The following is a 56,190-nucleotide window of genomic DNA, read 5'->3' as shown; positions in this document are numbered from 1 at the left end:
CTCCTTGGCCCCCGGCCAGGGTTTGGCGACCCGGGCGGCCAGGACGAAGTCCTTGCGCAGGGGGTGGCCCTCGAAGCCGTCCGGAAGCAGCAGCGGCCGCGGGTCGGGATGGCCGTCGAAGACGATCCCGAACATCTCCCGGGTCTCCCGTTCATGCCAGTCGGCGCCGCGGAACACTCCGGTGGCGGTGGGCAGCCGGGGATCGGCGCGGGGGACACGGGTCCGCACCAGCAGATGGGCGATGGCGACCGGGTCGAAGACGTGGGCGACGACGCCGAAGGCGTCCGGCGGCTCGTCGACCCCGGCCAGCCAGTCGAAGAACTCGTAGCCCCGGGACCGGGCGAACGCGAGCGCGTCCACCCATTCGGCCGGCTCCACGTCGACGACGAGTTGCCCGAACGCCTCGGAGACGCGGGAGCCGTACCGCTCGCGAACGGCTGTGGCGGCGGTCACGACTCCTCCTCCAGCGCCAGGGGGGCACCCACGATGCGCTCCTGCAGCTTCATGATCCCGTGCAGCAGCGCCTCGGGCCGGGGCGGGCAGCCGGGGACGTAGACGTCCACCGGGATGATCTGGTCGACGCCCTTGGTGACACAGTAGGAGTCCCAGTACGGCCCGCCGGAGTTGGAGCAGGCACCGAACGAGATCACATACTTCGGGTCGGGCATCTGGTCGTAGAGGCGTTTGACGGCCGGGGCCATCTTGTCCGTGACCGTGCCGGAGACGATCATCAGGTCGGCCCGCCGGGGGCCTTCCGCGAACGGGTCGACCCCGAATCGGATGAAGTCGTGCCTGTTCATCGAGGTGGCGACGAACTCGACGGCGCAGCAGGCGAGCCCGAAGTTGAACACCCACAGTGAATAGCGGCGACCCCAGTTCAGCACGAACTTCATCGGCCTGGGGGCCAACCCGGACGCAGCGCCCACGGAGGGCATCGGGAGATCACTCACCGCCATGACATCCATTCTCCTCCCAGCGACGGCGCCCTCTCGCGCCAGGCGTACCGGATGCCGACCCCGGGAGCTGTAGGTCGCGGAGCGGCCGGAACCGGCACGAGGCGACGGGACACCTGGGCACAGGAGCTGAAATATCTGTCCACAGCCAGTCCCAGTCGTGCCCGGCGTCACTCGGGAAGCCGTGGTCTCACGGAGTGACCACCTGCGGGCCATACCTGGACGGCACGCATATAGTTGAGGATCGTGACCCGATACATGCTCGTCTCTCGCTTGCACGTGGACCTGTGCCGGCTCGGAGCGGGTCAGTGTCGTCCGGACGGTTCACGACGCCGATCACTTCGCTGATAACGGCAAGGCCCGCGCCGTCGACGACGACGGCAGTCGAGCACCCACGGAGTCACGGCCCCGCCCCCTGGGGATTCACCGACACCCGGTGCGCCGACATGCGCATGACGGAAACAAGCGCGTCCCGACCGATCTAGCATGGACATGAGAGCGTGCCACGGCGGAGACGCCCGGGCGCGTAAGGAGGACTGAGGAGCTGTGACCAAGCAGGTTCAGCAACTCGACCGCGTGATCATCCGGTTCGCCGGTGACTCCGGCGACGGCATGCAGCTGACCGGTGACCGGTTCACCGCGGAAACCGGCCAGTTCGGCAACGACCTGTCGACGTTGCCCAACTTCCCGGCCGAGATCCGGGCACCCGCAGGCACCCTGCCGGGAGTGTCGAGTTTCCAGCTGCACTTCGCCGACCATGACATCCTGACCCCGGGCGACGCGCCTAACGTGCTCGTCGCGATGAATCCGGCCGCCCTCAAGGCCAACCTGGGCGACCTGCCGCGCGGGGCTGACATCATCGCCAACACCGACGAGTTCACCAAGCGCAACCTGCAGAAGGTCGGCTACGCCGGCGACCCCGTCGAGGACGGGTCGCTGTCGGAGTGGCGGGTCCACGCCGTTCCGCTGACCTCGCTGACCGTGCGCGCGCTCGAGGGCTACGACATCTCCAAGAAGGACGCCGAGCGGGCCAAGAACATGTTCGCCCTCGGCCTGCTGTCGTGGCTCTACAACCGGCCGACCGAGGGGACGATCAAGTTCCTGGAGGCCAAGTTCGCCAAGAAGCCCGAGATCGCCAAGGCCAACATCGCCGCCTTCCAGGCCGGCTGGAACTACGGCGAGACCACCGAGTCGTTCTCGGTCTCCTACGAGGTCAAGCCCGCGACCCTGGCCCCGGGCGTCTACCGCAACATCTCCGGCAACCAGGCGCTGGCCTACGGCCTCATCGCCGCGTCGGTGCAGTCGAAGCTGCCGCTGTTCCTGGGCTCCTACCCGATCACCCCGGCCTCCGACATCCTGCACGAGCTGTCCAAGCACAAGCGGTTCGGCATCCGCACCTTCCAGGCGGAGGACGAGATCGCCGGCGTCGGCGCCGCGCTGGGCGCGGCCTTCGGCGGTTCGCTCGGCGTGACGACGACCAGCGGGCCGGGCGTCGCGCTGAAGGCCGAGACCGTCGGCCTGGCCGTCACGACGGAGCTGCCGCTGATCGTGGTGGACGTGCAGCGGGCCGGCCCGTCGACCGGCATGCCGACCAAGACCGAGCAGACCGACCTGTTGATGGCCATGTTCGGCCGCAACGGCGAGTCGCCCGTGCCGGTCCTGGCCCCGGCCACGCCGTCCGACTGTTTCGACACGGCAATCGAGGCGGCCCGGATCGCGCTGAAGTACCGCACGCCGGTCATGCTGCTCTCGGACGGCTACCTGGCCAACGGCTCCGAGCCGTGGCGGGTGCCCGAGATGTCCGAGCTGCCGGACATCTCCGTGGCCTTCACCACGGAGCCGAACGCCGACGACGGCGCCTACCTGCCGTTCAAGCGCGACCCCGAGACGCTCGCCCGTCCCTGGGCCGTCCCGGGCACCGCCGGGCTTGAGCACCGGATCGGCGGCATCGAGAAGGCGGACGGCACCGGCAACATCTCCTACGACCCGGACAACCACGACCGGATGGTCCGGCTGCGGCAGGCGAAGATCGACGGCATCGACGTGCCCGATCTGGCCGTGGACGACCCCGACGGGGACGCCCGGGTGCTCGTGCTCGGCTGGGGCTCGACCTACGGCCCGATCGCCGCCGCCGTACGGCGGGCCCGCCGCAATGGGGGCAAGGTCGCCCAGGCCCACCTGCGTCACCTCAACCCGCTGCCCGCCAACACGGGCGACGTGCTGCGCGCCTACGACAAGGTGCTGCTGCCGGAGATCAACCTCGGCCAGCTCGCCATGCTGCTGCGGGCCCGCTTCCTGGTCGACATCATCAGCTACAACCGCGTGCGCGGGCTTCCGTTCAAGGCCGAGGAACTGGCCGGAGTCATTCAGGACGTGATCGACAGTGACTGAGAGCCTCAACGGCAAGGGCCTCGCCCTGGTGCCCAGGACCGACACTCCCCAGACCCTCAAGGACTTCAAGTCCGACCAGGAGGTGCGGTGGTGCCCGGGATGCGGTGACTACGCCATCCTCGCCGCCGTCCAGAGCTTCCTGCCGGAGCTCGGCCTGCGCCGGGAGAACATCGTGTTCGTCTCCGGCATCGGCTGCTCCTCGCGGTTCCCCTACTACCTCAACACGTACGGCTTCCACTCGATCCACGGGCGGGCGCCGGCCATCGCGACGGGCCTGGCCGCGTCCCGGCCCGACCTGTCGGTGTGGGTGATCACGGGTGACGGCGACGCGCTGTCGATCGGCGGCAACCACCTGATCCACGCGCTGCGCCGCAATGTCAACCTGAACATCCTGCTGTTCAACAACAGGATCTACGGCCTGACCAAGGGGCAGTACTCCCCCACCTCCGAGGTCGGCAAGATCACCAAGTCGACGCCGATGGGCTCGCTCGACAAGCCGTTCAACCCGATCTCGCTGGCGCTCGGAGCCGAGGCCGGGTTCGTCGCCCGGACGATCGACTCCGACCGCAAGCACCTGCAGGGTGTGCTGCGGGAGGCCGCGGCGCACCGGGGCGCCTCGCTGGTGGAGATCTACCAGAACTGCAACATCTTCAACGACGGAGCCTTCGACGCCCTGAAGGACCCGTCCCTGCGTGACGACATCACGGTGAAGCTGGAGCACGGCAAGCCGATCGTCTTCGGCACCGGGGAGAACGAGAGGGCCGTACGGCTGTCGCGCACGGGCGGCGTCGAGGTGGTGCGCCGGTCCGAGGTCGCCGACGACGAGATCCTCGTGCACGACGCGCACAACCCCGACCCGTCGACGGCGTTCGCCCTGTCGCGGCTGGACGACCCGGCGTTCGAGCACGTGCCGATCGGGATCTTCCGGTCGATCGACCGGCCGGCCTACGACCAGCTCATGAAGGAGCAGTTGGAGGCCGCCACCGCCGCCCAGGGCCCGGGAGACCTCGACCGGCTCCTCCACTCCGGCGATACCTGGACCATTCGCTGATATCAGTCCATATCAAGTAACACCGCCCAACGCGCCGCGATATATCCCCTGGGAACGGGACCGGAGAATCATGCGCGCGTTGGGCGGTTTGCTGTGGTTGCCGAGGTCGAGGTCGAGACGCCCGGTGAAGGGGAGCGGCCTCGCCTCCGTTCGCGGGCGAACGCGTTCAACCTGCTCCGGCTGCTGGGCGCGCTCGCGGTCATCGTCGAGCACAGCTGGGTGCTGTCAGGCCACGGCTCGCCGCTCTACCCGGCGAGCGGCATCGGGGTCGGCGGCATCGGTGTGGGGGTCTTCTTCCTCATCAGCGGCTATCTGATCAGTGAGAGTTGGCTGTCCGACCCCTCCCCACGCCGCTACGCGGTGCGGCGGGCGTTGCGGATCTACCCGGCGTATCTGGTGGTGATCGTCGCATCGGTCCTGATCCTCGGGCCGATCGCGACCACTCTCCCGGTCGGCGACTACTTCTCCCGGTGGGGCACCTGGAGCTACCTGATCAGAGGGCTGACCGTGTTTCCGGTCGGCTACGAGCTGCCCGGGCTGTTCGAGGGTCTGCCCTATCCCCGGGCCGTCAACGGCTCCCTGTGGACGATCCCCGTCGAGGTGCTCTGTTACATCGGCGTGGCCCTGCTGGGCCGGTGGGGGCTGCTGCGACGACGGGCCGTACTCGTCGCGCTCATCGTCGCCGCGCTTGCGATCGCCACCGCCGTGCACCTGACCGGGTACGTGGGCGGGCTGGTCCCCTTCCTGCTGTCCGCCTACGCCGCCGGGCCGATCGCCTTCTTCACGATCGGCATGCTGGTCCGGGAGACCCGCTGGCGGCCGCCCCTGTGGCTGACCGCGGCGGCGTCGGCCGCCTGGGCCGCATTGTGGGTCACTCCGCTGGCCAACCTCGCGGCGATCGGCGCGGTCTCCTGTCTGACGTTCACCGTGGCCTTCCGGGCGCCGGCCGTGCTGCACCGACCGACGGGGAGCTATGACCTCTCCTACGGCACCTATCTGCTGGCCTTCCCCGTTCAGCAGCTACTCGTGCGGTCGGGGATGCGCACGCCCGTGGCCGTCATGCTCGCCACCACGGCCATCGTCCTGCCGCTGGCGGCGCTCAGCTGGCGGCTGATCGAACGGCCGGCGTTGCGGCTGCGCGGCAGGCGACGTGACCGGCAACATGGCCCGCAACATGGCCGGGATCGGCAGGACCGTCCCCCTACGGCGGTGTGAAGTCCCGTCCCGCGTCCTTTTCCACCTGGGCCAGCAGCCGTTGCAGATGCAGGCCCCGGTTGACGTCGATGGCGTGTGGCCGTCCCGTGCGCACCGCCAGCGCGAACTCCGAGCGCAGGGCGGCCCGGGTGGAAGTCGAGTCCTCCGGCAGGGTGCCGAAGTCCAGGACGAGGCCACCTTCCGGCCCGACCACCTCGTAGACCGTTTTCTTGGCGCCGCGCACCCTGCCGCAAAGGGCGAGCTGGCTGACCGCTCCTCCCCCGTGCAGGCAGGTAAGCGCGAGGAAACCGGCCGGATCGCCGGCCGCCCGGACCTCGACTATCCGCCCGAGCGCCGCGTCGAGCATGTCGAGGCCGTGCGGGCCGGTGTTGTAGAGCACGCCGCCGCGTCCCCGCCAGGGACTGTTCACGTAGGTGCCGTCGAGGAAGTGGGGGGTGAACTGGCAGGCGCGACCACCGAGCGGCCGGAGCTCCCGTGCCCGTGCCAGGAACTCCCGCACCGCGGGCCGGTACCGGTTGGTGAGCACGAGCTGGCTCACCACACCGGTCGCGTCCACCACCTCCGTGAGGCGCTCGGCCTCCTCCACCGTGAGCGCGATGGGTTTCTCCAGCAACACCGCGCGTCCCGCCAGCGCCGCCTCCGCCGCGAGCGGGGCCTGCACGTCGGGGGGCACGGCGAAGACCACGGCCTCACAGTGGGCCAGCAACTCGTTGTAGTCGGTGAAGGGACGCGCGCCGAAGCGGTCCGCGAGCGCCCGCGCCGCCTCGGGACGGCGGGCCCACACCCCCGTCAGGCGCGTTTCCGGCCCTGCCGCGAAGACCGGAGCGTGGAACTCACGTGCCCATGGACCGGCGCCGACCAGCCCGACCTCGACCGGCGCGACCTCACACACGCCGGTCACGGCGTGACCCTGTAGACGTGGTAGGCGTACTCCGCGCCGAATGAGTCGGGGAAGGCGCCCTTGGTGACCGGGATTGTCCGGTTCTCGAAGAGCACCTCGACCCGGCGCGCGGACGCGAGCTCGGGCGGCAGGGTCAGCGTGTGCGATCCGAGCGGGCCCGCCCGCCTGACCATGGCGAAGACGTAGCACGAACCGCCGTAGCACTTGAGCATCGTGTCCAGGTCCGGGGAGAACCTGTGCACGTACGACTGGGTGTTCAGCACCGGCGCCAGCTCCCGGATCCGCCGGTTCATCTCGGTGACCGCCGCGCGCATCCCGGCGTAGCAGGGTTCGCGCAGCAGGTGGTAGGAGGGACAGGGGCCGCCGAAGCTGTGATTGAAGTAGACGATGCCGCGCGCCTCGTGGATCAGCGAACTCATCACCGCCCCGGCCATCTGGGGGGCGTCGATCGTCCGCGTCCCCTCCTTGCTGGGCCACCCGAGCTCGACGAACGCGTAGAGCGGCTGCCTGCGGCCGTCCATCGCGTCGAGCATGCGCATGCGGTCGACGACGGCGCCGTAGTCGGCGGCGAGCGGGCACTCCGCGGCCGCCCATTTGAAGAACAGCCCGGCCTCCTGGCAGATGCCGGGGTCCGTGTACCAGTACATGTCGGCGGACGTGGCGTCGGTGTAGGGATTGACGAACTTGCCGGCCTCCGCAGGCGCCTGCCAGAACTGCACGCCCTTGCCATAGTTGGCGTAGTACATCCGGTCGCCGCCCTTGGGCAGCCTGTCCTTCAGCGTCCGCATCGCGGTGTAGCCGCAGGGCGGTTTCTCCGGGACGCACGGCGCGCCCTCACCGGGATAGTCGCCGCTCCAGTGGCCGTCGCCCGGTCCCGCCCACATGTCCGCCTCGTCGGCTATGAGCCAGCCGACCGTCTCGGCGCCCATACCCGGGTGCGGCTTGCCGACCAGGGCGGACATGCCGTTCGACCGGATCAGGTTCAGGTCGCTGTCGTCGGTGAGCTCAACGTAGGTGTTGAGGCCCGCACCCTTGTCCAGGGCGACGTCCTTGCCGTCGCGCACCGACTCGTACCACACGCCCACGGGGAAGAACGAGGGGTTGACCCACCCCATCGCCTTCGCGGCGGCGAACCTCCCATAGTAGGCCGGGCCCCCTTCCCAGGGCACCCTCGGCAGGCTGAGGTCCTGCGCGACGCACGGGGCGCTCGCGCTGGCGACGCATCCAGCCAGGATCAACGCGATGAAAACCGCCAGCAGCCTGAGCAAGCGTCCGCTTCCCTGTTTGGCGGCCAATGCCTCTCCTGTCGCCGGATCGTCGTGCCGTCATGGAGTGATCTTGTAGATGTGGTACGCGTACTCGGCCTCGAATGTGTCGCCGAACCCGCCCGCGTCGATGGGGACGGTGCGGTCCTCGAAGAGGACCTCGGCCTTCTTCGCCCCGGCGAGGGCGGGTGGCAGAGCGAACCGCCGGGCACCCGTCCGCGCGCCCCGTGCGACCATCGCGAACAAGTAGTAGGAGCCCTTGTACCGCTTAAGCACGGCGTCGACTCCTGGTGCGAAGTCGTACTCGTAGGACTGCGTGTTGAGCACCGGGGCCAGCGCGGCGATCTGCCTGTTGATCTCGGTCACCGCCGGCCTGATGGTGTCGCCGCACTGGTCGCGCAGCAGGTTCATCGACTGGCACGACCCGCCGAAGGAATGGTTGAAGTAGATGACGCCCCGGGCGCCGTGGATCAGGGAGCTCATGACGGCCCCCTTCATCTGCTCCGGCCGGATCACACCGGTGGCCTTCTTGCCCGGGTAGCCCAACTCGATGAAGGCGTACACGGGTTGCAGACGGCCGTCGCGGGCGTCGAGCGCCCGCTGCCGGTCGATGATCGCCCCATAGTTGGCCGCGAGCCGGCACTGGGCGGGCGGCAGGTTCATGAACTGCCGTGCCTCGTCGCAGGCGTAGACGTTGGTGTACCAGTACAGGTCAGTGGAGACGATGTCGGTGAAGCCGTTGACGAACTTCGCCGCCTGCTCATCGGACTCCCAGTACATGACGCCCTTGCCGTAGTTCGCATAGCGGAGACGACCGTCGTTCGGCACTCCGGCGGCGAGCGTCCGCATGGCGGTGTAACCGCACGGCCGGTCCTTGTCCGTGCATGCCGTGCCGTCGAACGTCTGCGTTCCGGTCCAGGCTCCGTCACCCGGCCCGCCCCACATGTCGGCCTCGTCGCCGATGAGCCAGCCCACGGTCTCCGCGCCCGCACCCGGGAGGGGGCCACTGGTCAGCGCGGACATGCCCTTGGAGCGTAACAGGCGGACATCGCTGTCATCCGTCAGTTCGACGTATGTGTTGATCCCGGCGGCCTTGTCCTGAGCCACCTCCTCAGCCGTATGTACGGACGCGTACCAAATGCCGATAGGGAAGAAGGAAGGCTTGGCCCACCCGGCACGTGCGGCCTCGCCGAAGCGCGCGTAGTAGCCGGGGCCGCCGTCCCACGGCACCGGCCGCAACACCGACGGCCGGGGCGACGGCGTCGCCGCGCCTTCGACGCCCGGCGTCGAGCACGCGGCCGTAAGAGCCGCGACGGCGACCGTGAGCGCGAGCGGCCCCCATCGCCTCATCGCGCGCTCCGCCGCTCGGCCAGCGTCACGAGTTCGGCGGCCCGTGCGGACCAGTCCGCGGCGGCGACCGAGTCGCGCAGCGTCTCCGGCGACGCGGGCGCTCCCTCCGACAGCGACGCGCGGACGGCCTTGACGAACAGGTCGGGTGTGGCCGCCACGCGCACCCGGTCCACGTAGCCGGCCAGTTCCAGATAGTCGGTGCTCACCACGGGCAGACCCAGCGCGAGGTACTCCTTCAGCTTGATCGGGTTGGCGTGCCTGATCCAACTGTTGTCCAGCCAGGGCATGATCGCCACGTCGAAGCCGGAGCCGTACGCGGGTATCTGCTCGTACGGCCGGAAGCCCAGCCAGTGGACGTTGGGGTGGCGGGTGAGCCGGTCCATCGGACCGTTCCCGTCCCCCACCAGCACCAGGGAGACGTCCGGCATCTCGACGGCGATCCGCTCCAGCAGCTCGAAGTCCACGACGAAGTCGTCGAGAGCGCCGAAGAAGCCCACCCGGGGGCCGGGAATCGCGCGCAGGTCGGCGGGGTGGTGCTCCGGCGGGCGGCGCCGGAAGTGCGCCAGGTCCACACCGTGGTCGAGGAAGTAGGCCCGGTCTCCGGTCAGCGCCCGCTCCTCCGCCATGAGCGCCCTGCTCACGTAAATCACGTGATCGGCGCCTCTCAGCAGGTCGCGCTCCAGCGCCTCGATGACCTCCCGGTCGGATTCCGGGAACGCGGAGTGCCGATCGGAGCGGTTGAAGATGAGTCCCCGTCTGCGCATCGGCCGGACCACGTCCCACGCCGTGGGGATGGTCACCATGATCATCGGCTCGCGCAGACCCAGCACCCGGCACACCGCCCACACCTGCGACCGAACGAGGGCCGCGTTGACCCAGCGGCCGAGACGCGAGCCGTACAGCGGCAGCGGCAGCGGGGACATCACGTAGAACTCGGGCGACGGACGCCGCAGGAATCTGGCGACGCTCGCCAGTTTGCGGCCGATCCTGCGGAGCGTATGCGTGGACTTGCCCGGCGTCGGCATGCGCATGCCGATGCTGTTGACGACCAGGACCCGGCGCCGCGCGGACACGTGGCGCATGAGCTGGAAGTCGGAGTGCGCCCTGTTGTGATACCACCAGTCCTGCGCGGAGAAGCAGACGTAGCCGGACGGCTCGTCCGCCCGCTCCTGGGCACCGCCGGGCGTGGCGGGCCACCGTGGCATCGTCATCAGCTCCCGCAGCGCCGCCCGGTGCTTGCGGCCCGGCGCGCCGGGCCGGGTGACGGCGCGGATCGCCTCGTTGAGCGCGACGGCGGCCCTCATCGTCCCGCCGCGGATCCGGCCGTGGCGCTGTCTGTGCAGCCGCACCCGGTTCGCCGTCGCGAGCGTCCACAGCGGCACGGAGGTCGCCTGCTCCCCGCCGAGGTGGACGGCGACCGCCGCGGGCTCGTACCGGACGGCGAATCCCCGCTCCCCGGCGCGCAGCATGTACTCGGTCTCCTCCGAATAGAGGAAGTACCGCTCGTCCAGTGCGCCCGTGGCGTCGATGCAGGCACGCGAGATCAGCCAGGCGGCTCCGGTCGCCCACTCCACCACGCCCGGCGACTCGTAGGCGGCGGGATCGAGCACCAGCTCGCCCAATGACGCACGCGTTCCGGCCCGGTTGCCGCCGAGGACCGCCTCCCCGAGCGCGCGCAGCACCGTGGGCCGCCGCCGCAGGGAGGGCTGGGTGTCCCCGTCGGCGCCCAGGAGCCGGGGCACGGCGATCCCCGTGCCCGGGACGTCGAGGGCCCCGCGCAGCGCGGCGACCGAACCCGGCCGCAGCCGGATGTCGGCGTTCAGCACCAGCACGTCACAGCCCTCGGCCGCGGCGATCCCGACGTTGACCCCGGCGGCGAACCCGCCGTTGCGCCCCGTCCGGATCAGCTCGACCCCGTCGCCGAACGCCAGCACCCGGTCGGCGGTGTCGTCCGGGGAGTCGTTGTCCACCACGATGACCCTGGCGGGACCGGCCCCGGTCAGGGCCGGGCCAAGCGAACGCAGGCACTCCTCGATGACCCCGGCGCTGCCGTACGCGACGATCACCACGGCGAGAGGCGGCCATGCTGGCACAGACATGCGGAAACCTATCCACGAAGAGGGTCAGCGGCCCTGTAGGCGGTCGCGCAGGGCCCCGGCGAGCAGCGTGAGTGCGAACGGCGCGTCTTCCCGCAGGTAGCGGCGGGCGAGGCGGCGCGGCTCCAGCAGCAGCCGGAACACCCATTCGCCACCGAGCCGCTGCAGGCCCTCCGGGGCCCGGCGGAACTGCCCCGCGGCCATCGGAATGGCCGCCCCGCAGCCGATGTACCAGGCGTTGGGCAGGTGCGGACGCAGCGCCGCGATGGTGCGCTCCTGCTTGGGGAATCCCAGGCCTACGAGGACGAGATCGGGGGTGGCGGCGGCCACCTTCTCCACGGTCTCCCGCATTCCGCCAGGGTCGGTGTCGAAGCCGAGGGGTGGCGCGTACGCGCCCGCGACACACAGGCCCGGGTAACGTTCGGCGAGCGCTCGCCCCGCCGCGTCGGGGACGCCGGGCTCGCCGCCCAGCAGGAACACCGACCGGCCCTCTCGCGCCGCGCGCTCGCTCAGGCTGAACAGCAGGGACGCACCGGTCACCCGGGCGGGGACCGGCCGTCCCGCCAGCCGGGCCGCCCACACGACGGGCATGCCGTCGGCCACGACCAGCTCCGCCTCCGCCACCAGGGCGGCGAGTGCGGGGTCGCGGCTGGCCGCGCGAACGATGTCGACGTTGGCGGTGACGATCGAGCCGCCCCTGTTCTCCCGCCACGCCCGCGAGACGTGGTCGCACACGCCGGTCTCGGTGAGCGCCATCACCTCGACGGCGCCGACCCGCGTTCGGGGAACCATCGGAGTCGCCGCGCCGGACGCGCCGGACGAGTGGTCGACCAAGAATGCCCCCGCTTCCATCCGGCCCTGTCCTATCCGTAGATCGGTCGCGGTAGCTGACCCGTTACATATAAGGGCCTCCTGAGCGTATCGGTATGGGCAATGATGCGGGCATGAGAGTCGAAAGCGGTCCGATCGAGGGAGTCCTGCTGTTCGTCCCGACCCCGCACCGGGACGAGCGCGGGCTTTTCACGCGGACGTTCGACGCCGCCCTGGCCGCCTCGCACGGGCTGGATCCCGCCTCGTTCGTCCAGGACAGTCAGTCGCGCACCGTGGCGGGCGGCCTCCGCGGCCTGCACGGCCGTTCCGGCGCCGGTGAGGCCAAGCTCGTCCGGTGCGCCCGTGGGGCCGTCCACGACGTGCTCGTCGACGCCAGGCCCGGCTCTCCGACCTACGGCCGGCGGATGTCGGTCGTGCTCGACGACGAGAGCTTCGTCCACCTGTACGTGCCTCCCGGGCTCCTGCACGGCTATCAGGCCCTGACGGAGGCCGACGTCTGCTACCGCATCGACAGGGAACACGACCCGGCGGAGGACCTCTCGGTGCGGTACGACGATCCCGACCTGGCGATCGCGTGGCCGCTGCCCGTGACGGCCGTCAGCCGGCGCGACCTCCAGGCGGAGTCGTGGCGGCGACTGCGGGCGCGACTGGAGGGCTGATCTCCTTCGTCTGCGAGCGGAGCAGCGCACCGGCCATACCCACGAGCAGGAACGCGACGCCGTTCACGATCCCGAAGGCGCGCAGGTCGAACGTCGCGGAGCCGACCAGCGGAATCACGAGGCAGGCCGTCATGGACAGGCCCAGATCGCGAGTGGACGGGTCGGCGGCCCGCCACATGGCGCGCAGCGACGACCAGATCCCCGTCAAGAAGAGCCCGGCGAACGTGGCCACGCCGAGGAGTCCCGCCTCCACCGCCGTGAGGAGGTACTGATTGTCGAACACCACGTGCTGCGGCGCGTACCAGGTGCCGACGCCCCGGCCAAGCAGCAGGTGCCTGCGGATCTCGGCGAAGGCGGTGTCGTAGTCGTTGGTCCGGTAGGCGAGGCTCGTGTCGCTGCTGAGGTTGGTGAACAGGCCCGTGATGGCCCCCAGAAGGCCGGGGACGGCCAGCTTGACCACAACGAGGAACCCGGCGAGCGCGACGACCGCACGGATCCTGCGGGCCATCGGCCAGCCGACGAGGAGCACCGCGCCCGCCACCGTCAGCCCGAGGATGGGCGACCGCGACGCCGAGAAGACCATGCCGGCGGCGATCAGCGCGCAGCACAGCCACCAGCGCAGCGCGGGCTTGCCGTCCTGTCGTGCGTGGAACGCGTAGTGCAGCGCGAGGGGCAGCACCATCACCGAGACCACGCCGAACTCGATGGGGTGGCTGGCGGTGGACGCGGCCCGGTTGACCCCGTTGCGCTGCAGGATCGCATCGCCGACGACCTGGGCCTCGGTGCCGGGGAACTCCATGAACCGCGTGAGATCGAAGTTGAGGAGATACTGCACGGCGCCGATCAGCCCCATGATCGCCCCGGCGACGACGAGGGCCTTGAACACCACATCGATGCGGTCACGGCCGCGGACGCCGTCGCAGGCGAGCAGCGCGATCGCCACCATCGCGGCCGAGGTGACGACGGCGTGGTCGGCCAGCTCCAGCTCGCGGGAGGGGAGAAAGCCCGCCGACGAGTAGGCGTAGGTCAGCAGCAGCGAGACACCGTAGACGTAGATCGCCGTGCGCACCGGGGTGCGGCCCTTGGCGGCGCCCAGGGTGTTCGTCAGGTGCGCGCAGAACCACCACACCGCGGCGAGCAGGCCGACGGCCTCGGCCGGCGTGAGCGCGAACGGCAGCCCCTTGATGATCAGCCGGGCGGGCACAAGCATCACGATCACGGCGAAGACGACCGCCAGCGTGGCGCCGTCGGCACGTTGCCGCTGCGAGGGCGCGACCGGATCCCGTGTGATCGTCAAGGGGGTGGCGCTCATGACCGCAGCCCCGCCGTGGACTTGGGCGCCGCCTCCCAGGTCGTGGACTGACCCTGATCGGCCGCGGACAGCTTCTGGGCCTTTCTACGGCGCAGGCCGGCGGCGACGCTCTCCGTGGCGAAGGAGGACGCCAGGGCGGCGAGCGCGCCCAGCACAAGCACCGCGGCGACGAATCGGAGTTTCCCGTTGCGCTGCGGCAGGGGGGTGGTCGCCGGAACCATCTCGGTGATCGTGATGTAGGTCGACGGTGGGGCGCCGAGCTGCCGCTGACGCCTCAGCAGTTCCTCCCTCGCCCGCTTCACCGCCTTCCGCACGATGTTCTGGGCCTCGGCGGGCACCGTGCTCTTGCCCTCGATCATCACCATGGGCGTGCTGAACAGCAGTTCGGGATTGGGGTGCCCGTTGTTGACCGTGTAGGTGACCGGGCCGTCCTTGACGACGCCGAGGTCCGCCGCGGTCTCCGGCGTGTTGAGGATCTGCACGAGGATGGACGCCGACATGTTCAACCCGCCGTCGAAGTTGAGCAGCGGATTGATCAGCAGCTGCGGCCGCCTGGAGTCGGTCACCTGGAAGGAACCGGTGGTCGGTATGGTCAGCACCATCACCCCGGTCGACACGTAATTAACCGGGATGACCAGATAGACGCCGTACGCGCCGCCCAGGGTGAGCAGGAAGGCGGTGACGGCCACATACCAGCGACGTAAGACGACGTTGGTCGCCGCCCAGAAGTCCACTCCGCCCCCCTCTACCTGTCGACCTCATCCGGCGCCAGCACCTCGACGACGAACCAGGTCTGGGTGTCGTCGTCCGCGCCTGCCCCGGACTCGTCCGTGTCCTCCACCCGCCGCGTCGTCATCACCCGCGGTTCCCGCGGCTGGTCCTCCTTCGGCCTTGGCGGCGTCTCCGGCTGCGTGCCCGCGTCCTCCGGCCCCTCGTCTTCCGGCTCGTACCGGCTGAGCTCGTTGCCGCCGGTCGTTCCGCCGGCCGGGCCGATGCCCCTGATCTGCTCGGCGCTCCGCCACATCACCACGTCCGGCCCTCCGCTCGGCGGACGCCTGCGCCGGTCCCGGCGGGACGTGACGGCGTACGCGGAGGAGAGCCCGACGACGAGCCCGCCGAGTAGCGCGGCGGCGGCGGCCTCGTACTTCACCGTGTAGCTCTCGTCGGGACCGAGCGACGCCACCGTGCTGATCCCGATGTATGTGCTGCGCGGCGCTCCGAGCATCCTCTGGTAGGTGTTGAGCTGCTCGCGGACGCGGGCCTGCGCGGCGGCCTGCAGGGTCCGCGCGGTGTCCTTCGACGGGCTGTCCACTTCGACGTGCACGAACGGCCCGGACGCGGTGATGCCGAGCAGCGCGGGGTCGGAGCGCCCGTCGTCGATCGTGAGATCGGTGGGACTGTTGTCGGTGATGCCCAGACGTCTGCGTTCGTCCGGGCTGTTCATCGTGAGGATCAGGATGCCCGCGACGGTACGCAGCCCGTCGTTCGGCTGGAGCAGCGGATTGGCGAGGCCCGGCTGCTTGTCGGTGTCCCCGGGCAGCACGCTCCTCGCCGGCGAGGTCAGGACCAGGGACGCGCTGGTCGTATAGCGAAGGGGCGCAAGAAAGAAGGCCAGTGTGGCTAGTCCGAGAGCACCGATGACGATAAGAGGGCCGGCCACCTTCAATCGCAGCAGATTGAAGATGGTTCTCCAGAAGACCATGTTCACCCTCGCCTCAACCCCGAATCCGCAGGTGCCGCGACGGACCTCTGCGAACACCATACAGTTCGCTCATCGGGACATCACTTCTTGATGTTACGGACCTGCCATAAACGGGATTGCCGATTCCGTTCTCCGTCGCGAGAATAAGGACCGCCATGCCGGGGCGAGAAGCCGTGCGGCCCGGGCGCCTCCTGGAACCCCACGAAGGGTGGACACAATGACGCCCAGCGGAGCCGCGCCTCAGGCGCGACGAGCGCCGAACCTCATCGGGACGGCCGCGCCACAGATCGGCGTGGGAATGCCGGTCTACAACGGCGAGCCCTACCTGACCGGCGCGCTGGCGTCGGTCCTCGGCCAGCGCGACGCCGACTTCGAGCTCGTCATCGCGGACAACTGCTCCACCGACGCGACCGAGGAGATCTGCAGGGAGGCCGCCAGGAACGATCCACGCGTCCGCTACCTGCGCAGGGAGCGCAACGTCGGAGTCATCGCCAACTACAACCGCATCGTTCAGGAAACCCGGGGCGAGTACTTCTCCTTCGCCACGGCCGACGACGAGTACCGTCAGGACCGGCTCGCCCTGCTGTCCGCGGCGCTGCGCGACCATCCCGAGGCCTCGGTCGCGTTCTCCGCCTCGGAGGAGATCGACGCGGAGGGGAGGCGGCTCGGCTTCTGGCGGACCGCCGCGGCGACCGACGCCCCCCGGCCTTCTCAGCGGCTGCGCGCCAAGCTGCGCCACTACGACGAGTGTCTGCATCTGTACGGCCTCATCCGTCGTTCGGCGCTCAGCCGGGCGCTGCCGCTCGCGCGTGTGCTGGCCGGCGACCGCGTGATGATCGCCGAGCTTGTCCTCATCGGCCCCTTCGTGCTGGTCGACGAGCCGCTGCTGCGGCACCGCAACCACGCGGCCAGCGACAGCCAGAGGTACGACGTGCGCGCCTGGCGCCGCCGCGAGATGCCCGATGAAGACCACCGTTTCTTCCTGCCCAACGTGGAGGAGGGCCGCGCGCTGCTGCGCGCGGTGCGCAACGCGCCGCTCAGCCGCGGGGAGCGCCTGCTGTGTTACCCGGCCATGTGGCCCTGGTTGCGGCGCAACGCGGTGCCGATGGCGCGCAATGTGGCCCATGTCGGCATCGACCTCGCCCGCGGCCGCCGTCGCCCCGCAGAGGGCGAGACGGTCAGGTCATGATCCGGGCGTGCATCTCCCTGATCTGGGAGACCGGCACCCCGACCAGGGCGAACACGGCGAGCCCCGCGATTCCCCCCGCGCAGAGCTGAACCAACGGGATGGTCCCGCCGGTCAGGCGGGCCACCGCCCAGACGGCCGCCACGGCCGCCAGTCCGCCCAGCAGCAGACGGGCGACTCTCGGGATGAGGGGACTGAGCTCGACCCGCTCCCGTCTCAGGAAGAGCACCGCCAGGGGGAGGGCGACCACGAGCGCCACCGCGGCGTGCGCGAGCGCCACTCCGTAGACGCCCCACAACCGGGCGCCTGCATACAGCGACGGCAGCAGGACGACGGCCCACACGAGGTTCATCCGCACGACGGAACGGGTGGCCCCCAGCGAGGTCAGGATGTCGAAGCTGAGGGCCGTGAGCATCCTCACCACCATGAGGATCATCAGGAACGACAGCACTCCGGCGGCCGGCAGCCACTTGTCGCCGTACAGGAAGACGACCATGGGCGGCGCGAGCGTCCCCACAAGCGCGGCGATCGGGAGCACCAGGACCAGCAGCATCGGGACGATCTGCTGGACCCTGGTGGAGAACGCGGCGGGATTGTGCTCCGCCACCCGCGCGAACCCCGGCAGCGTGACGTGGCGCAGGATCTCTCCGATGAAGCCGGGCACCCAGTTCGACACGTTGACCGCGAGCAGGTACATGCCGAGCATGGCGCCGCCCAGGGTCTTGCCGACGATGACGGAGTCGGCGTTGAGCACAACCGCCTCCACGCCGAGGCTGGCGGCCAGCGGCAGCCCGAACCGCAGCAGCCGCGCGGCGATGTCGCGCCGTAACGCGAGCCGGAGCGGCACTCCCGCCCAGAAAAACATCAGCACCCCGCCGACCAGCGAGCAGGCGACGTTCCCCACCGCGAAGCTGTACGCGCCCGCGCCGTTCAACGCGAGCGCGATGGCCAGGGCCACCTGGACGGCGACGCCGGCCATATTGGCTTTCGCGATCTTGTCCTGCTGGAAGCGGCGCAACATCACGGCGCTGCGCACGCTGACGAAGCCGTCGATGAGGATGGAGACCGTGAGCAGCCGGACCAGCGGGGCCGCGTCGGCGTTTCCGGCCAGCCCCGCGAAGAACGGCGCGAGCCACCAGAACACTCCGTACACCGTGGCGCTCAGGGCCAGGACCATCGCCGTGGCCGTCGGCAGCATCTCCTCGATCTTGCCCCGCCACTGGACGGTGGCCGCGACGATGCCGGCGTCGTTGATGTAGAACAGGATCTGATTGGCGGCCAGCGCGACCGCGTAGAGGCCGAAGTCCTCCGGCGCCAGCACGCGGGCGAGCACCAGGTTCATGCCGAATGAGATCATCTTGGTGGCGACCTTGGCCACGATCCCCCAGCGCAACCCGAGCCCGGGGGAACCGTCACGGTCGGTCTCCGCCGGAGAGGCCGTGGTCGTCGTCGTGGCCTCCGCCGTGCCGTGCGTCGAACCCTGCGCCGTGCCTTCGTGCCCTGTCGTCACTTGCTCTCCTCAGCAGGCACTGGCTCGTTCACCCGCTCCAGCCAGATCTCCCGCCAGAAGGGGTAAAACCCACGCGGGCAGTTAAGCAGGTCCATGCCGGTGCATGCCACGTCATCGAGCACAATGCAGGCGGTCTTCATCTCGAGCATCCGGCCCGTCGCCTCGTCGACGCAGCGCTCCACCCTCGCCCGGACCCTGGCCGTCCGGCCGCAGTGCCGCGCCATCTCCTCGTTGAACGACATGCCGCGGTTGAGCAGCTCCCCGTTGACCGTCGCGAGGATCTTCTCCTTGGGCTTGATCCGGACGATCTCTCCCGGGCGCAGGTCGAGCAGCTCCACCGGCGTCCGGCCCGTCACCGTGCCGCGCACGCCTCCCCAGGGAAGACCACCCCTGATCCGCAGCCAAGGAGGCAGCAGGCGGCGGCTCAGCCCCTGGTACCGGTTATAGAGGGCGACGAGGACGGCGTACACGGTCCGCCCCACGCCCGCGTTGCCGCCGCGCACGTCCGCCACGAACTGCCCCGCGCTCTTGAGCGGCAACGAGCGCGGGGCGGCGCGTAACAGCTCGGTCGCCTGACAGGAGAAGCGATCCTCCCCGCCGGGCCCCGGCTCCTTTCGCGTGTTCACGTCGAGCAGCGGGAGCAGCCGCGGCTCACGCACCGGCTCCGCCGGCGGCTCCGCCGGGTCGACCTTCTTGAGCCACGCCTCCTTGAAGTACAGGAGGCACGCGGTCTGGCATCCGCCGTGACCCGAGCCGTCACACCGGGCCTCGGTGAGGTGAACGGTGTCGTCCATGCGCCGCAGACCGGTCCTGGTTATCGTGTCGCACGTCTTGTGCGCGACCTTGTGCACCGTCAGGCGCCGCCCGCAATAACGCAGCATTTCTGGCATGAAGGGCAGATTGTCAAGTTCGCCCTTCTCGTTCAGCGTGGCCAGGATCTCGGCCTCACTCCGGACCTCGACGAGGTCTCCCACTCGGAGCTTCATTTCTCCAGTCCCTTCAAGAGGCCCGCTTCTTCCAGAGCACGAGCGGCCCGGGCCACCTCGCCGAACGTCAGCCCGGAACGTTCCGAAACGTCGAGCAGGCTGTGGTCGCCGTCCGAGAGGTTGAGCACCCACAACATCGCCATCTGGTCGCGCTTGGTGTCGCTCCGCCCGCCCAGCGAGCCGTACAGGCCGCGGCGGCCGAGTTGCGGCTCGCCGTACGGGCTGAGGTTGAGGTAGCGGCGGTCGCGCTCCAGCACGTCCACCGCCTCCCAGAGGGTCTCCAGCGTGTCGGTCATCGCCTCCGGGGAGACGAAGCCGGGATTGTCCCCCGAGGTGTGATATTCGGGGTAGGCGCCGTAAGGCGTGCGCGTGAGCGAGCCGACCCCGAGGTCGAACCCGGGCGAGCAGTACTGCCGCTCGTCGTAGCCGTAGGGCGAGAAGTCCACGACCGTGTGCGCGCGGCCGGAGGCGCGCAGCACGTGCTCCACGGCCCGGTCGACGGCGGCGTTCCCCCGCCTGCTGCGCTTGTAGGTGAGCGAACCCCTGTCGCCGGCGCAGGCGAGCACGATCCCCGCCCCGATCCGGCCGACCCGGTCGCGGTTGCGCGCCAGCCAGGTGATCGCCCCGATCGTGCCCGGTGCGAACACGAACCGGTAGGTGTGACGCGGTGTCCGCTCCGCCAGCCGCCGCGCGAGCTCCACGGCAACCGCGACGCCGGCCAGGTTGTCGTTGGCCAGCGACGGGTGGCAAATGTGGCACGACACCAGGACCTCGTCGGCCGACTCGCCGGGCACGACGTGCTCGCCGTAGGTGAGGTGACCGTCCGCGAGGGTCGAGTCGATCACCACCTCGTACGGCCCCGGCTCCAGCGCGTCGAGCGTCTCCTGCCTGAGGCAGAAGCCCCAGGTCTCGGCGTAGTAGCTGGTCCGGTACGGAATCAGGTCCGGCTGCCCGGGCAGCGTGTGCAGGTGCGGGCGGAGCTCGTCCAGACTCATCGTGGCCGACACCGGCACGCTGTAACCGACGACGTGGAGGGACGACTCCGCGAAGTCGATCACCTTGCGGCCGGAGGGGTCCCTGACGTACGCGTCGCGGATGTTCCATTCCTTCGGGACCGTCCAGTCGAGCACCTGGGTCCCGGTCGGCACCTCGTGGACCTCCAGCGGCACCGACTCCGCGACGATCTCCAGCGTGCGCCGCACCCCGTTCCCCGTGATGCTCCGGCACAGCGGGTAGAGCCGCTCCACGAGCGCGTGCATCCGGCGCCCGGCATCGCTCATCCGGCCACCGGCCGCAGGTCGTCGCCGATCGTTCCGGCCGCGCGGCGGTCGGACAGTCGCGCCAGCCGGGTGAACCCGCGGTCGAAGCTCTCCGAGGTGAGCCCGAACCGCCGGTAGGCGTCGATCAGCTCGACCGCGCCGTCCTTGACCGTCCAGCGCGCCTGGAAGCCGGGAAGCGCGGCACGCACGCGGGAGAAGTCCACCCGGTACGACCGGGGGTCGGCGCCCGCCTCACCGGTGATGACCAGTTTCGACCCGGGCACCGCCTCGACCACGTGGGACGCGATCTCCGCGACCGTCAGATTGTTGGCCTCGGTGCCGACGTTGAACGCCCTGTCGTGGACGGCCTCCCGCGGCGCGACCAGCGCCTGGGCGAACGCCTCGGCGATGTCGAGCGCGTGGACCAGCGGCCGCCACGGGGTGCCGTCGGACAGCACCCGCACCTCTCCGGTCAGGTGCGCGTGGCCGATCAGGTTGTTCAGCACGATGTCGGCCCGCAGCCGCGGGGAGAACCCGAACGCGGTGGCGTTGCGGAGGTAGACCGGGGTGAAATCGTCGTCCGCCAGCTCGGACAGGTCGTCCTCCACCCGCACCTTCGACTCGGCGTACGGCGTGACGGGCCGCAGCGGCGCGTCCTCTCCGACCAGGTCGTCGCCGCCGGACGCGCCGTAGACCGAGCACGTGGAGGCGTAGAGGAAGCGGCGCACGCCCGCGTCCCTGGCCAGCCGGGCCAGCCGTACGGACGCGTGGTGGTTGATGTCGTAGGTCAGGTCGGGGGCGAGCGAGCCCAGCGGGTCGTTGGACAGCGCCGCGAGGTGCACGACGGCGTCGATCCCGGCGACGACCTCGGGCCCGGCGTCCCGGAGGTCGACGGCGTGACCGGGCGGGTCGGCGGGCGCCGGGCCGAGGACACGGTCGGCGAACAGCCCGGAGTCGAGGCCGACGACCTCGTGCCCCGCTCCGGCGAGCACGGGGGCCATCACTGTGCCCAGGTAGCCCTGGTGTCCGGTCAACAGCACGCGCATGTCGGGTCAGCCTCCTGACAGGTCAAGGGTGAGCTTGGAGAGGTGGAACGCCTCGGCGTACCGGGCGTGGCACTCGATCCCGCGCAGGCGGGCCAGGCCGAGGAACGCCTCGCGGTCGTACCACGGCTTGGCCCGCTGGGAGGGGTAGTGCTCCAGCAGCAGGTCCGCTTTGGCCGAGGCGACCTCCGGGGCGAGCGGCTGGTAGGCCGAGGGCCTGCCGAGGTCGCCGTCCCATTTGGCGATCTCGTAGCCCAGGGCGAGATGGTCGCGGAACGCCGTGGTCACGAGCCGGGCGAGCCCCCGGTGATCCTGATGGGCGTCCCCCTGCCAGGGGCCGAGCACCAGGTCGGGGTCGGTGGCGGCGCGCAACTCCTCGACCGCCTCCTTCGCCTCGTCCCAGTGTGCGGGCAGCCGGCCGTCGGGCAGCTTGCGCACGGTGACCCGCAGGTCGGCGCCGGGGCAGAAGGCGGCGAGGGCGGCCCGTTCCTCGTCCTCGCGCTCGGTGCCCCCGCCCGACAGCACCAGCGCGTCGACCCGGATGCCCGGCCGGGCCCGGCACAGGGTGAGCAGGGTGCCCCCGGCGCCGATCGGCAGGTCGTCGCAGTGGGCGGCGAGCGCGGCGACCCGCTCCAGCCGGGCCGGTGCGAGCCCGATCACGAGGCCCGCTCCCACAGCGCCCACGGCCGCTCGCCGCGGGAGTACGCCTCGTCGAGGGCGACCCGCTCCTTCACGGTGTCGGTGGGCCGCCAGTAGCCGCGGTACGAATAGGCCAGCAGCCGGTCCTGCTTGGCCAGCTCGGCGCAGCCGTCGGCCACCAGGTCGCCGCCCTCGGGGATGTGGTCGAAGATCTCCTGGCGGAGCACGAAGTAGCCGCCGTTGACCCACAGCGGCATCTCGCTGACCGGCGTGATGCCACCGACCTTGCCCGACTCGCCCAGCTCGATGCAGTGGAACGTCTCCGCCGGCGGGACGGCCATCATCAGCGCCCCGGCGTCGGAGGCGGTGAGCCTGTCGATCATGTCGGGCAGCGGGGCGTCGGTCAGCACGTCGGCGTAGTTTGCCAGGAACATCTCGTCGCCGCCGATGTGGTCCCTGACCCGCCGCAGCCGCTCACCGATGGGCGAGTCGATGCCGGTCTGGACGAACGAGATCGACCAGTCGGAGATGTCGGTCGACAGCAGCTCGACCCGGCCGGCGCGCAGGACGAAGTCGTTGGACGTCGTCTCCTGGTAGTTGAGGAAGAAGTCCTTGATGTGGTGGGAGCCGTACCCCAGGCACAGGATGAACTCGGTGTGCCCGAAGTGGGCGTAGTAGCGCATCACATGCCAGATCAGCGGCCTCGGCCCGACGAGCTGCATGGGCTTGGGGACGTCGCCGGCGGTGCCGGTGCGCATGCGGGTGCCGTAGCCGCCGCAGAAGAGGACGACTTTCACGAGACGACCTCCAGCCGGGGGATGGGGAAGACCAGGCTGCCTCCCCAGTCGCGGACGTAGGCGAGCTGCTCGGTGATCTCCGCGCGGAGGTTCCACGGAAGCACGAGCACGTAGTCGGGCCGGTCCTGCTCGATCCGCTCCGGCGGCAGGATGGGGATGCGGGTGCCGGGAGTGAACCTGCCGTGCTTGTACGGGTTCCGGTCCACGGTGTACGCCAGCAGGTCGGGGCGGACACCGCAGTGGTTGAGCAGCGTGTTCCCCTTGCCGGGCGCGCCGTAGCCGACGACCGTCCGGCCCTCCTCGGCCGCCCGGATGAGGAAGGACAGCAGGTCGCGCCGCACCCGGGCCACCCGGGCGGCGAACTCGGCGTACCCGGACAGCTCGTGCAGGCCCGCGGCCTTCTCCCTGGCCAGCAGGTCGGCCACCCGCGGGCCCGGCTCCCCCGCCGCCTCGGCCGGTCGCGCCCACAGCCGGATCGAACCGCCGTGGGTCGGCAGCGACTCCACGTCCACCAGGGCCAGCCCGCCGCTCGCCAGGGCCCGCTGCGCCGACGCGACCGTGTAGTACTGGAAGTGCTCGTGGTAGACGGTGTCGTACTGCGTGCTCTCGATGAGGGTGAGCAGGTGCTGCACCTCGATCGACACCCAGCCGTCGTCGGCCACCAGGGCCCGCAGCCCCCGGGTGAAGCCGATGACGTCGGGGATGTGGGCGTACACGTTGTTGGCGACGACGAGATCGGCCGGGCCGTGCTCCTCCCGTACGGCGGCGCCGGTCTCCGGGGAGAGGAAGGCCGTGAGGGTCGGCACCCCGGCGTCCTTCGCCGCCTGGCCGACGTTGGCCGACGGCTCGATGCCGAGGCAGCGGATCCCGCGTTCCACGACGTGGCGCAGCAGGTAGCCGTCGTTGCTGGCCACCTCGACGACGAACGAGCCCGCCGACAGCCCCAGGCGCTCCGACGCGCCGGCCACGAACCGGCGGGCGTGCTCCACCCAGGACGTCGAGTACGACGAGAAGTACGCGTACTCGGTGAACGTGTCCTCAGGAGTGATCAGCGGAGGGATCTGGGCCAGATAGCAGTCGGTGCACAGGCGCAGATGCAGGGGGTAGGTGGTTTCCGGTTCGTCGAGCTGCTCACGCGTCAGGAACCGCTCGCAGGGGGGTGTCGCGCCGAGGTCGACGACGCTCGCGAGCGCCGCGGACCCGCATAACCGGCACGTTGTCATCAATTTGCTCCCTCACCACATCGGTTGCCGTCGGAAAAGACGTGCGGGGTCCACGGCCGGTTGCCATGAACGCAATCATTAACAGGAAGGAATCGAGCCGCATCGGCATATGCGATGCTTCGTCCATGGATCGGCTCAGCATCGCCGGGGCCTGGTGCCACACCCCCCGCATCCACGCCGACGAGCGCGGCGCGTTCCTCGAATCCTTCAGGTCCGCCGACCTGCGGGAGGCCGCCGGGCACACGCTCGACCTCGCGCAGGTCAACTGCTCGGTCTCCCGGAAGGGCTCGCTGCGCGGGATCCACTTCGCCGACGTCCCACCGGGGCAGGCCAAGTACGTCACCTGCGTCGCCGGGAGCGTGCTCGACGTCGTCGTCGACCTCAGAGTCGGCTCCCCCACGTTCGGCGCCTGGGAGACCGTGCTGCTCGACGACGCCGACCGGCGGGGCGTCTACCTCGCGGAAGGGCTGGGCCACGGCTTCCTCGCGTTGAGCGAGATGGCCACGGTGGTCTACCTCTGCTCCCGGCCGTACGCGCCGGGCAGGGAGCACGGCGTCCACCCCCTCGATCCCGACCTGGGGATCGAGTGGCCCGCGGACGTCGAGCCGATCCTGTCGGCCAAGGACGCGGCCGCCCCCTCGCTCAAGGAGGCGAGGGAGACGGGACTGCTGCCGGACCATGACGCCTGCCTCGCCTTCTACGACACGCTGAGGTAGGGCCAGGCCGCCCGCAGGGCCTCCCGCCAGTGCCGCATCGGCGGCAGGCCGGCCTCCGCCCAGCGGCCGTGCCCCAGCACGCTCCACGCCGGACGCGGGGCGGGCCGGGTGAAGGCGGCGCTCGTGGTGGGGACGACCCTGCCGGGGTCGGCGCCGAGCAGCGTGAAGACCTCGCGGGCGAGCTCGTACCAGGTCGCCCGGCCAGCGTTCGTGCCGTGGTAGACCCCGCCGGGCGCGTCCGAGAGGCCCAGCGCGACCAGCCGGGCGGCGAGGTCGGCGGACCAGGTCGGCTGGCCCGTCTGGTCGGTGACCACCGGCACGGTCTCCCGTTCGGCCGCCAGGCGGATCATCGTGGCCGGGAAGCTCCGGCCCCTGGTCCCGTAGAGCCAGGCCGTCCGCACGACCGTGTGACCGTACGCGAGCGCGGCCCGCTCCCCCGCCAGCTTCGACCGCCCGTACGCGTTGATCGGGCCCACCGGGGCGTCCTCGCCGTACGGCTCGCTGCCGGTGCCGTCGAAGACGTAGTCGGTCGAGACGTGGATGAGCCGCACGCCCCGCTTGGCGCAGGCCGGCGCGAGGCCCTCGACCGCGCGGCCGTTGGCCTCCATGGCGTCGTCCGGACGGGCCTCCGCGCCGTCGACGTCGGTCCAGGCGGCGCAGTTGACCACGACGTCGGGGGCGAGGGCGTCCAGGGCCTCCTCCACGGCCCGGCCGTCGGTGACGTCGAGGTCGCGCCCGAAACCGGTGGCGTCCTCACCCGGCACGACGCTCAGGGCCGTCACGACGTCGGCGCCGAGCATGCCCCTGGCGCCTGTCACCATCCATTTCATGCGCGCGCCCGCAACGGCTTCCACCACTGGGGGTTGTCGACGTACCAGCCGATGGTCTCAGCCAGGCCCTGCTCGAAGGCGATCTCGGGGGCGTACCCCAGGGCGCGCAACTTCCGGTCGTCGAGCGAGTAGCGCCGGTCGTGCCCCTTACGGTCCGCCACCCGTTCGACCCGGTCCCAGCCCGCGTCGAACGCGGCGAGCAGCCGCTCGGTGAGCTCCAGGTTGGACAGCTCGGCCGTCCCGGCGATGTGGTAGACCGCGCCGGGCTCCCCCACCTCGGCGACGCGCTGGATGCCCCGGCAGTGGTCGGCCACGTGGATCCAGTCGCGGACGTTCCCTCCGTCGCCGTAGAGCGGGACCCGGCGGCCCTCGATGAGGTTGGTGACGAACAGCGGGATGACCTTCTCGGGATATTGGTACGGCCCGTAGTTGTTGCCGCACCGGGTGATCGACACCGGCAGCCCGTGGGTGACGGCGTACGCCCTGGCCAGCATGTCGCCTCCGGCCTTGGCGGCCGAGTAGGGCGAACGCGGGGCCGGCGGAGCGCTCTCGTCCCATGAGCCGGTGTCGATCGAGCCGTAGACCTCGTCGGTGGACACCTGCACAACCTTGCGCACGCCGGCGTCGAGACAGGCGTCGAGAAGGGTCTGCACGCCCAGGACATTCGTGCGCACGAATTCGGCCGCTCCGTCGATCGACCTGTCGACGTGGGACTCGGCGGCGAAATTGATCACTATGTCATGACCGGGCACCACGTCGCGGAGCAGTTCCGCGTCGCAGACGTCGCCCTGGACGAAGTCGTAACCGCCCTCGACGGGGGCGAGATTGGCCATGTTTCCCGCGTAGGTGAGCCGGTCGAGCACCGTCACCCGCGCTCCGGCGAAGGGGGGATATCCACCGGTGAGCACGGTCCTCACGTACTCGGAGCCGATGAAACCGGCCCCACCGGTGATCAATAACCTCACGTCAGAAATCTCCAGATTTGAACGGCTTTTAGCACAAGTAGCAATAAGGGGGAAATGCATGGCGTTTCAGCGGGGAAATCGGCACGCCAAAGGCCTGGTCCGAGTGAATAAAAGACGAGGTATCGCCGATTTGATGCGGGGTCGTCACCTCACGCGTCACAATAGCCCCCGGCAGTGGAACGGCAAGGACAGAAGGACGAGCCCAGCGTCTCGGCGCGGAGGTCGGAGATATGGCCCCCATCAAACACCCACGCCACGGAGCGAGATCCGGATACGCCCGCGCGCTCCGGCGCCTGGCGCGCCCGCGTCCGGCCCTGCTGGTCGCGACCGCGCTCGTCGCGGCGGCGATCCCCGCGATATTCGTCGCGGCCCGGTTCACCGGAGGCTCCGCTCCCGCGCCCACGCCCGTCGCCCAGCCGCGGATGACGCTCCAGGCCAGGGAGACCAGCCTGTGGTCCGCGGGCGACCGGTCCGGCCCGCCCGTCCACGTGGACCGGGCCCCGGTCGAGCTCGGCACCCGCTTCACCGCGGCCGAGGACGGCTGGGTGACCGGCGTGCGCTTCTTCAAGGCGCGGGGCGAGCAGGGCACCCACACGGGAACTCTGTGGAGCTCCAGAGGGACGCGCCTCGCCACGGTGGCGTTCGAGGGCGAGAGCCGGTCCGGCTGGCAGGAGGCCCGCTTCGGCAAGGCCGTGCCGGTGGAGGCCGGCAAGGTCTACACCGTCTCCTACCACAGCGAGCACGGCACGTACGTCGGCCGCCCGTCGAGCAGGACGCTGCGGTCGGGGCCGCTCAGCACGGCGGCCCGCCGCGTGGGCGTCTACTCCTACGGCGCGAGCCGCTTCCCGAAGCGGTGGAACCCGAAGGACTACAACTACTACGTCGGTCCCATCTATCGCTGGCTGGAGAGGCGGCCCGCCCCGGCCACGGGTCCAGGCACGGGTCCGGTCGCCTCGGCGAGCCCGTCCGGCGAAGTCGCCGAGGTCACGCCGAGCCTCCGGCCGTCCGCTCCACGCCTGTCGCCGGATCCCAGTGACGAGCCCTATGCCGAGCCCTCCCTTGACCCGTTCCTGGACCCTTCCGTTCCCCAGTCCACCGACCCGTTCACCGACCCGTTCACCGAGCCGTCCGTCGGCGCGTCGCCTGCCGGACCCTCCGCGGAGCCGACAACGGCCCCCAGCCCGGCCATGCGCCCGTCGTCGGCGCCCTGAAGCGCGCGGGACGGCGGGCCCGCGTTCATCCCGATCGTCACCGGCGGTATCCGGATCCACGTGACCGGCCCGCTTTCCTGCCACACCTGACGGCCCGCGCACGGGGGGCGGGGTCCCGGCCACGCCCCCCGGCGCGAGATGCGGGCTCATGAGATGATCTGCACTTTGCTGTGGTCTCCCAGCACGAGCCGGTGAGCGCGCGGCGCGTGCGGCGCCGGGGTGACCTCCACGTCGTGCCCGATCAGCGAGGCCTCGATCCGGCGCACCCCCCTGATGGAGGCGCGCGACAGCACGATCGAGTATTCGATCTCGCTTCCCTCGATGACGCAGTCGGCGCCGATCGAGGTGAACGGCCCGACGTACGAGCCGCTGACCACGGTCCCGGCTCCGATGACGACCGGGCCCACGATGCGGGAGTCGCGCACCGAGGCTCCGGCCTCCACCACGACCCGCCCGATGAGCTCGCAGTCCTCGACGTCGCCGTCGCTCCGGGGCTCAAGGGACTCCAGCACGAGCCGGTTCACCTCAAGCATGTCGGTGACGTTTCCGGTGTCCTTCCAGTAGCCCGAGATGACCGACGGCTCGACCTCGTGGCCGGCGTCGATGAGCCACTGGATGGCGTCGGTGATCTCCAGTTCGCCCCGCCACGACGGCTTGAGCTCGGCGACCGCCTCGTGCACCGCCGGGGTGAAGAGGTAGACCCCGACCAGGGCGAGGTCGCTCTTGGGCTCGCGCGGCTTCTCCTCAAGCCGTACGACCCGGCCGTGCGCGTCGATCTCCGCGACGCCGAACTGGCGGGGATCGGACACCCGGGTCAGCATGATCTGCGCGCTCGGCCGCAGGGCGCGGAAGCGGTCGACCAGTCCCTCGATCCCGCCCACGATGAAGTTGTCGCCCAGGTACATGACGAAGTCGTCGTCGCCGAGAAAGTCGCGCGCGATCAGCACGGCGTGCGCCAGCCCGAGCGGCGCCTCCTGGCGGAGGTAGGTGGCCTGCAGGCCGAACCGCGAACCGTCGCCCACCGCGGCCTCGATCTCGGCGTGGGTGTCGCCGACGACGATGCCCACCTCACGGATACCGGCCGCCGCGATCGACTCCAGGCCGTAGAAGAGCACCGGTTTGTTGGCCACCGGCACCAGTTGCTTGGCCTGCGTGTGCGTGATGGGGCGCAGGCGGGTGCCGGAACCGCCCGCCAGGACGAGAGCCTTCACGTCAGTACGCCCCGTCGCCGCGCGTGACCGCCGACCAGGTCTTCCAGAGCACCTGCAGGTCGAGCATGAGCGACCAGTTCTCCACATAGCGCAGATCAAGCCGGACCGACTCGTCCCAGGACAGATCGGACCGGCCGCTGACCTGCCACAGACCGGTCATGCCGGGCTTGACGACGAGACGGCGGCGCACGTCCACGGCGTACTGCTCTACCTCGGACGGCAGCGGCGGCCGCGGGCCGACCAGGGACATCTCGCCTCGTAACACGTTGATGAGCTGGGGGAACTCGTCGAGCGAGTAGCGGCGCAGCACCGCTCCCACACGGGTGATCCTTGGATCGTTCCTAATCTTGAACAGCACTCCGTCCGACTCGTTGTCGTCAAGGAGCACCTGCCGCATCTTCTCGGCGTCCACCACCATCGTGCGGAACTTGAGCACCTCGAACTCCCGCCCGTGCCGGCCGACCCTGATCTGGCGGAAGAGCGCGGGCCCGGGGCTGGTGACGCGGATCGCGGCGGCGATGGCGAGCATCGGCACCGCCAGGACCGCCAGCGCGACCGCCGCGACCACTCTGTCGAACGCGCTCTTCACGAGCTGGCGCGCGCCGTCGAGGTCGGGGTGCTGCACATGGAGCAGCGGCATTCCGGCGACCGGTCGCACGCTCACCCTGGGACCCGCGACGTCCATGAGCGCCGGGGCGACGAACAGTTCCGCGCCTCTCGACTCGATGCCCCACGCGAGCCGGCGCAGCGCCGCCCCGTCCAGCTCGGGGCAGGCCAGGACGGCCACCGCGTCGGCGGACACCTTGTCGACGACCGCCGCCACGTCGGCGAAGTCGCCGAGCACGGGCACGTCGTCGACGTCGAGCCGCCGGCCCCGGTCCTGCGGGTTCGGCAGGCACGCGGCGACGACCCGCATCCCGTGGTACGGCTGCCGCCGCAACTGCATGACGAGGTCGAGGACCGCCGCGCCATGCCCCACCGCCACGACACGCCGCAGGTAGTCGCCGCGCGAGCGGGACCGGTGCAGCCGCTTGCGCATGCGGTGACGGAACACCAGCGTGATCAACGTCGCGAGCGGCACCATCGCCATCACGTAGCTTCTGGCCACCGTGGTCTGCGTGACGTAGGCACCGATCGCGATGGTCGCCACCAGCCCGAAGCCGCCCTGGGCGACCGCGCGGAACTCCTCGGTGCCCTCGCCGTGCGCGCTCCTGCGGTAGCTCCCGACGAGGCCCAGGACGCCCGGCCACAGGATGGTCAGAGTGATGCCGAAGAACAGATCCACCATGGGGATGAACGCACCCAGCGCGAGGCGAGCCCCTTCGACCACGCAGAACGCGAGGATCGAGCACGCGAGATCTCCGGCCATGAGCAGCCTGAAGTAGACCGCCGTCGCCATGCTGCCGTATCTCCGCTGCGGAACATCCGTGGGGACAGTTCGCGTCTGGGTCGGCCCCAACCGCGTCTCCATCTATCACGCCCCTAGTCGCCGGACTCTGCAGACATGACGCCTGTTCCGCCACATAGGTTGACCGGAAGCACATGCGCTTCTTGGGCGGTTATCAGGCTTCGATATTAAAGAGCGATCTACGCCGAGGGGAACGACACACACTGTCCACATTTGGCCGTAGCGCTGACATCGAAATGACTTGACGGAACGGTCCAACGATGCCTGCTTCGACACCCTTCGGGGGAAATGGCCCCGAAGTATGCGAGCCCGTGACCTGCCGAAACACCGCGCCCTCCCGCACGTCGAGAGCGTCACGGCGGCCGGAGCGGCGACCGGCGCAGGTCCCGGCCGGGCGCGGCGATCAGGAAACCCTCACAACGGCCGGTCCGCGAACTCAATACGGGCCTGCCTCCCGCCTTCCGGCCGAACTAGATTCGGATTCATGAGCGTACGCATCGACACGAACGGGCCGGTGACAACCGTGATCCTGCGGCGGCCCGAGGTGCGCAACGCGGTGGACGGGCCCACCGCCGAGGCGCTCGCGGACGCGTTCCGCGCCTTCGACGCCGACGACCGTCAGTCGGTCGCGGTCCTGTGGGGCGAGGGCGGCACGTTCTGCTCGGGCGCCGACCTGCACGCCGTCGGCGGGGAGCGCGGCAACCGGGTCGAACCCGACGGCGACGGCCCGATGGGGCCCACCCGGATGCGGCTCTCGAAACCGGTCATCGCGGCGGTCGAGGGCCACGCCGTGGCGGGCGGGCTGGAGCTGGCGCTCTGGTGCGACCTGCGCGTCGCGGCCGAGGACGCCACCTTCGGAGTGTTCTGCCGTCGTTGGGGGGTGCCGCTCATCGACGGCGGCACCGTACGGCTGCCGCGGCTCGTCGGGACGGGACGCGCGCTCGACCTCATCCTGACCGGCCGGGCCGTACCGGCCTCCGAGGCGTTGGAAATCGGACTGGTCAACCGGATCGTCCCCACGGGCACGGCCCGGGAGGCCGCGGAGGGGCTGGCGGCGACGCTCGCCGCGTTCCCGCAGGCGTGCCTGCGCGGCGACCGCCTCTCGGTGCTGGAACAGGAGGGGCTCTCCGAGCCGGAGGCGCTGGCCGCGGAGTTCCGGCACGGCCTGGCGACGCTGCGCGCGGAGCGTCTGGCGGACGTCGAGCGGTTCCGTTCGGGAGCCGGCCGGCACGGCGCCTGACCCGCACGGCGGAGAACAGGGGGGTCGGTCAGTCGTATTCGAGGTCGGGCAACGGCGTGGGCGGATCGGGGCTCCGCCACACCACCACGAATCCGTCCCTGGCGCTTTCGACGGCCGTGCTGAGCCGGTCGAGGTCGAAGTCCGGCAGATACCGCAGCCGCGCCAGGAAGCTCGCGTCGGTGGCCGAGCGCGGGACGACGCATCCCTCGCCGTCGCGGTCGAGCAGCACGATGAGGACGTCTCCCGCGCCGTCGGCCGGGGCCTGCCCGCCCACCCTGACCTCGACGACGTCCTCCCAGGCGAGGGCTTCGACGCTGCCGTCGGAGTAGTGGCGGGTCACGCCCTCTTCGGTCACGTAGACATAAGAGTCCGGCACTGCGTTGCCGTGCATGGGCGCGATTGTGACGACTTGGGGCGGCCCCCCGCAAGAGAACGACGGGACACATGGGCGCAGCGTCATCGGCGGGGTCCGGCCCCGGCGATCCGTCGGTGACCAGCGAGTCCTATTCCAGCCCGCAATGATGGGGAATGCGGCACAGTGCCGCTTAGTGTGGGATTCGTTAGAAAGATCCCTGGTAGGGTCGCTTATCGATTGCTAAGGTTTCGCCACTGTTAACGGCATCACCGACGGGCGGGACGCATGGCTGGTCGGAAACGGTCCATTCGCTTCAAACTCTTCGCGATCCTGCTCGTGCCGGTCATCGCACTCGCCGCGATCTGGGGTTTCACCGCGACGATCACTCTGCAGAGCGGGCTGGAACTGCTCCGCATCCAGACCGTCTTCACCAACGTCGTGCAGCCGGTCGGCACCCTGATCGGCCACATCCAGCGGGAGCGCTTCCTCTCGGTCCACTACCTCTCGTCCCCCTCCGGCGTCCACAGCGACCTGGAGTCACAGCGTCGGATGACCGACGCGGCCGCGCAGACACTCGCCCAGCAGGCCGAGAACGCGGCGGACGAGACGCCACCGGCGATGTGGGACCGGGTCCAGGAGCTCATCCGGCAGATCCGCGGCCTTGACGGCCTGCGCGGCAGGATCGACGACCGCGACATCAGCCGCATCAGCGCGATCCAGGACTACAGCGACATCAACGAGATCGCGCTCGAGGCGTACGACCGCCTGATGATCTCCTCCGACCTCGACCTGGTGACCCAGACCAAGTCGCTGATCCTGCTGACCCGCAGCCGTGAGATCGTCAGCCAGGAGTCCGCCCTCGTGACCGGGGCCACGGCCAGCGGGAAGATGTCCCAGGACGACAGGGACGCCTTCTCCGGCATGGTCGGCAAGCGGCGGCTGCTCTACCAGCTCGGCTCCAGCCAGCTCGACGACGAGATCGGCAAGCCGTACCGGGACCTGACCGCCTCGGCGGTGTACGGCGCCTTCGCCAACATGGAGAACGAGATCATCACCCAGGTGCGATCCGGCCGGCCGCTGCCGCCGGACGCGATCTCGTGGCCGACCTCGGCGGAGGCGCTCACGCGGGCCATGGCCGTCAACGACGCCGCCGGAAGCAAGGTGATCTCCAACCGTTCGGTGCCGCTCGCGGAGGGTGTGCTGTGGCGCATCGGGCTCACCGGCCTGCTGGGCCTCGCCGCGGTGCTCGGCACCGCGTTCATCTCCGTGAGGTTCGCCCGGAAACTCACCGGGGAGCTGGTCGGGTTGCACGACTCGGCGCGCGAGCTCGCCGATCACCGGCTGCCCGCCGTCGTCGAACGCCTGCGACAGGGTGAGGACGTGGACGTGGCGGCGGAGGCGCCGCCTGTGGTCACGGCGAGCCAGACCGTCGAGATCGAGACGCTCGGCGAGGCGTTCGGCTCGGTCAGGCACACGGCCGTGGAGGCCGCGGTGCGCCAGGCCGAGTTGCGCCGTGGGGTCAACAAGGTCTTCCTCAACCTCGCCCGGCGCAGCCAGTCGCTGCTCCAGCGGCAGCTCACCATGCTCGACGGCCTGGAGCGCGAGGTCACCGACCCGGACGTGCTGGACAAGCTCTTCGGCGTCGACCACCTGACCACCCGCATGCGCCGCCACGCGGAGGGTCTGATCATCCTGTCCGGCGCCGCGCCCGCGCGGGGCTGGCGCGACCCCGTCCGGCTCTACGACGTGGTGCGGGCCGCCACCGAGGAGGTCGAGGACTACCTGCGGGTCGACATCGCGCTGCCGCACAGCCCCTCGGTGGCCGGCTCCGCGGTGACGGACCTCATCCACCTGGTCGCGGAGCTGGTCGAGAACGCCACGATCTTCTCCCCGCCGCAGACCCGGGTGCAGGTCCGGGGCGAGGTCGTCGCGCGGGGCTTCGCCCTGGAGATCGAGGACCGTGGCCTCGGCATCGCCCCCGAGGAGCTCGATCACCTGAACGAGCGGCTCGCGAACCCGCCGGAGTTCAACCTCGCCGACAGCGACCGGCTCGGCCTGTTCGTCGTCGGGCTGCTGGCCCGGCGCCAGGACATCCGCGTCTCCCTCCGGACCTCCCCGTACGGCGGGACCAGCGCGGTCGTTCTCCTGCCTACGGAGCTCATGGCCGTGAACCGGCCCGCGGACCCCACGGCGGAGCGGATCATGCCGCCCGCGCCCGACCCCGCGCCCGCCCTCGCCCTGACTCCGCCCAGCCGGTCCGGCACCGCCGGGCCGGACTCCGGGTCGTCCCTGCCCCGGCGCGTACGGCAGGCGAACCTCGCCCCCCAGCTGCGCGAGGAGCCCCGGAACGACGGGGACGGGGACGACCGGCCCCCCACCGATCCGGGTCGCGACGACGAACGGCCGGATCTGTTCTCCTCATTCCAGTCGGGATGGCGACGCGCCCAGGAGGAGTCGTGACAGAAGAGGACTTCGGGCCGCTCCTGCGTCCCTACACGCTCACCAGGGGCAGGACCAGGCCGACCGGGCCCGACTTCGACCTGATGACCATCATCAGGACGGCCCCCGCCGCGTACGAGATCACGTCGCCGCTGCCGCCGGAGCACCTGCAGATCCTCCAACTGTGCAGGTCTCCGGCCTCGGTGGCTGATCTCGCCTCCGATCTGGGCGTGTCGCTCAACGTCGTCCGCATCCTGCTGAGCGATCTGCGTGACCAGGGTCTGATCACCGCACGGCCGCCCGCGACCGTCGCCCAGCTGCCCGAGGAGCGCATCCTCCGCGAGGTGATCCAGGGCCTTCAGGCGCTCTGACGGGCCGTCAGGCGCTCGCAGCGGCCGGGAGGGGCCACCTCAGGCGCCGCCCTCGACCAGCGCGCCCACGAGCCGCCGTACGGGGGCGGTCAGCTCGTCCGCGTAGCGGTCGAGCAGCGCGGCGAGCCGGGCCGCGTCGGCCGTCTCGACCAGGGGAAGGTCGAGGCCCGTCTCCCCCGAGACGGCGCCGTCCGCCCCGTCGAGCGTCAGCTCGCCGCTGACGCGGAAGGTCCCGTCCGCGACTGCGACCCGGACCTCCAGCACCACATCGTGACCGGGGAGCTCCAGCTCCGCGCCGAGCCGTACGGCGGGCCCGGCCAGATCGGCGATGGGCGTGGCGCGGACATGCGGGAAGAACTCCCGGGAGACGGCCCGGCCCGCCTCGCTGAACCGCGCCGCCGTGCGCAGCAGAGCCGTCAGGAGGTCGGCGGCGCCCTGACTGTTGGCGTCCACCCCCGCAGGCTAGATCATCCATGACGCGATGCCGACGGAAACGGGAGGTTTCGCGGCTCATCTCCCGCATTCACAGGTTCCGATCCGAGTCTCCCGCCACGTCACCTGTCCAGGTTCACCGGAAGGCGAAACACTCGACCTCGGCCCGGCGCCTGGTCAGCCCGCCGGCGACCGACTGGGTGACGCACTCCTCCTCGACCGGGCTGAGCGGGAGCGGCCCGCAGACGGTGACGCCGGAGTAGGTGCGGCAGTCGAGGAGCGGGTTGCGCGCGCCGATCCGATATCTCGCCCGGACCGCGTCCCGGCAGTCGTGGCGGGCCTGGCGCGTGTCGGCGTAGCGGCACTGTTTCAGGAGGATGGCGAACTGGTCTCCGCTGACCTCCTGCCGCACGCCCTCCCCTCCCTTGGCCTGCTCGCCCCGTTCCCCGGGGTCGCCCTGGCCCACGGTGGGGCTCTCGGCCGGCCGGCGGTCGGCCCGCGGCTGGGCTCGGTGCTGGTGGCCCGTTCCGGCGGCGACCGTGCCGAGCATGGTCAGCGCGGCGAGCGCGGCAACAGCGACGATCTTCCTCATGGCCATCCCCCCCGGTGTAAGTACCCATCCGGAGAAGCCGTGATGTTCGCGCGGACGGCACGGCTCGCAAAACCCTCACCGATCCCATGTTTCTCAGTTGTCCCGCCGGCGATAGCCGAGCAGGGCGACGGCGATCAGACCGATGGTCCAGGCGCTGACCAGCAGCGCACCCCGCGCCGGTGCGACCGCGCCCCCGTCGACGGAAGACCACATGGCGGATCCGGCGCTGTCCGGGAGATATCTCGCCGCGGATGCCTGGGCGCGCAGGAGAGGTCCGGCGATGAAGAGATACCCCAGCACGGCGACGACCGCCGGGAGAGTCTGACGCACCAGGGCGCCGACGGCCACGCCGATCAACGTCCAGAGCGCGAGATACGCGGCCGCCCCGCTCAACGTCCTCACGACGTGACCCGCGGTCGTGGGCGCGGCGGTGCCGCCGAGCGCGCCGGCCGCGAGCACGACTCCGGACGCGGCCGTGATCGCCGCCGCGGGAAGCGCGACGATCGCCACCGCCAGGTGCTTGGCGGCGAACTGGAGGGAGCGGCGCGGCATCGCGGTCAGCGTGGTGCGGATCTGCCCGCCCTCATACTCGGAGCAGGCGGCCAGAACGCCCAGGACGACGAAACCGGCCTGCACGTAGGCGATCGACGTCAGTCCGACGTCCGGAGCACTCCTGGGGCCGGTCGGGCCGTGGCGGGCGGCGTTCGTGAACGCGATCGCGAGGATCGGATTCGCCGCGAGAGTGCCTCCGAGCGTGAGCCAGGTCGCCGGTAGAGAGACGAGTTTCGACAGTTCGGCCGCGAGCGCCCGGGCCGCCTCCCGGCCATGGGAGCGGGTCACCGGCGGGGTCACCGCGGTCACGCGTCCCTCCGCGTGAACGCGACGGCCGCGACCGTGAGCAGCGCCGTCGTCCAGGCGGTCATCACCAGACCGCCGGTGAGCGGGCTGATCTCGACGGTGCCGCCGGCGAACGTCCGGACGAACATGTGGGCCCCGGCCAAGTCGGGCAGGTAGTTAGCCAGCGGCGTGATCTTGGTCAGCAGGTAGGTGACGCTGACGACCGAGGTGTTCGCGATGAGCACCGCGAGCGGAACGACCCCGTGGCGGGTGAGCACGGTGATCGCGAAGGCGAGCAGCGCGGCGCACACCCAGTAGCAGACGACACCGGCCAGCCGGGGGACATCGTCCGTTCCCAGTGGTGGGGCGTGCTCGCCGAGCACCACCCGGACGGCGCTCATGGTGGCCGCCCCCGCGACGATCGCGAGCGACGCGCCGGCGATCGCGACAGCGGATGCCTTCGCCAGCAGGAACCGGAGCCGCGAGGGGACGGCGGTCAGGCTGGTGGTGATCTGACGCCCGCCGCCGGACTCCGCGCTCTCGGTGACGTATTCACTGCTGATGGCGACGACGCCGAGGATGATCACTCCGACCACGCCGAAAGCCAGCTCCTGGTAGCCGAGGTCGGCCCCGGCGGTCGCCCTGGCGCCGCGCGTGATCGCGCCACGGGCGGCGGAGGCGTTGATCGCGGCGATCCCGCTCGGCACGAGCACCCCGGCCGCCGTAGCGATCCACACCGACGGCAGCGAGACGAGCTTCGCGACCTCGGCCGCGAGCGCCCTCACGGTGCGCCACCGGTGGTGAGGGCGAAGAAGGCGTCCTCAAGGGTGCCGTGTGAACCGGTGACCTCTTCGAGGGTGCCGTCCGCCACGACCCTGCCCTCCTTGATGATCACGACGTCGTCGACCGTTTCCGCCAGCTCTCCCATCAGGTGGCTGGAGAGCAGCACGGTTCGGCCGGACGCGGCGCGTTCGCGAAGGAAGGTCCTGATCCATCGGATGCCGTCCGGGTCCAGCCCGTTCACCGGCTCGTCCAGGATCAGGATCTCCGGGTCTCCGAGGAGCGCCGTCGCCAGCGCGAGACGGCGGCCCATGCCCAGTGAGTAACCGCCGATCCGCTTCGACGCGGCGTTCGTGAGTCCGACGACCTCAAGCACCTCGTCGACGCGCCTACGCGGCAGTCCCGCGGAGCGGGCCACCCACCGCAGGTGCGCCCGGCCCGTCCGGGCCCGATGCGCCCCGGAGCCGTCCAGCATGGCCCCGACCGTGGCGAGCGGGTCAGGAAGCCGTGCGAACGGGACAGAACCGATGAGCGCCGTGCCGGAGGTCGCCCGATCAAGGCCCAGCAGTATGCGCAGCGTGGAGCTCTTGCCCGCCCCGTTGGGGCCGAGGAACCCGGTCACTCTTCCAGGGCGGGCCTGAAAGCTGATGCCGGACAGGATCTCTCTGGAGCCTCGCCGCTTGACGAGGTCGTCGATCGTAATCACGGTCACATCTGAGCTCGGGGCACGATCTCCGGTCATCGGGCTCAAGGCGGGACCGGTCGCGGCGGCTCGGACCCGGGTCTCTCGGACCCTGGACCGATGTCTCGTTCACGGGCGAGTCCCTAAACTCGGGGGATGGGGGTAGACGAAGCGCTTCCGGATCGCGGGCGGCGAGTCTGGCCACCGGCCGTCGCCGTTCACGTCGTCCTTCTGCTCGTCCTTCTGGCGATAGGCGGCGGAGGCACCGCGGCGCTCGTCGTCCCGGTCCTCATCGCCGCCCTGGCGTTCACGGTCACCGTGTGGGCGCTGTTCCGCGCACGCCGCCAGCGGATCGCGTACGAAGCGCGGCTGACGGCGTGGGCCGGGGAACGCGCGGCGCAGGCCGAACGACTGCGAATCGCCCGCGAGTTGCACGACATCGTCTCCCACGGCCTCGGCCTGATCACCGTTCGGGCCAGCACGGCACGTTATCCCGGCGCGGAAGACGACGGCTCCGCGGCGCTGTCGGATATCGAGCGCATCGGGCGGCAGACCACGACGGAGCTACGCCGCATGCTCAACGTGCTGCGGGACTCGACTGATCTGGCCGCGCCGCTGCGGCCCGCGGAATCGCTGCACGACCTGCCGGCCATCATCGACGATGCCGAGAGGGCGGGCCCGACCGTGACTCTCCGGCTCGGCGACGTCGACGACATCAGCTCCGGGGCACAACTCGCGGTCTGCTCCGTCGTACGTGAGGCCCTCACGAACACCGCTCGGCACGCCGGGCCCACCAGCGCGAACGTGCACATCCGCCGCGACGGCGACTGGATCGTCACGAGCGTCCGGGACGAGGGCCCCGTCGACGGATGGACCCCTCATCCGGGAGCCGGACATGGGATCGAGGGCCTCAGGGAACGCATCACCGCGATCGGCGGGACCTTTCACGCCGGGCACGCCGAACACGGATTCCGCGTCACGGCCCGCATTCCCGAGGCACGAACGTCATGAACGACCCCCGAACCCGGATTCGCGTCGTCATCGCCGACGACCAGCCGTTGCTGCGCCACAGCCTCGCCGCCGTCATCAACGCCAACCCTGACATGACCGTCGTCGGCGAGGCGGGCACCGGCCACGAGGCGATCAGGCTCAGCGCCGAACTGCGGCCCGACGTCGTGCTCATGGACATCCGGATGCCGGGCACCGATGGGATCACCGCGACCCGCCACATCACCGCGGACGCGGCCACCGAATCCGTGAAGGTCATCGTTCTCACGATGTTCGAGCTCGACGAGTATGTCCGCGCCGCCCTCCAGGCGGGCGCCAGCGGATTCCTCCTCAAGGACTCCCACCCCGACAGGCTCCTCGACGCGATCCGCCGGACCCATCACGGCGAATCGCTGTTCGCCCCCAGGGTTCTCACCCGCCTCATCGAGGTCTATCTCGCCCAGCCCACAGGCGCGAAGCCCGCGAGCCTGGACGCTCTCACCAAACGGGAGACCGAGGTCCTCACCCTGGTCGGTCGCGGGCTCTCCAACGACGAAATCGCGTCGAGACTCGTAATCTCGATCAAGACCGTCAAGACGCACATCGGCAGCCTGCTGAGCAAACTGCAGGCACGCGACCGCGCGCACCTCGTCATCGCGGCCTACGAGAGCGACCTCGTCCAGCCGGCGCGCTGAATCCGCCCGCCCCCGAATATCCGGCCGGAACCTCGCGCCGGGGTGATCTTGGGCCGCCGCAGCCGTTAAGCTGCGGCCGTCAGCACGACCCCTCAACGGGAGGCACGACCCGTGACGGACCAGCCCGCCTCTCCCCCGTCTCTCGACACCGACTCGGCGCACTCCGCGCGGGTGTGGAACTACCTCCTCGAAGGCAAGGACAACTTCGCCGCCGACCGCGAGGCGGGCGACATGATCCTGCAGATGTTTCCGGGGATCGCCCGGGTCGCCCGGACACAGCGCCGGTTCCTGACCAGAGCGGTGCGGTTCCTCGCGGCCGAGGCGGGCATCCGCCAGTTCCTCGACATCGGCACCGGCCTGCCGACGGCCGACAACACCCACGAGGTCGCCCAGCGGCTCGCCCCCGAGTCGCGGGTGGTGTACGTCGACAACGACCCGCTCGTGCTCGTGCACGCCCAGGCCCTGCTCACCAGCACGCCGGAGGGCCGGACCGACTACATCGAGGCCGACGTGCGCGACCCGGAGAAGATCCTGGACGGCGCCCGGCGGACCCTCGACTTCGACCGTCCGATCGCGCTGATGATGCTGGGCATCCTCGGGCAGATCCCCGACTCCGACGAGCCGGGCACGATCGTGAGCCGCCTGCTCACGGCCCTGCCGCCGGGCAGCTACCTGGCGCTGAGCGACGGCACGGACACCGACGAGAGCCTCCGCGAGGCCATCGCCGTCTACAACGCCAACTCGGCGAGCTCCTATCACCTGCGCTCGGCCGAGCAGATCGCGTCCTTCTTCGAGGGGCTCGAACTGGTCGAGCCCGGCGTGGTGCCCAGCGGGCGGTGGCGGCCGGACGTCTCCGGGTCTGCCGAGAACGTGTACGCGGTCTGCGGCGTGGGCCGCAAGCCGTGACGGAGCTCCGGCCCCCGGTCAGGATGGCCGGACGCGGTCGAGGACGTGCCGCAGCGCGTCCTCAAGGGCGGCGGGCGCGGCCGGTCCGCGTGACCGCCAGGCGATGACGCCGTCCGGCCGGACGAGCGTCGCGCCGGTCTCCGTGACGCCGTACGCGGACAGGAACCGGCCGTCGACGTCGATCAGGCCGTCGCCGATCACGTGGAGGTCGAGGCCGACGCCCAGCGCCCGCCCGGCCCGCTCGACGGTGCCGGCCCAGGCCGCCGAGGTCGTGAGCAGCGCGAAGCCCGGCCCGAACAGGTCGCGGGGGGACATGGGCGTTCCGGCCCGCGACAGCCGTACGTGCGGGGCCCGGGACCCCGGCAGTCCCGACGGGGCGGCCGGGTCCTCGAACAGCGGGCCGGGCCGGTCGCCGGTCTGTTCGGGGACGAACGCGCCAGCGGGACAGACGTAGCCGAACAGCCCGGCCATCGGGTCGATGATCTCCGCCTCGGTGCCGTCGCGCAGGTGCGGGGCCTGCCGCTCGACCAGGTTGGCGTACTGCTGCTCGGCGAGCGCGTCGGCGAACGGCCGCCGCTCCGCGTCATGGCTGTCCAGCAGGCCGGGGCCGGCCGTGCCCGACAGCACCGCGGCCAGCTTCCAGGCGAGGTGGTAGCCGTCGAGGACGGCCGTGTTCCCGCCCTGGCCGCCCGTCGGCGGCATCAGGTGCGCGGCGTCGCCGGCCAGCAGGACCCGTCCGGACCTGAAGGTGTCGGCGACCCGCGTGATGTGGTCGCCCGACGACGTCCAGGCCGCGTCGACGACTCTGACGTCCAGGCCGGGCAGGCCCGTCGCGATTCGGATCACCTCCGCCAGCCGTCCCCGGCCGGGCTCCTCGTCCTGGGGGAAGCCGACGGCGATGACGTAGCGTCCGGGGTGATCGGTGGTGACTACGGTCGCGAACCCGCTCGGCAGCGCGGGGTTGCGCAGGTAGAAGAGCCCGAACGCGGCTCCGTCGAGCGCCACGTCGAGGTCGGCCTCGAACTGGGCGAACATCGTCCGGCCCTGACCACGGGAACGCTGGCCGTGCACCCCGACGCCGGCGGCGTCCCTGATCCCGCCCTTGTGACCGTCGGCGGCGACGAGATAGCCGGCGGTCAGCGTGGTCCGCCGGCCCGTCGTCACGTCGCGGAGCACGGCGACGACCCGCTCGCCGTCCTGGCGGAACGACTCCAGCTCGGTGGAGAATCTGATGTCGGCGCCCACCTCCACCGCCCGCTCGGCCATGATCCGCTCCGCCCGCTCCTGGCTGGCGTGGGCCATCGGCATCGGCGAGAACGCCGAGAAGTCGGGCATGCCCTGGACGAAGTCCTTCATGACCGGGCCGGACACCGTCTCCGCTATGACGATGATCATCTCTTCGCGGCCGGGCGGGGCCGCCCCCCTGAACCGTTCCGCGACGCCCGCGCTCGCGAGCGCCTCCATGGTCGCCGGCATCTGCCCGCGCGCCTTCGGCTGGACGGACAGGCCGGGGTGGCGCTCCACGACCACCGAGGCCACCCCGTGGACCCCGAGGAACATCGCCGTCGAAAGCCCCGCGAGGCCCGCTCCCACGACCAGGACCGGTGTCGTCGCTTCCGTCATCTCTCGCACCCTCCATGATATGTTCGACAGGTCGGAAGTTTCGAAGCATCGAACTAATTCGAGATAGTACGCGTTTGAGGAGCCATGTCAACGGAGCGAAGGGACGAGTTGCTGCGGGCGCTGTCGGAGGAGATGCGGGACAACTCCAGCCGGGCGGTCATCATGCACCAGGCGATCGCCGAACACTTCGGGCTCGGGCCCACCGACCTGAAGTGCCTCGACATCGCCCGGCACGAGCCCGAGCCGACCGCCGGGCGGCTCGCCGAACTGACCGGCATGAGCACCTCGGCGATCACCGCCGTCCTCGACCGGCTCGAACGCAACGGATTCGTGGAGCGCCATCGTGACTCCGCCGACCGCCGCAGGGTGCTCGTACGGTCGACCGGACGCCACGAGAGGGCGCTGGCCGAGATCTTCGAGCGGGTCGGGGCCGCCTTCTCCGAGGTCCTCGACGACTACGCCGACGACCAGCTCGAACTCCTCGTGGACTTCGTCCGCCGGCTCAACGCCAAGGCGCGCGACTTCGCTCCGGCCCTGGCCCGCGACCTCGACGACCGCCCCGCGTCACCCGATCGCGCTGGCGAAACGTAGGGGCCGGGCCGCGGCTACGACAGGAAGGCCGCCCGCGCGCCCGCGGCCCGCACCGCGGCGGAGAGCGTGTCGATGTCGTACGCGCCGTGGTGACGCCGCCCGTTGATGAAGAACGTGGGCGTGCCCGACACCCCGCTCAGGTCGGCGGAGTTGATGTCCTCGGCGATGCGGGCGGCGCCGATGTGGGTGTCGAGGTCCTGCCGGAACCGCCCGACGTCCAGCCCCAGGTCCTCCGCGTACGCCAGCAGGTGGGGCACCATCAGTTCGCCCTGGTGGTCGAGGAGGGTGTCGTGCATCTCCCAGAACGCCCCCTGCTCCGCCGCCGCCTCCGACGCCTCGGCGGCGAGCTGCGCCGACGGGTGGACGTCGTGCAGCGGGAGGTGCCGCCAGACGTACCTGATCTCGCTGAAGCCGGCCAGCAGTTCCCGCACGACGGGCTCGGCCTGACCGCAGTAGGGGCACTCGAAGTCGCCGTACTCCACGATGGTGACCGGCGCCTCCTGCGGACCGCGCAGGTGATCGCGCTCGGGCTCGACCGGTACGGCGAGGTCGATGATGCTCTCGGCGGTGCCCAGCAGGGCGCGCGCCTTGACCTTGGGCGGCAGCATGGCCGTGACCCGGCCCACGATCCAGGTCAGAAGCGAGGCGCACAGCGCCGCGGCGAGGATGCCGAACTTGGCCTCCTCCAGCTGGGAGCCGGTGAAGGCGAGCGTGGCGATCAGCAGGGAGACGGTGAACCCGATGCCGGCGATCGTGCCGCCGCCGGTCACGGCGGCCCAGCCCACGGGCGGCCGCACCCGGCCGCCGCTGAACCGGGTCACCAGCCAGCTCGACCCGACGATGCCGATCGGCTTGCCCAGCACGTAAGCGATCATGATGCCGAGCGTGATTGGCGAGGTGAACGCCCGGCCGAGGAACTCCCCGTTGATGGGGATGCCGGCGTTCGACAGGGCGAACAGCGGCACGATGAGGTAGCTGGTCCAGGGGTGATAGAGCTGCAGGAGCCGGTGGTTGGGCGAGATCGCCTTGGCCACCCCGGCGCTGGCCGACCGGGCGAGCTGGGCCGTCGGCTGCTCGCGGAACAGCCGGAACAGGTCCGAGGCCCGCTCCAGGGCGTCCCGCGACGCCGGCGAGGCGTAGGTCAGCAGGCCGAAGGCCAGGCCGACCACGACGGGCTCGACTCCGGAGAGGAGCAGCGCCACCCAGGCCGCCACGCCGAACACCACGTAGACGAGGCCGTGGCGCACCCCGGCCCGCTTGACCACCACCATGGCGGCGAAGACGACGATCGCGACAAGCAGCGCCGGAGGGTTGAAGTGCTCGCTGTAGAAGACGGCGATCACGCCCAGCGCCACCAGGTCGTCCACGACGGTGACGGTCAGCATGTACGTGTGGGCGCGGGCCGGGAAGCGGGCGGCGACGAGCGCGAGCATGCCGAGGGCGAAGGCCGTGTCGGTCGACATGGCGGCGCCCCAGCCGTGGATCGAGGGCCGGCCGGCGTTGACCAGCAGATAGATCACGATGGGCACGAGCATGCCGGCGACTCCGGCCACGACGGGCAGCAGCAGCCTGCGGCGGTCGCGCAACTCCCCCATGTCGAACTCGCGCCGCGCCTCCATCCCCACCACGAGGAAGAAGAACGTCATCAGACCGCTGTTGACCCAGTGGCGCAGATCCAGGGAGACGCCGCGGTCGCCGAGACTGATCGACAGCCGCGTGTCCCACAGCCGCTCGTACGAGTGGAGATCGATGTTGGCCCAGGCGATGGCGGCCAGGGTGGCCGCGAGCAGGATGGCGGCGCTGCCGGTCTCGGTGCGGAGAAACTCACGCAACGGCGTCTCGAAGCGTCGCACCCCCGTGGTCGTTCCGGCGAACACCGTCGTGGGCTCCCGTGATTCGGTCACTTCTCCCCTGACATCGCTTCCCGTCTCGGCATTCCCGGGTGGGCCGCTCACCTCGGATGATCGTCGGCACGCGGCTCTTCCCGATCCAGCATCGCAGGCGGGACCGGCATGGGCCAGTCGATCAGGTCCCGTTCGCCACGTCCCCGCGGGCGGCGGCGGCCACCTCGGCCCGGTCACCCGTACCGACCGGAAAGGCGGCCTCTGACCGAAAACCGGTGTCTCGCGACCAGCCGCCTACGGCACCATGGGCCGGTGATGGAGGATGATTCGAGGGATGATTCGCGCCGACCACGTCCCCTGTGGCGCGACCGCGACTTCACGGTCTTCTGGTCGGCGCAGACCCTCTCGGTGGCGGGTGACGCGTTCGCCCTCATCGCCGTGCCACTGCTCGTCCTGCATGTCACCGGGTCGGTCGCGCAGATGGGCCTGCTCACCGGCCTGGCGAGCGCCGCGTCCGTGGGCGCGGGCGTCTTCGCCGGCCTGATCGTCGACCGGCTCGACCGGCGGACCGTGATGATCTGCTGCGACCTGGCCAGGATGGTCCTGTACGGGCTGGTGCCCGTCGCCTGGCACTTCGGCCCGCGGATCTGGCTGCTGTACGTGGTGCTGCCGGTGTGCGAGGCCGTCGGCATGGTATTCCAGGTCGCGTACGTCACGGCGGTGCCGGGACTGGTGGACGGCGACCGCATCACGGAGGCCAACGGCCGGCTGTCGGCCACGGCGGCCATGACTCAGGTCGCCGGTCCGCCGCTGGCCGGCGTGGTCGCCGGCTGGTGGGGCCCGACGGCCGCGATCTCCGTCAACGCGGCGAGTTTCGCGGTCTCCGCAGCGGGTCTGTGCCTGATCAGGTTCAGGCGGGCCTCCGGCGCGCGGCCGGAGCCCGGGACGGCCTGGCGGGAACTGCTGGCCGGAGCCCGGTTCCTGTGGCGGCAGCCGGTGCTGCGCGCCCTGACCGTGCTGCTGTCGTTCTTCATCTTCCTCACGCTCGGGATGACCGACGTGCTGATTTATCACGTCAAACACGACCTCGGCCGGCCCGACGGCTCCGTCGGGCTGATCCTGGGGGTCGCGGCCGTCGGCACGGTCGCCGGGTCGCTGCTCGTGGCTCCCCTGCGGCGCGGCGCGGGGTTCGGCACGTCGTGGATGGCCGCGATCGCGGTGAGCGGGACGGCCGTCGCCGCGATAGGCGCGACCGACTCCTTCCCGATCGTCGCCGTCGCCGCGGCCGTCTACATGGCCTGCGTCACCGTGGCCGGCATCTCGTCGATGTCGCTACGCCAGCAGGTCACTCCCGATCATCTGCTTGGCCGGGTGACCTCGGCCTTCTGGACGATCCACTACTCGCTCGGCCCCGCCGGCGCCGCCGTGCTCACCTGGGGCGCCCAGCGGTACGGCGTGCTGCCGGTCAGCCTGCTGGCCGGCGTGTGCTGCCTGCTCATCACGCTCGTCGCGTTCTTCACGCCGATCCGGCAGCCGCACCCCGAGCTCGCCGCCGAGTGAGTGCCCTCACGAAGAGGGTCCGGTCAGGCGGCGTTCACCCCGGGTGGTGATCACGAACACCTGCCAGTTGTAGTAGGCGTAGTAGTTCCGGACGTCCTGCCTCATCTGGCGTGCGTGCAGCAGCACCGCGTCGACGTACGCCTGCGAGTGGTTGTAGGCGTACAGCGCCCTGCGGTAGTCGCGCGGCGCGCCCGACGCCCGCAGGTAGTTGGCCGCGGCGAGCAGCGCGTCCCTGGTGTCGTCGATGTCCCCGCCCATGCCGTACGCCTTCCAGGTGCCGGGCATGAACTGCATCGGACCCCGGGCCCCCGTGTAGCTCGGCGATCTGACCCGGCCGAACTTGGTCTCGACGAACATCACGGCCGCCAGCACCTGCCAGTCGACGCCGAACCGGCGCTCGGCCCGGCGGATGTCGGCGAGCAGGACGTCGGCGGGCTCGGCCGTGGCGATCTTGATCTTCACCGGGACGCCGACGGGATGGGCGAGGGAGAGCAGGCCGCGCACGGCCGTCACGTTGTCGCGGGCCCGCCCGGCCAGCGGCTTGGGCAGCCGGTCGAAGGTGCGTGACGCGACCTTGGGGTTGCGGGCCAGGTAGCGGTAGACGCGCTGCTCGTACAGGGCGGCCAGCACCACCGGCTCGGGGGCGGGCTCGTTCTTGTCGGTCCAGCCGTCGATCGCGCTCCGGAGCAGCCCCTCCGTGTTCACGAGGGCGTCGGCCAGCCGCGCCGGGTCCGTGGGGACGGCGGCGCCCGCGGCCGGGGCGGACTCAGCCGTGGGTGTGGCCCCGGGTGCGGCCGGCCGGGCTCGCCCCGAGACGGCCGGAGGAGCAGACGAAGAAGAAGCGAGCGGCGCGGCGGGCGGCGGGGTGATCGCACCCCGCGCGTCGCCGCAGCCCGCGGAGAACACGCCCATAGCGGTGAGCGCGGCGGCGAGCCTCCGCCCGCGTCGTCGACGGCGTCCCGCCCCGGTGGCCCCGAGCACCGGCATGGCCCGCGTCAGGCCGCGGTGAAGAGGAGGGAGACGTTCTGCCCGCCGAACCCGAACGAGTTGCACAGCGCCGCCCGGACGTCACCCTTCCGGGGCTCGCCGGAGACCACGTCGAGCTCGACCTCCGGGGCCTTCTCCTCCAGGTTGAGCGTGTGCGGGATGAGGCCGTTCCGGATCGACAGGATCGTGATGATCGACTCGACCGCGCCGGCCGCGCCGACCAGGTGGCCGATGCTCGACTTCGGCGCGGTGAGCACCACGTCGCCGCCGAGGGCCCGGGCGATCGCGGTGGCCTCGCCGACGTCGCCGACCACGGTCGACGTCGCGTGACAGTTGACGTGGTCGACGTCGCCGGGCTGAAGCCCCGCCGTCGAGACCGCCGTGAGCATGGCCCGCATCTGACCGGCGCCGGACGGGTCGGGCCCGGTGATGTGGTAGCCGTCGGACGTCACCCCGTATCCCGCCAGGCGCGCGAGCGGACGCGCGCCCCGCGCGGCCGCGAAGTCGGCGCGCTCCAGGACGACGACTCCCGCGCCCTCGCCGAGCACGAAGCCGTCGCGGCTCACGTCGAACGGGCGGGAGGCGCGCTCCGGCTCGTCGTTGCGCTTCGAGAGCGTGCGCGCCTGGCCGAACGCGGCGACGGTCAGCGGCGTGATGGCGGCCTCCGCGCCGCCCGCGACGACGACGTCGGCCTCACCGGCCCGGATGAGCCGGGCGGCCAGAGCGAGGGCCTCGGCTCCCGACGCGCACGCGGAGACCGGCGTGTAGACGCCCGCGCGCGCGCCGAACTCCAGGCTGACCCAGGCGGCGGGCCCGTTCGGCATCAGCATGGGAACGGCCAGGGGCGAGACCTTGGCCGGCCCTCTCTCCTCCAGCAGGTCGTCCTGGCCGAGCAGCGTGCCGACGCCGCCGACGCCCGTGCCGACGACCGCGGCCAGGCGTGTCGGCTCGACCTCGGGACGGCCGGCCTCGGCCCACGCCTGCTGGGCGGCGACCAGGGCGGCCTGCTGGCAGCGGTCCATCCGCCGGGCCTGCACCCGGGAGAGCACCTGGTCGGGGGAGACGGCCATGGTGGCGCCGATCTTCGTCGGCAGCGCGGCGGCGTGGGGGTAGGGCTCCATCAGGTCGTCGATCCGGCGGACGCCCGACCGCCCCGCGAGCAGGCCCTCCCAGAGCGATTCGACGTCGCCACCGAGCGGCGTGGTCGCGCCCATTCCGGTGATCACGACGTCGTGTGTGCTCATGCTGGTCTCCACTGGTGAGGCGTCGAACTGGGCTTGCTGCGGCATAGTTGTATCCCATACAAATATCGGGTGTCCACCGCCGAGCCGCCCCGCAGCCGCGGCCGGCGCACCCGCGCGCAGCTCCTCGACCGGGCCGTGGCGCTCTTCGCCGAGCGCGGGTTCGGCGCCGTCAGCGTGGCCGAGATCGCCGCGGCGGCCGGCGCCCACCCCAATCAGGTCACCTACTACTTCGGGTCGAAGGACGCGTTGTTCGTCCAGGCGGCGTTCCTGATGCTGCTGCGCGACGCGGAACGGCTGGAACCGGTGGGCCGCCGCCAGCGCACGCCCGCGACGTTCCGGGCAGCCCTGGCGCGAGCCGCGCTCGCCCTGCCCGCGGTGCCCGTGGCCGTCCAGGCGATGGCCCTCGCCCGCTACCGCACGGAGCTGCAGCCGCTCGCCCAGCAGAACCTCACGCTGCTGTTCCGCCAGGCCGAGCGGTATCTCACCGCGGTGCTCGACCGCCACGACTGGGTCATCGACCGGCCCGCGGACGTCGAGGCGCGCACCTTCTGGAGCGCCGTCCTGGGCGCCCGGCTGATCTCGGAGTCCGGTTTCGGCGGCCGATCCGCCGACGTCGATCTCGCCGGGGTGCTCACCGTCAGGACGCGGCCGGTGCGGGAAGGCCGGACGCCAGCTCCTCAAGCAGGCCGTGAGCCGTCGGGCGCCAGCCGAAGAGCCGCCCGGCCCGGGACGAGTCCAGCGGCGCCGAACGGGTGAGCACCCCGGCCATCGGGCCCATGGCCGCCACCGCCTGCTCGAACGTGAGCGACACGGCCCGGGCGCCCGTGAGCTCGGCCGCGGCCTCGGCGATCTCCCGCATCGGCGTGGTACGGCCGGAGGCCGCGTTGACGACGGCTCCGGCCACCGGGCGCTCCAGCATCGCCACATACAGCGCGGCGAGGTCGTCGATGTGCACGGACGACCACGCGTTGGCGCCCTCCCCGATGTAGGGGACGGTGCCGGTGCTCCGTCCGTTGTCGACGAACGACCGCAGGAGACCCGACCGCTCCCGGCCGTACACCAGGGACGCCCGGACCACCATGCCCGCCAGCCGGTCCGCCTCAAGCACCCGCCGCTCGCCGAGGATCTTGAAGGGCTGCGGCGACGACTCGGGGGCGACGGGGTGATCCTCGTCCACGGTGACGCCCCCCGTGTCGGGATAGACGAGCCCGGTGCTGGTGTAGATGAACGCGCCCCCGTCGTTCAGCCCGCCCAGCATCGCCTCCAGAGCGTCGCGCTCGACGTCCCCCATCCGGGGATCGCCGTAGTCGACGGCGGTGTGGACCACGGCCTCGGCCACGGCGGCGCCGGCCCGCAGCGCGTCGAGGTCGAGGAGGCCGCCGGGCACGGCCACCGCGCCCAGCCCCTCGACGCGCTCGCGGGCCTGATCGGAGCGGGCCAGGGCGGCCACCTCGTGGCCCGCTCGGACGAGGTGCTCGGCGACGACACCGCCGACGTAGCCACTCGCCCCGGTGATGAAGATTCGCATGACTGTTCCTTCCATCAGGTGTGAACGGTGTGATCGGCGGATCCCGGCCGCCTTTCTCACCCTCACGCCCGCCGCCTCCGCGCAACCAGGGACCAAGAGTGCGTGGCTGGCTCCCGGGGCGGCGACGTACGGTCGGAAGCATGGACAAGCACGCACTGGCGGAGTTCCTGCGGCACAAGCGCGAGCAGGTCAATCCCTCCGAGGTGGGGCTGCCGCAGGGGCCACGCCGGCGCACTCCCGGGCTGCGACGCGAGGAGGTCGCCCAGCTCGCCTACATCTCGGTCGACCACTACACGCGGCTGGAGCAGGCCCGCGGCCGGCACCCGTCGCGGCGCGTGCTCGACGGCATCGCCCGGGCGCTGCTCCTGTCGGGCCAGGAACGCGCCCGGCTGTTCCACCTGGCCGGCGAACGGGAGGAGAACGAGTCCGCGGGGCCCGCCCGCGAGGTGCAGCCGAGCACGCTCAACCTGCTCAACCGCCTGACCGACGCCGCCGCGATCGTCGTCGACCAGACCTGCCGGGTGCTCGCCTGGAACCCGCTGGCCGCCGCCCTGTTCGAGGACTTCTCGGCGCTGGAGGGCGAGGAACGCAACGTCATCCGGCGCTACTTCCTGCACCCCGACCCCGAGCGGCGGCACTACGGCATGGGCAGCCCCGACCGTTTCGTCGTCACGGCGGTCAGCTACCTGCGCGTCGCCGCCACCCGCTATCCCCACAGTCCCGAGCTCGCGGGCCTGATCGGCGATCTGCTGGCCGGGAGCGAGGAGTTCGCCCGCCTGTGGAACTCCCACGAGTTCCGGATCGAGCGTCATCTGCGGCAGACCGTACGGCACCCGCGGATGGGGCCGATCGAGCTCGACTTCGACGTGCTGACCGTGCCCGACCAGGAGCAACAGGTGGTCATCTTCACCGCCGAGCCCGGGTCGTCCGCCTACCAGTCCCTCCAGCTCCTGAAGATCATCGGACCCGAGCCCGACCTGGCGCAGCCTTCTGGAAAAGTAGCCCTATAACGGTCAAAGGGCCGATGAAAGTAGCAAGTGGGAGAGACGATGACGAAGATCTGCGTGACCGGGGCCAGCGGCAAGCTCGGCCGCGCCGTCGTACGCGACCTGATCGACAACGGCCATGACGTCGTCGCGACGGACCTCAGGCCCGGACCGGCCGACCTCGGCGCACAGGTGCTGGTCGCCGATCTCACCCAGTACGGCCAGGCGGTCGAGGTGCTCGACGGCGTCGACGTGGTGGTCCACCTGGCCAACATCCCGGCGCCGGGGCTGCGCACCCCCTCCGAGACGTTCAACGCCAACACGACGATGAACTCCAACGTCTTCCTGGCCGCCGCCCAACTGCGGCTCGACCGCGTGGTCTGGGCGTCCAGCGAGACGACGCTTGGGCTGCCCTTCGACGTCCCGCCGCTGTACGCCCCGGTGGACGAGGGCCACTATCCCCACCCGACCTCGACGTACGCGCTGTCCAAGGTGGTGACGGAGACCCTCGCCGAGCACGTCTCCCAGTGGTCGGGCATCCCCTTCGTCGCGCTGCGCTTCTCCAACGTGCTCGGCCCCGAGGACTACCCGGCGTTCCCCGGCTACTGGGACGACGCGCTCCTGCGCAAGTGGAACCTGTGGGGCTACATCGACACCCGCGACGCGGCGGCCGCCTGCCGCCTCGCCCTGGACGCGCCGATCCAGGGCGCGGAGAGCTTCGTCATCGCGGCGGCCGACACCGTGATGAACCGGCCGTCGGCCGACCTGATGAAGGAGGTCTACCCCGAGGTCGAGATCACCCGCGAGCTCGGCGAGTTCGAGACCCTGCTCGCCATCGACCGCGCCCGTGAGGTCCTCGGCTTCGTCCCGCGGCACTCCTGGCGCGACCACGTGTGACCCCTCGCCTCTGACCCCTCGACCTCGCCGTTTCCGGGAGGGCCCGCGCCCTCCCGGAAGAACGGGCCGGGCCCCTCTGGCAAAAAGTGATATCACTTTGCTACTCTCATGCTAGACAGTGAGGAGTAGAGATGACTGACACACAGATCGCCGTTGACATGCCGGCCCCCCAGACCGGCGAGCGGACGGCCCGAGCGGCCTCCGGATGGCCCGTGCTGATACTGGGCCTGCTGATCCTGCTCGCCTCGGTAGCGTTGATCGTTCTGGGCATCAACCGCGCGGCCGGCGGCAGCGCCGGCACGGGAAACGTCCTGATCGTCGTCGGGGCGCTGGTCTTCCTGGGGACCAACATCGCCCTCACCGGGCTCGTCGCGGTCGCCCCCGGCGAGGCGCGCGTGATCCAGCTGCTCGGCCGTTATGTGGGCACGGTCCGCGCTCCCGGCCTGCGGTTCGTGGTTCCCTGCACGCAGAAGCGGCGGGTGTCGACCCGGATCCGCAACCACGAGACGGACGTGGCCAAGGTCAACGACGCCGACGGCAACCCGATCGAGATGGCCGCGGTCGTGGTGTGGCAGGTCGAGGACACGGCGAAGGCCGTCTTCGAGGTCGATGACTTCGTGGAGTTCGTGGCGTTCCAGACGGAGACCGCGGTCCGGCACATCGCCGGCAGCTACCCGTACGACGGGCACGACGACATGATCTCCCTGCGGCAGAACGCGGACGAGATCACCGGCCGCCTCTCGGCGGAGATCCAGGCACGAGTGGCGTCCGCCGGGGTCAAGATCATCGAGTCCCGCATCACCCGTCTGGCGTACGCCCCCGAGATCGCGCAGGCGATGCTGCGCCGCCAGCAGGCCGGAGCGATCGTCGCGGCCCGCCAGCGCATCGTGGACGGCGCGGTCGGCATGGTCGAGGCCGCCCTGGCCAGGCTCGACGAGCACGACGTCATCGAGCTCGACGAGGAGCGCAAGGCCACGATGGTGAGCAATCTGCTCGTCGTCCTGTGCGGTGACCGCGACGTGCAGCCCGTGGTCAACACCGGTTCCCTCTACCGCTGACCGTGGCGACCGAAAGAAAGAGCGTCCTGTTGCGGCTGGACCCCGCGGTGCACGACGCGCTGGCCCGGTGGGCCGGCGACGAGCTGCGCAGCACCAACGCACAGATCGAGTTCCTGCTCCGCAAGGCGCTCTCCGACGCGGGACGGCTTCCCGGAAACGCCGGCCGCATCCCCCGGCGGGGCCGGCCTCCCACGACACAGGACCCGCCCCCATCCGACCCCGAATCCTCCACGACGGCGCCCGACGGCCGGGCGCCGGCCGACGACGACTGAGAGAAGGCGGTCCCGTGGACGTTCCCGGCTCCCTGCCCGCACAGCTCTACCTGCTCGGCTACGACTCCCGTAAGGAACGGGTGGTGACGAACCACCGGTTCCCCTATCTCCTCCGCGCGGCGGCGCTCACGGAACTGCTGTTCAGCGGCCGGATCGCCGACGACGGCGGCAAGGTGCGGGTGGTGAACGACGAGGGGCTCGCCGACCCGGTCCTCGACGGCCTGCTCCACCAGATCGCCCAGTCGCGGCCGAGGCCGTGGAAGCACTGGATCGGCAAGGACGGCCGGGCGACGGTCCGGGCGGTCCGGGACGAGATGGAGACGGACCGGTGGATCCGGGTCGAGCTGCGCCAGCCGTTCCTGATCTTCAACAGGACCCACGTCCGGGTGCGTGACCCGCGCGTCGTCAAGAGGCTCTCCGCGCTGCTCGGCGGCGCCCTCACCGGCCCGATGTCGCGGGTCGGCGAGCGCGAGGCGGCCCTGGTCGCGCTGGCCGCCGCGGGCGAGATCGGGACGGTGCTCCCGAGGGCGAAGCGACGGGCGTACAAGCAGCGCATCGCCGACCTGACCGAACGGAGCGGGCCGACGGCTCCGGCGCTGCGTAAGGTGATCCAGCAGCTTCACGCGGCGTCCGCCGCCGCGTCGAGCGGCGGCGGCTGACCCGCCGGGCCGGAAAACAGGGGACGGCCGGGAACGGGTGATCACGCACCCCGTTCCCGGCCGTCCCGTCCGGCCGCGTCAGGTCAGGGGCTGACGTAGGAGGGCTGGTTGGCGGCCACGATGTGCTGGTGGAAGGTGAAGACCTCCGGGTCCCTGGGGTCGATCTCCGCGCTCACCCAGTGGTTCTGGTCGCTGCCGAAGGTCTGGACGCGGGTGACGTTCTCGATCACCTGGTTCTTCGCGTCCGTGAGCGGCTTGTCGATCGTGAGGAAGTGGCTGTCGCCGTTGACCAGGAGGACCTGGCCCGGGAAGCCGATGGCCAGCTGGGCCAGCTTCTTCTTGGTGTCGGCGAAGTGAGCGGTGGGCTCCGTCCACATGTCGGCCTGCAGCGTGACAACGACGGCCTTCGAGCGGGCGGCCTTCGCGGCGGCGAAGCCCTTGTCCAGCCAGTCCAGGTTGGCCGCGTTTCGGGCGGTGTACTCGGCCTGGTCGCCGTCGATCTGCTTGCCGCTCGTGTCGAACTGCGGCGCGTTGTTGTCGCTGCCCGGAATGTTCAGCCCCAGGTAGGTGACGGCGCCGTACTGCCAGCGGACGTTCTCCGGGTAGGCGGGAGACTGCCGCTGCAGTGTGAGCTGCCGCCGGCCGAACGACCTCGGCGTCGCCGCGAACATCGTGCGGACGAGGGCGAGCCGCTCGTTCGGGTCGTAGGAGCCGTTGTTCGCACGGTCGCAGTCGGTCCACTCGTTGTCGCCGGGGACGTAGACGAGCGGCTGGCGGAACAGGCCGAAGTTCTTCACCGCCAGGTCGTACATCGGCTGGTCGCAGCGCTCGCTGCCGTTCTTGATGTCGCCGTCGAAGACGGTGAACGAGATGCCGCGGTCGGCGTTGATCTCGTCGATCACCCGGGGGAACTGGGTCCGGCCGACGTCTCCGTACGGCATGTCGCCGATCAGGGCGATCTCGTAGACGGAGCGGTTCGGCTCCGGTTCGCCGTGACCCGGCGCCGAGGTGCTGCTGGCGTTGGCGGCGAGCGCCGAGCCGGCCAGTACCAGGGCGCCCATCGCTGCGACGGCCAACGTTCTACGCATTACGGTCCTCCAGGAACGGCATGTGGTAAGCGGAAGAATCCCAGCGCTCCCACATGGCAGGCAGGCGAAGACCGGCGATATTCCTGGTTAACCGATGGCCGCTCCGGCGGTGAATTTTCTCTGAATACGCCTCTCATATGTGAGTGGAAAGGGTCGGGCCGGACGGCGGAGACACGGGCCGCCCGGCACGACCGGCGAAGCGATGATCAGCTGTAGGAGACCGACTGCAGGCTGCAGTTGGTCACCCACGGTCCGGGGTAGACCGGGGCGGTGGAGCAGGCCCAGGCGGCGGTCACGGTGCTCGTCCCCGCGGGGATGTCGACCATGCCGGTCGAGCCGGTGAGGTCCCACTGGTGGCCGATGCTGCACAGGGTGGAGACACCCACGGACGTCGACCCGCTGGGCAGCGTCTGCGTGAAGCCGAACGCGTGCGTCGCGGGGACCGCGTAGAGGCCACTGGGCGACGCGCTCGTGTAGGGAGACCCGCTGACGACCTGCAGGCTGTAGGGATACCAGTCGGAGGTGTCCCCGGAGTAGTTGACGTTGCTGCAGTCGACCGTGCCCTGCACCACGACGGTGGAGGCCGTGGCGGGTTGCGGCACGGCCAGCAGGCCCAGCACGCCGGTGGTGACGAGTGCGGAACCGAGCGCGAGCACCCGCCGGGCTGATTTCACGGTAAACATGTGTATCCCTTCTCCCGCCTCTGACAGAAGCCACCGTGAATTCAGCACCCACCGGCGCGGCAGTCAATCGCTTCCGCGTTTACGGAAGGGCCGAAACGTCAGGCGGCCCAGGACGGGAAATGATTGATCCACGGCAGGTGAAAT

The 56,190-nt window shown here is 70.8% G+C and carries 56 protein-coding genes (1 of these 56 only partly in view); 22 read left to right on the top strand and 34 right to left on the bottom strand.

All coding sequences use genetic code 11. From position 1 onward, the window contains the following. Both JOL79_RS21720 and JOL79_RS21715 read right to left on the bottom strand, forming a co-directional pair. Positions 1–453: the 5' portion of an NADH-quinone oxidoreductase subunit C gene (locus JOL79_RS21720; RefSeq protein ID WP_210157717.1), read on the bottom strand. The gene continues 96 nt to the left of window position 1, outside the view; the window shows 453 of its 549 coding nt (coding positions 1–453); its start codon is at positions 451–453; its stop codon lies off the left edge, out of view. Next, complete coding sequence (locus tag JOL79_RS21715) at positions 450–893, bottom strand: NADH-quinone oxidoreductase subunit B (protein ID WP_230985207.1); 444 nt, start codon at positions 891–893, stop codon at positions 450–452. The genes JOL79_RS21720 and JOL79_RS21715 overlap by 4 nt, the downstream gene beginning before the upstream one ends. Positions 894–1,211: 318 nt before the next feature. Between JOL79_RS21715 and JOL79_RS35860 the strand changes: the two genes are divergently transcribed. From JOL79_RS35860 to JOL79_RS21700, 4 genes are all read left to right on the top strand, one after another. Next, positions 1,212–1,301, top strand: a complete 90-nt coding sequence (locus JOL79_RS35860; protein WP_372446801.1) for a putative leader peptide — start codon at positions 1,212–1,214, stop codon at positions 1,299–1,301. 198 nt (positions 1,302–1,499) lie between these two features. Then, positions 1,500–3,344: a 2-oxoacid:acceptor oxidoreductase subunit alpha gene (locus JOL79_RS21710; RefSeq protein WP_210157715.1), complete on the top strand. Its 1,845-nt coding sequence runs from the start codon at positions 1,500–1,502 to the stop codon at positions 3,342–3,344. Next, complete coding sequence (locus JOL79_RS21705) at positions 3,337–4,395, top strand: thiamine pyrophosphate-dependent enzyme (RefSeq protein WP_210157714.1); 1,059 nt, start codon at positions 3,337–3,339, stop codon at positions 4,393–4,395. The genes JOL79_RS21710 and JOL79_RS21705 overlap by 8 nt, the downstream gene beginning before the upstream one ends. Positions 4,396–4,488: 93 nt before the next feature. Further along, positions 4,489–5,610 (top strand): acyltransferase family protein, encoded by a 1,122-nt coding sequence (locus JOL79_RS21700; RefSeq protein WP_210157713.1) that lies wholly within the window; start codon positions 4,489–4,491, stop codon positions 5,608–5,610. Here the strand turns inward: JOL79_RS21700 and JOL79_RS34240 are convergent. From JOL79_RS34240 to JOL79_RS21680, 5 genes are read right to left on the bottom strand one after another with little or no spacing between them, the layout of a single operon-like run. Next, positions 5,597–6,511: a Gfo/Idh/MocA family protein gene (locus JOL79_RS34240; RefSeq protein ID WP_307848657.1), complete on the bottom strand. Its 915-nt coding sequence runs from the start codon at positions 6,509–6,511 to the stop codon at positions 5,597–5,599. The two genes, JOL79_RS21700 and JOL79_RS34240, sit on opposite strands and share 14 nt — an antisense overlap. Then, positions 6,508–7,779: a hypothetical protein gene (locus tag JOL79_RS34235; RefSeq protein ID WP_230985206.1), complete on the bottom strand. Its 1,272-nt coding sequence runs from the start codon at positions 7,777–7,779 to the stop codon at positions 6,508–6,510. The genes JOL79_RS34240 and JOL79_RS34235 overlap by 4 nt, the downstream gene beginning before the upstream one ends. Before the next feature lie 57 nt (positions 7,780–7,836). Beyond that, positions 7,837–9,126: a hypothetical protein gene (locus tag JOL79_RS21690; protein ID WP_210157711.1), complete on the bottom strand. Its 1,290-nt coding sequence runs from the start codon at positions 9,124–9,126 to the stop codon at positions 7,837–7,839. Then, positions 9,123–11,225, bottom strand: coding sequence for a glycosyltransferase (locus JOL79_RS21685; protein WP_210157710.1), 2,103 nt, complete (start codon positions 11,223–11,225; stop codon positions 9,123–9,125). The genes JOL79_RS21690 and JOL79_RS21685 overlap by 4 nt, the downstream gene beginning before the upstream one ends. A 24-nt stretch (positions 11,226–11,249) precedes the next feature. Next, on the bottom strand, positions 11,250–12,014 hold the full coding sequence (locus JOL79_RS21680) for a WecB/TagA/CpsF family glycosyltransferase (protein WP_210157709.1): 765 nt from the start codon (positions 12,012–12,014) through the stop codon (positions 11,250–11,252). Between the two features lie 152 nt (positions 12,015–12,166). On the opposite strand from JOL79_RS21680, the gene JOL79_RS21675 reads away from it, so the two are divergent. Next, on the top strand, positions 12,167–12,712 hold the full coding sequence (locus JOL79_RS21675; protein WP_210157708.1) for a dTDP-4-dehydrorhamnose 3,5-epimerase family protein: 546 nt from the start codon (positions 12,167–12,169) through the stop codon (positions 12,710–12,712). Here JOL79_RS21675 and JOL79_RS21670 read toward each other — a convergent pair. The 3 genes from JOL79_RS21670 to JOL79_RS21660 are packed head-to-tail and all read right to left on the bottom strand — an operon-like array spanning position 12,651 to position 15,567. Then, entirely contained in the window at positions 12,651–14,009 is a 1,359-nt protein-coding gene (locus JOL79_RS21670) for an O-antigen ligase family protein (protein ID WP_230985205.1), read from the bottom strand. The two genes, JOL79_RS21675 and JOL79_RS21670, sit on opposite strands and share 62 nt — an antisense overlap. Before the next feature lie 11 nt (positions 14,010–14,020). Further along, positions 14,021–14,758 carry a GumC domain-containing protein gene (locus JOL79_RS21665; RefSeq protein WP_210157706.1) on the bottom strand — a complete coding sequence of 246 codons (738 nt, stop codon included), beginning with the start codon at positions 14,756–14,758 and terminating at the stop codon, positions 14,021–14,023. Between the two features lie 11 nt (positions 14,759–14,769). Continuing rightward, positions 14,770–15,567 (bottom strand): hypothetical protein, encoded by a 798-nt coding sequence (locus tag JOL79_RS21660; RefSeq protein ID WP_210157705.1) that lies wholly within the window; start codon positions 15,565–15,567, stop codon positions 14,770–14,772. 376 nt (positions 15,568–15,943) lie between these two features. Here JOL79_RS21660 and JOL79_RS21655 point away from each other — a divergent pair, with 376 nt between their 5' ends. Further along, the gene (locus JOL79_RS21655) at positions 15,944–16,915 is read left to right on the top strand and encodes a glycosyltransferase family 2 protein (RefSeq protein WP_210157704.1); all 972 of its coding nucleotides are present in this window, start codon (positions 15,944–15,946) and stop codon (positions 16,913–16,915) included. Here the strand turns inward: JOL79_RS21655 and JOL79_RS21650 are convergent. The 7 genes from JOL79_RS21650 to JOL79_RS21620 are packed head-to-tail and all read right to left on the bottom strand — an operon-like array spanning position 16,905 to position 24,369. Then, positions 16,905–18,422, bottom strand: coding sequence for an oligosaccharide flippase family protein (locus JOL79_RS21650; RefSeq protein ID WP_307848656.1), 1,518 nt, complete (start codon positions 18,420–18,422; stop codon positions 16,905–16,907). The genes JOL79_RS21655 and JOL79_RS21650 overlap by 11 nt on opposite strands. Beyond that, positions 18,419–19,408, bottom strand: coding sequence for a hypothetical protein (locus tag JOL79_RS21645; RefSeq protein WP_210157703.1), 990 nt, complete (start codon positions 19,406–19,408; stop codon positions 18,419–18,421). The genes JOL79_RS21650 and JOL79_RS21645 overlap by 4 nt, the downstream gene beginning before the upstream one ends. After that, positions 19,405–20,688: a DUF4910 domain-containing protein gene (locus JOL79_RS21640; protein ID WP_210157702.1), complete on the bottom strand. Its 1,284-nt coding sequence runs from the start codon at positions 20,686–20,688 to the stop codon at positions 19,405–19,407. Before JOL79_RS21640 ends, JOL79_RS21645 begins: the two co-directional genes overlap by 4 nt. Further along, positions 20,685–21,713: an NAD-dependent epimerase/dehydratase family protein gene (locus tag JOL79_RS21635; RefSeq protein WP_210157701.1), complete on the bottom strand. Its 1,029-nt coding sequence runs from the start codon at positions 21,711–21,713 to the stop codon at positions 20,685–20,687. The genes JOL79_RS21640 and JOL79_RS21635 overlap by 4 nt, the downstream gene beginning before the upstream one ends. Before the next feature lie 6 nt (positions 21,714–21,719). Continuing rightward, a complete protein-coding gene (locus JOL79_RS21630) occupies positions 21,720–22,370 on the bottom strand; it encodes a PIG-L deacetylase family protein (protein WP_210157700.1) in 651 nt (216 codons plus the stop codon). Beyond that, positions 22,367–23,146 (bottom strand): sugar phosphate nucleotidyltransferase, encoded by a 780-nt coding sequence (locus tag JOL79_RS21625; protein ID WP_210157699.1) that lies wholly within the window; start codon positions 23,144–23,146, stop codon positions 22,367–22,369. The genes JOL79_RS21630 and JOL79_RS21625 overlap by 4 nt, the downstream gene beginning before the upstream one ends. Then, positions 23,143–24,369 carry a class I SAM-dependent methyltransferase gene (locus JOL79_RS21620; protein ID WP_210157698.1) on the bottom strand — a complete coding sequence of 409 codons (1,227 nt, stop codon included), beginning with the start codon at positions 24,367–24,369 and terminating at the stop codon, positions 23,143–23,145. Before JOL79_RS21620 ends, JOL79_RS21625 begins: the two co-directional genes overlap by 4 nt. A gap of 125 nt (positions 24,370–24,494) precedes the next feature. On the opposite strand from JOL79_RS21620, the gene rfbC reads away from it, so the two are divergent. After that, entirely contained in the window at positions 24,495–25,085 is a 591-nt protein-coding gene (gene rfbC, locus JOL79_RS21615) for a dTDP-4-dehydrorhamnose 3,5-epimerase (protein ID WP_210157697.1), read from the top strand. Here rfbC and rfbD read toward each other — a convergent pair. Together rfbD and rfbB are read right to left on the bottom strand one after the other, a co-directional pair. After that, entirely contained in the window at positions 25,067–25,915 is an 849-nt protein-coding gene (rfbD, locus tag JOL79_RS21610) for a dTDP-4-dehydrorhamnose reductase (RefSeq protein WP_210157696.1), read from the bottom strand. The genes rfbC and rfbD overlap by 19 nt on opposite strands. Continuing rightward, positions 25,912–26,880 (bottom strand): dTDP-glucose 4,6-dehydratase, encoded by a 969-nt coding sequence (rfbB, locus tag JOL79_RS21605; protein WP_210157695.1) that lies wholly within the window; start codon positions 26,878–26,880, stop codon positions 25,912–25,914. Before rfbB ends, rfbD begins: the two co-directional genes overlap by 4 nt. Before the next feature lie 230 nt (positions 26,881–27,110). Here rfbB and JOL79_RS21600 point away from each other — a divergent pair, with 230 nt between their 5' ends. Then, positions 27,111–28,091 carry a DUF4082 domain-containing protein gene (locus tag JOL79_RS21600; protein ID WP_210157694.1) on the top strand — a complete coding sequence of 327 codons (981 nt, stop codon included), beginning with the start codon at positions 27,111–27,113 and terminating at the stop codon, positions 28,089–28,091. Positions 28,092–28,237: 146 nt separating this feature from the next. Here the strand turns inward: JOL79_RS21600 and JOL79_RS21595 are convergent, their stop codons facing one another. After that, on the bottom strand, positions 28,238–29,302 hold the full coding sequence (locus JOL79_RS21595; RefSeq protein ID WP_210157693.1) for a glucose-1-phosphate thymidylyltransferase: 1,065 nt from the start codon (positions 29,300–29,302) through the stop codon (positions 28,238–28,240). A 1-nt stretch (position 29,303) separates the two neighbouring features. Then, positions 29,304–30,701, bottom strand: a complete 1,398-nt coding sequence (locus tag JOL79_RS21590) for a sugar transferase (RefSeq protein ID WP_210157692.1) — start codon at positions 30,699–30,701, stop codon at positions 29,304–29,306. 493 nt (positions 30,702–31,194) lie between these two features. Here JOL79_RS21590 and JOL79_RS21585 point away from each other — a divergent pair, with 493 nt between their 5' ends. Continuing rightward, on the top strand, positions 31,195–31,950 hold the full coding sequence (locus JOL79_RS21585) for a crotonase/enoyl-CoA hydratase family protein (RefSeq protein WP_210157691.1): 756 nt from the start codon (positions 31,195–31,197) through the stop codon (positions 31,948–31,950). Between the two features lie 28 nt (positions 31,951–31,978). On the opposite strand, the gene JOL79_RS21580 is transcribed toward JOL79_RS21585, so the two are convergent. Continuing rightward, on the bottom strand, positions 31,979–32,341 hold the full coding sequence (locus tag JOL79_RS21580; protein ID WP_210157690.1) for a hypothetical protein: 363 nt from the start codon (positions 32,339–32,341) through the stop codon (positions 31,979–31,981). Positions 32,342–32,590: 249 nt separating this feature from the next. Between JOL79_RS21580 and JOL79_RS21575 the strand changes: the two genes are divergently transcribed. Then, on the top strand, positions 32,591–34,765 hold the full coding sequence (locus JOL79_RS21575) for a sensor histidine kinase (RefSeq protein WP_210157689.1): 2,175 nt from the start codon (positions 32,591–32,593) through the stop codon (positions 34,763–34,765). Beyond that, the gene (locus JOL79_RS21570; protein ID WP_307848655.1) at positions 34,762–35,115 is read left to right on the top strand and encodes a DUF742 domain-containing protein; all 354 of its coding nucleotides are present in this window, start codon (positions 34,762–34,764) and stop codon (positions 35,113–35,115) included. Before JOL79_RS21575 ends, JOL79_RS21570 begins: the two co-directional genes overlap by 4 nt. A gap of 39 nt (positions 35,116–35,154) precedes the next feature. Here the strand turns inward: JOL79_RS21570 and JOL79_RS21565 are convergent, their stop codons facing one another. From JOL79_RS21565 to JOL79_RS21545, 5 genes are all read right to left on the bottom strand, one after another. Continuing rightward, on the bottom strand, positions 35,155–35,568 hold the full coding sequence (locus tag JOL79_RS21565) for a hypothetical protein (protein WP_210157687.1): 414 nt from the start codon (positions 35,566–35,568) through the stop codon (positions 35,155–35,157). Positions 35,569–35,683: 115 nt separating this feature from the next. Beyond that, positions 35,684–36,139, bottom strand: a complete 456-nt coding sequence (locus tag JOL79_RS21560; RefSeq protein WP_230985204.1) for a hypothetical protein — start codon at positions 36,137–36,139, stop codon at positions 35,684–35,686. A 93-nt stretch (positions 36,140–36,232) separates the two neighbouring features. After that, complete coding sequence (locus JOL79_RS21555) at positions 36,233–37,000, bottom strand: hypothetical protein (RefSeq protein ID WP_210157686.1); 768 nt, start codon at positions 36,998–37,000, stop codon at positions 36,233–36,235. Beyond that, a complete protein-coding gene (locus tag JOL79_RS21550; RefSeq protein ID WP_210157685.1) occupies positions 36,997–37,761 on the bottom strand; it encodes an ABC transporter permease in 765 nt (254 codons plus the stop codon). Before JOL79_RS21550 ends, JOL79_RS21555 begins: the two co-directional genes overlap by 4 nt. Then, entirely contained in the window at positions 37,758–38,462 is a 705-nt protein-coding gene (locus tag JOL79_RS21545) for an ABC transporter ATP-binding protein (protein WP_210157684.1), read from the bottom strand. The genes JOL79_RS21550 and JOL79_RS21545 overlap by 4 nt, the downstream gene beginning before the upstream one ends. Before the next feature lie 132 nt (positions 38,463–38,594). Here JOL79_RS21545 and JOL79_RS21540 point away from each other — a divergent pair, with 132 nt between their 5' ends. From JOL79_RS21540 to JOL79_RS21530, 3 genes are all read left to right on the top strand, one after another. Further along, a complete protein-coding gene (locus JOL79_RS21540) occupies positions 38,595–39,449 on the top strand; it encodes a sensor histidine kinase (RefSeq protein WP_210157683.1) in 855 nt (284 codons plus the stop codon). After that, positions 39,446–40,120, top strand: a complete 675-nt coding sequence (locus JOL79_RS21535; protein ID WP_210157682.1) for a response regulator — start codon at positions 39,446–39,448, stop codon at positions 40,118–40,120. Before JOL79_RS21540 ends, JOL79_RS21535 begins: the two co-directional genes overlap by 4 nt. A gap of 111 nt (positions 40,121–40,231) precedes the next feature. After that, positions 40,232–41,026: an SAM-dependent methyltransferase gene (locus JOL79_RS21530; RefSeq protein ID WP_210157681.1), complete on the top strand. Its 795-nt coding sequence runs from the start codon at positions 40,232–40,234 to the stop codon at positions 41,024–41,026. An 18-nt stretch (positions 41,027–41,044) separates the two neighbouring features. Here the strand turns inward: JOL79_RS21530 and JOL79_RS21525 are convergent, their stop codons facing one another. After that, positions 41,045–42,649, bottom strand: coding sequence for an FAD-dependent monooxygenase (locus tag JOL79_RS21525; RefSeq protein WP_210157680.1), 1,605 nt, complete (start codon positions 42,647–42,649; stop codon positions 41,045–41,047). Positions 42,650–42,733: 84 nt separating this feature from the next. On the opposite strand from JOL79_RS21525, the gene JOL79_RS21520 reads away from it, so the two are divergent. Continuing rightward, on the top strand, positions 42,734–43,240 hold the full coding sequence (locus JOL79_RS21520; protein ID WP_210157679.1) for a MarR family winged helix-turn-helix transcriptional regulator: 507 nt from the start codon (positions 42,734–42,736) through the stop codon (positions 43,238–43,240). Between the two features lie 14 nt (positions 43,241–43,254). Here the strand turns inward: JOL79_RS21520 and nhaA are convergent, their stop codons facing one another. After that, complete coding sequence (nhaA, locus tag JOL79_RS21515) at positions 43,255–45,144, bottom strand: Na+/H+ antiporter NhaA (RefSeq protein WP_210157678.1); 1,890 nt, start codon at positions 45,142–45,144, stop codon at positions 43,255–43,257. 255 nt (positions 45,145–45,399) lie between these two features. Between nhaA and JOL79_RS21510 the strand changes: the two genes are divergently transcribed. Beyond that, positions 45,400–46,644, top strand: coding sequence for an MFS transporter (locus tag JOL79_RS21510; protein ID WP_230985225.1), 1,245 nt, complete (start codon positions 45,400–45,402; stop codon positions 46,642–46,644). A 6-nt stretch (positions 46,645–46,650) separates the two neighbouring features. Here JOL79_RS21510 and JOL79_RS21505 read toward each other — a convergent pair whose 3' ends face one another. Then, positions 46,651–47,631 (bottom strand): lytic transglycosylase domain-containing protein, encoded by a 981-nt coding sequence (locus JOL79_RS21505; protein ID WP_210157676.1) that lies wholly within the window; start codon positions 47,629–47,631, stop codon positions 46,651–46,653. An 8-nt stretch (positions 47,632–47,639) separates the two neighbouring features. After that, the gene (locus JOL79_RS21500; protein WP_210157675.1) at positions 47,640–48,875 is read right to left on the bottom strand and encodes a beta-ketoacyl-[acyl-carrier-protein] synthase family protein; all 1,236 of its coding nucleotides are present in this window, start codon (positions 48,873–48,875) and stop codon (positions 47,640–47,642) included. A 69-nt stretch (positions 48,876–48,944) separates the two neighbouring features. Between JOL79_RS21500 and JOL79_RS21495 the strand changes: the two genes are divergently transcribed. After that, a complete protein-coding gene (locus JOL79_RS21495) occupies positions 48,945–49,631 on the top strand; it encodes a TetR/AcrR family transcriptional regulator C-terminal domain-containing protein (RefSeq protein ID WP_210157674.1) in 687 nt (228 codons plus the stop codon). Here JOL79_RS21495 and JOL79_RS21490 read toward each other — a convergent pair. Next, entirely contained in the window at positions 49,513–50,403 is an 891-nt protein-coding gene (locus JOL79_RS21490) for an NAD-dependent epimerase/dehydratase family protein (protein WP_210157673.1), read from the bottom strand. The genes JOL79_RS21495 and JOL79_RS21490 overlap by 119 nt on opposite strands. A gap of 140 nt (positions 50,404–50,543) precedes the next feature. Here JOL79_RS21490 and JOL79_RS21485 point away from each other — a divergent pair, with 140 nt between their 5' ends. From JOL79_RS21485 to JOL79_RS21465, 5 genes are all read left to right on the top strand, one after another. Then, positions 50,544–51,413, top strand: a complete 870-nt coding sequence (locus tag JOL79_RS21485) for a helix-turn-helix transcriptional regulator (protein ID WP_210157672.1) — start codon at positions 50,544–50,546, stop codon at positions 51,411–51,413. A 39-nt stretch (positions 51,414–51,452) separates the two neighbouring features. Continuing rightward, positions 51,453–52,286: an NAD-dependent epimerase/dehydratase family protein gene (locus JOL79_RS21480; protein WP_210157671.1), complete on the top strand. Its 834-nt coding sequence runs from the start codon at positions 51,453–51,455 to the stop codon at positions 52,284–52,286. A gap of 131 nt (positions 52,287–52,417) precedes the next feature. Next, positions 52,418–53,344, top strand: a complete 927-nt coding sequence (locus JOL79_RS21475) for an SPFH domain-containing protein (protein WP_210157670.1) — start codon at positions 52,418–52,420, stop codon at positions 53,342–53,344. A 2-nt stretch (positions 53,345–53,346) separates the two neighbouring features. Further along, positions 53,347–53,616: a type II toxin-antitoxin system antitoxin gene (locus tag JOL79_RS21470; RefSeq protein ID WP_210157669.1), complete on the top strand. Its 270-nt coding sequence runs from the start codon at positions 53,347–53,349 to the stop codon at positions 53,614–53,616. A 14-nt stretch (positions 53,617–53,630) separates the two neighbouring features. Beyond that, entirely contained in the window at positions 53,631–54,275 is a 645-nt protein-coding gene (locus tag JOL79_RS21465) for a GOLPH3/VPS74 family protein (RefSeq protein WP_210157668.1), read from the top strand. 83 nt (positions 54,276–54,358) lie between these two features. On the opposite strand, the gene JOL79_RS21460 is transcribed toward JOL79_RS21465, so the two are convergent. Then, on the bottom strand, positions 54,359–55,363 hold the full coding sequence (locus JOL79_RS21460; RefSeq protein WP_210157667.1) for a hypothetical protein: 1,005 nt from the start codon (positions 55,361–55,363) through the stop codon (positions 54,359–54,361). Between the two features lie 206 nt (positions 55,364–55,569). Continuing rightward, positions 55,570–56,037 (bottom strand): hypothetical protein, encoded by a 468-nt coding sequence (locus JOL79_RS21455; RefSeq protein ID WP_210157666.1) that lies wholly within the window; start codon positions 56,035–56,037, stop codon positions 55,570–55,572. Between the last annotated feature and the right edge of the window lie 153 nt (positions 56,038–56,190).

The sequence above is a fragment of the Microbispora oryzae genome (genome assembly GCF_017896165.1).
Classification (GTDB): domain Bacteria; phylum Actinomycetota; class Actinomycetes; order Streptosporangiales; family Streptosporangiaceae; genus Microbispora; species Microbispora oryzae.
The sequence above is the reverse complement of the archived record's forward strand: the minus strand, read 5'-3'. Positions and strand labels throughout refer to the sequence as shown.

Bases quoted from the DNA above. Each gene is read 5' to 3' on its own strand.
- JOL79_RS35860 (WP_372446801.1), top strand. From the start codon at position 1,212: ATGCTCGTCTCTCGCTTGCACGTGGACCTGTGCCGGCTCGGAGCGGGT.
- JOL79_RS21690 (WP_210157711.1), bottom strand. From the start codon at position 9,126: ATGAGGCGATGGGGGCCGCTCGCGCTCACGGTCGCCGTCGCGGCTCTT.
- JOL79_RS21490 (WP_210157673.1), bottom strand. From the start codon at position 50,403: ATGCGAATCTTCATCACCGGGGCGAGTGGCTACGTCGGCGGTGTCGTC.
- JOL79_RS21635 (WP_210157701.1), bottom strand. From the start codon at position 21,713: ATGCGCGTGCTGTTGACCGGACACCAGGGCTACCTGGGCACAGTGATG.
- JOL79_RS21680 (WP_210157709.1), bottom strand. From the start codon at position 12,014: ATGGTTCCCCGAACGCGGGTCGGCGCCGTCGAGGTGATGGCGCTCACC.
- JOL79_RS21715 (WP_230985207.1), bottom strand. From the start codon at position 893: ATGAAGTTCGTGCTGAACTGGGGTCGCCGCTATTCACTGTGGGTGTTC.
- JOL79_RS21655 (WP_210157704.1), top strand. From the start codon at position 15,944: ATGACGCCCAGCGGAGCCGCGCCTCAGGCGCGACGAGCGCCGAACCTC.
- JOL79_RS21505 (WP_210157676.1), bottom strand. From the start codon at position 47,631: ATGCCGGTGCTCGGGGCCACCGGGGCGGGACGCCGTCGACGACGCGGG.
- JOL79_RS21575 (WP_210157689.1), top strand. From the start codon at position 32,591: ATGGCTGGTCGGAAACGGTCCATTCGCTTCAAACTCTTCGCGATCCTG.
- JOL79_RS21485 (WP_210157672.1), top strand. From the start codon at position 50,544: ATGGACAAGCACGCACTGGCGGAGTTCCTGCGGCACAAGCGCGAGCAG.
- JOL79_RS21675 (WP_210157708.1), top strand. From the start codon at position 12,167: ATGAGAGTCGAAAGCGGTCCGATCGAGGGAGTCCTGCTGTTCGTCCCG.
- JOL79_RS21560 (WP_230985204.1), bottom strand. From the start codon at position 36,139: ATGAGGAAGATCGTCGCTGTTGCCGCGCTCGCCGCGCTGACCATGCTC.
- JOL79_RS21640 (WP_210157702.1), bottom strand. From the start codon at position 20,688: ATGAGCGATGCCGGGCGCCGGATGCACGCGCTCGTGGAGCGGCTCTAC.
- JOL79_RS21460 (WP_210157667.1), bottom strand. From the start codon at position 55,363: ATGCGTAGAACGTTGGCCGTCGCAGCGATGGGCGCCCTGGTACTGGCC.
- JOL79_RS21620 (WP_210157698.1), bottom strand. From the start codon at position 24,369: ATGACAACGTGCCGGTTATGCGGGTCCGCGGCGCTCGCGAGCGTCGTC.
- JOL79_RS21540 (WP_210157683.1), top strand. From the start codon at position 38,595: ATGGGGGTAGACGAAGCGCTTCCGGATCGCGGGCGGCGAGTCTGGCCA.
- JOL79_RS21535 (WP_210157682.1), top strand. From the start codon at position 39,446: ATGAACGACCCCCGAACCCGGATTCGCGTCGTCATCGCCGACGACCAG.
- JOL79_RS21520 (WP_210157679.1), top strand. From the start codon at position 42,734: ATGTCAACGGAGCGAAGGGACGAGTTGCTGCGGGCGCTGTCGGAGGAG.
- JOL79_RS21585 (WP_210157691.1), top strand. From the start codon at position 31,195: ATGAGCGTACGCATCGACACGAACGGGCCGGTGACAACCGTGATCCTG.
- JOL79_RS21580 (WP_210157690.1), bottom strand. From the start codon at position 32,341: ATGCACGGCAACGCAGTGCCGGACTCTTATGTCTACGTGACCGAAGAG.
- rfbD (WP_210157696.1), bottom strand. From the start codon at position 25,915: ATGAAATGGATGGTGACAGGCGCCAGGGGCATGCTCGGCGCCGACGTC.
- JOL79_RS21510 (WP_230985225.1), top strand. From the start codon at position 45,400: ATGGAGGATGATTCGAGGGATGATTCGCGCCGACCACGTCCCCTGTGG.
- JOL79_RS21500 (WP_210157675.1), bottom strand. From the start codon at position 48,875: ATGAGCACACACGACGTCGTGATCACCGGAATGGGCGCGACCACGCCG.
- JOL79_RS21590 (WP_210157692.1), bottom strand. From the start codon at position 30,701: ATGGCGACGGCGGTCTACTTCAGGCTGCTCATGGCCGGAGATCTCGCG.
- JOL79_RS21475 (WP_210157670.1), top strand. From the start codon at position 52,418: ATGACTGACACACAGATCGCCGTTGACATGCCGGCCCCCCAGACCGGC.
- rfbC (WP_210157697.1), top strand. From the start codon at position 24,495: ATGGATCGGCTCAGCATCGCCGGGGCCTGGTGCCACACCCCCCGCATC.
- JOL79_RS21600 (WP_210157694.1), top strand. From the start codon at position 27,111: ATGGCCCCCATCAAACACCCACGCCACGGAGCGAGATCCGGATACGCC.
- JOL79_RS21525 (WP_210157680.1), bottom strand. From the start codon at position 42,649: ATGACGGAAGCGACGACACCGGTCCTGGTCGTGGGAGCGGGCCTCGCG.
- JOL79_RS21645 (WP_210157703.1), bottom strand. From the start codon at position 19,408: ATGAAGCTCCGAGTGGGAGACCTCGTCGAGGTCCGGAGTGAGGCCGAG.
- JOL79_RS21685 (WP_210157710.1), bottom strand. From the start codon at position 11,225: ATGTCTGTGCCAGCATGGCCGCCTCTCGCCGTGGTGATCGTCGCGTAC.
- JOL79_RS21480 (WP_210157671.1), top strand. From the start codon at position 51,453: ATGACGAAGATCTGCGTGACCGGGGCCAGCGGCAAGCTCGGCCGCGCC.